Here is a 57,472-nt window from a genome sequence, read left to right on the forward strand (position 1 = left end):
TGGCAGCGGCGATATCTCGCTTGCCTTTTCGACGGCGGACCGGCTGCCACATCATTGCGAAAGCGCTTTTATGGCGCGTGAGATCCTGCAGGAAGACCGGATCGACACGCTTTTCAAGGCTGCAGCAGAAACGACCCAGGAAGCGGTGCTCAACGCCATGATTGCCTCCCCGCCCATGCGCGGCCACAAACGCCGCAAACGGCCGTCTCTGGCGGACTGGCTGACGCAATGAGGCGCTCAAACTGCGGCGGAAGGGCTGGAAGGAAACCTTTCAGGCCCAGCCGCCTCTCAACAGTCTTTGCAATCTATGATATAATAGTTGTTATTTTTAACTTTTGGTCGTGGGTTGTCTTTTTAGACGCTTTTGCTGTTTCGGCCGTTTATTCTTGAGGAATGCGCGATGGCGAAAAAAGGGTCCATAGTTTTTGAAACTGTTTTTTCAGATGAGCTCAAAGACGTGGTTGAACGTCGGAAGAATCAAAGTTTGCCTTTTGACGCTGTCTGGAGACCAGGAAAGAACTCTGATGCCGGCAGCGAGGAGGTGCTTCCCTCGGTTGCGCGTGGACTGATCGGCCTGTCTCTTTCTGGCGGTGGGATTCGGTCTGCGGCCTTTTGCCTTGGCGTTCTGCAGGCGCTTGAGGCAAAATGGCAGATCATCAAGCGTTTGGATTACCTTTCAACGGTTTCGGGTGGGGGCTATTTGGGCAGCTCTGTTGCTGTGGGAATGAGTGAGGGCGAAGGAAAGTTTCCGTTTCCAAGTGATTTGGGAGGTGAGGAGGATCCACGCGTTGGGCATTTGAGAGACTATTCAAACTATTTGGTTGCGGGAAAATTTCGCAATATTCTGGAAGCGATTGGTGCGGTTTTTATTGGTTTGATTGCAAATGCTATGCTGGTGCTTCCCTGCTTGCTGATGTTTGCAGCTCTTACTATAGCGCTCAATCCAACTCAGAGGTCTCTTTCTGAACCGTCAGTTGATCTGGGCAGCTGGAACATTTTTGGTCTCTCCGGAAATTTCGTCCTGACGGTCTATGTCGCACTTGCCGCAGCAGTTGCGGCAATCCTGCTGATTGTACTTTGGGCTCTGAATGACAAGGAAAGTGCGGTTTCCAGAGGACAGCGGCGGAAATGGTCTGGAGCGCTCCTGCTGCTGCCGGTCTTTGTCTTTTCCTTTCAGGCGCAGCCGGTGGTGCTCGACTGGTACTGGCAACAGACATCCGATGGCACCCTTGGACTGGCTTGGATGAAGTCAAATCTGACGGCTGCGCTTGGGGCGCTCAGTGCTGTGTTTGCAGCCGGCGGGAGCTGGATCAGCAAACTTGTAAAAGCGGGAGAAGACGGCAGCGGTCGAGGTGCTTTGATTGCCAAGGTGCTTGGAAAGACACTTTATGTTGCAGCCGGGCTTATCGTTCCCGTGTTCTTGTGGCTGGTCTATTTGAACTTGTCAAACTGGGGCATTTTGGATGATCAAGGGCACTACTCTGCGGCGCCTGCATGGCTACAGAGCCTATATTCTCAAATCGCAGAGACGGCCGTTGCACCTGCCTGTTGTGTATCTTTAGCCAATCATGGCGTCTGGATAAGCTACGGTCTTCTGGCGATTCTCCTGATCCCTGTTGCCTTCCTGATCCCACCCAATGCGTATACCCTCTACTTTCTGTATCGGGACCGGTTGGCGAAAGGCTTTATCGGGGCCCATGACGGTGCGGGGGCAGGCGGTGCAAGTCGGCGGAAATTCGCGCTGAGTGCGCTCAGGCACGAGTATTGTCCTGCGCTTCTGATCAACACAGCCCTCAACATTCAGGGCGACAGAAAGCTCAATCAGAGGAGGCGGCATGCGGATTTTTTTACATTCAGTCGAGGGTATTGCGGCAGCACTTCCACTGGATATTGCAAGACCAGCCAGTTGGAACGTTTGGATCGGGAGTTAGATGTTGCCACAGCGATGGCGATATCTGGTGCTGCGGCGTCTGCCAACATGGGCAACAAGACAAAGTGGTATCTGGTTTTCAGCCTTGCAATTCTCAACATCCGTCTTGGGTATTGGCTGCCGAACCCCATGTGGGTGCAAGACATTTTTGAGGCCTCCTTCTGGCAGCGGTTGCTTCTGAAAATACCGGGAAGCTTTGTTTGGTTTTATATTGAGGTGCTGGGTTTGCTGAAAGCAAATTATGCCCGCGTCTATCTGAGTGACGGCGGCCATATTGAGAATCTTGGTGTCTACGAGCTGATCAAGCGCAAGTGCAAGATCATCATTGTAGTTGACGGTGAGGCCGATGGCGCGATGAACATGTCGTCCTTCGTGAAACTCCAGCAATATATTCGGATCGATATGGGCGTTCGCATCGAGATGGATTGGGATCAAATTCGCACGGCTACACTGTCCTACGACGATCGAAAGCCACAGGATGTGGTCCCGCATTGTGCCATTGGCATCATTCATTACTCCGGCGGCGATGAAGACGGTTGTGAGCCCGAGCAAGGCATTCTGATTTATGTAAAATCATCGGTAACCGGCGACGAAAACGATTATATTCGCGACTACAGACGGCGCCATCCCGATTTTCCGCATCAGTCCACTGGCGATCAGTTCTTTTCAGAAGAGCAGTTTGAGGTTTACCGGGCCTTGGGATTTCATGCCGCAGGTGGATTGTTTAACGGCGAGGGCGCTGTCCAAGGACTGAGGAATGGAAACGGGGGGTTCCATACATTCGTGGAGGACGGGTTGAGATCTAGCCTCGGGATAGATCCAAAGATCAATTGGGTATGATGCATTCTTGCGTCTTGAGCGCGATTGGATTGCAGCAAAGCCGGTTGCCGTGGCAGCTTCGCTGATTGCACGGAGGTTTTTGGCGATTCCAGTGCTCTTGGGCAACTATTGAGAACCCAAACAAAAACCCCGGCCGGTTGGCCGGGGTTTCGGTTCGCCTAGGAGCGGAGGCCCTTAGACGGAGTAGTACATGTCGAATTCGACCGGATGCGGGGTCATTTCGTAGCGCTCGACTTCTTCCATTTTCAGCTCGATGTAAGCGTCGATCTGGTCGTCGTCGAAGACACCGCCGGACTTCAGGAACTCCCGGTCCGCATCCAGGCTTTCAAGGGCTTCGCGCAAGGAGCCGCAAACCGTCGGGATCTCGGCCAGCTCTTCCGCCGGCAGATCGTAGAGGTTCTTGTCCATGGCATCGCCCGGATGGATCTTGTTCTTGATACCGTCAAGTCCAGCCATCAGGAGCGCGGAGAAGCACAGATACGGGTTGGCGGTCGGATCCGGGAAGCGGACCTCGATACGCTTCGCCTTCGGAGACGACGTGAACGGAATGCGGCAGGATGCAGACCGGTTGCGCGAGGAATAGGCCAGAAGGACCGGAGCCTCATAGCCCGGCACCAGACGCTTGTAGGAGTTGGTGGACGGGTTGGTGAAGGCGTTCAGGGCCTTGGCGTGCTTCAGGATACCGCCGATATAGTGGAGGCAGGTCTCGGAGAGGTCTGCATACTGGTTGCCGGCAAAGGTCGGCTCGCCGTCTTTCCAGATCGACTGGTGGCAGTGCATGCCGGTGCCGTTGTCACCGAAGACCGGCTTCGGCATGAAGGTGGAGGTTTTGCCGTAGGCGTGGGCCACCTGGTGAACGACGTATTTGTAGACCTGCATATTGTCAGCGCAGCGGGTCAGGGTGTCGAACTTCATGCCAAGCTCGTGCTGGGCAGCTGCCACTTCGTGGTGGTGCTTTTCGGTCGGTACGCCCATTTCGCCCATCACGGACAGCATTTCGGAGCGGATATCCTGCGCGCTGTCGACCGGCGGAACCGGGAAGTAGCCGCCCTTGGTGCGCGGACGGTGACCGAGGTTGCCGGTTTCATATTCGGAGCCCATGTTGGACGGCAGTTCGGAGCTGTCCAGGATGAAGCCGGTGTTGTACGGATCTGCGGTGAAACGCACGTCGTCGAACATGAAGAATTCGGCTTCCGGGCCGAAATAGATGGTGTCACCGAAGCCGCCGGATTTCACATAGGCTTCCGCTTTCTTCGCGGTCATGCGCGGGTCGCGGTTGTAGCCTTCGCCGGTGATCGGGTCGACGATGTCACAGAAGATTGCCATGGTGGACTGGGCGAAGAACGGATCCATGTGGGCCGTTTCCGGGTCCAGGATCAGCATCATGTCGGACTCGTTGATCGCTTTCCAGCCGGCAATGGACGAGCCGTCGAAAGCAACGCCTTCGGCGAACATGTCTTCGTCTACAAGTGCAGAATCCATGGTGACGTGCTGCATCTTGCCGCGCGGGTCAGTAAAGCGCAGGTCGACGAATTTAACGTCCTTTTCCTGAATTTCCTTCAGGACGTCAGCGGCAGTGGTCATTATGTCCATCCCTTTGATTATCTTGTGAACGGTTGGGTTTCAGTCCGGGCCTTCACAGACCAGATCTTTGCTCAGTGATCAAGCCCGGGGTTCTGGTCACCGGCGGATGCCGGAATTGGGTGGGTCAGATTGCGTCGATGCCGGATTCACCGGTCCGGATGCGGACGGCTTCTTCAATGTTTGACACAAAGATCTTGCCGTCGCCAATGCGACCTGTTTGCGCGGCGGAGCGGATGGCGTCAACTGCTTTTTCGACCATCTCGTCACCAAGCACGATTTCGACTTTCACCTTCGGCAGAAAGTCGACGACATATTCAGCGCCGCGATAGAGTTCCGTGTGGCCCTTCTGACGGCCAAAGCCCTTGGCTTCGGTCACGGTGATGCCCTGAAGGCCGACTTCCTGCAAAGCCTCTTTGACCTCATCCAGTTTGAAGGGCTTGATGATCGCTTCGATCTTTTTCATCACCTTGTGTCTCTCTCCACGTAACAGGCCGGAAATCTCGGCAGGCTCTTTTTATGCCGCGGTGCCAGGGTGCACAGACCAGGTCACATGCGGGAATAGATGCTGCCTTATTTGCATGATGCATGCCAAATAGCTGGCGCGGCTTAAAAAATCTCCCGAGGCCGGGAAAGCAGCCAATAAAAGCGGCAGGCGCCGCAGGCTGCTTCGAGCCCGCGCCTCTCCAAATCCAAAATATTGATCAATAAATATGCATATTGCCTAAAAAATGGACATAATTGATGGCCGCCTTGCCGGTGCATGTCCACTGGGCCTAAAACCGTGAAGACATCAGCTGATGGGAAAAGAGGCGGGGTGCGCGCATAAATGGCAAGTGGGGCTGACAAGACGCAAGCGGTTCTTTTGACGCCGGCTGAGATGGGGGAGGCGGACCGGTTGACGATTGCCCGCGGCATTCCCGGCATCGATCTGATGGAGCGGGCGGGCGAAGCTGTCGCGTGCGCGGCGCAGGCGATGGTGCCGGACAAAGGCGCGGTTCTGGTTCTGTGTGGTCCTGGCAACAATGGTGGCGACGGCTTCGTGGCGGCCCGACTTTTGGAGGCTGCCGGCCATCGGGTAGCGCTTGCCCTTTTAAAGGACCCGGCCGGGCTGACGGGCGATGCGCGTTCCGCTTTTGAGCGCATGGGCGCGGATCTGTGCACCCGCAGCTTGCTTGCCCTTTCTGAGGGGGGGGCTCCAGGAGGGGCTGGCGCAGCAGTCGAGGGCGATCTTGTCGCGCGCGCGTGTCATGCAAGCCTGAAGTCGGTAGATCTCGTGATCGACGCCCTGTTTGGTGCCGGGCTTGACCGGCCCCTTGCCGGACCGGTGCGCGCGCTTGCTGAAGCGGTGAATGCGGCCGGTAAGCCGGTTCTGGCGGTCGATTTGCCGTCAGGTCTTCATGGGCAAACCGGTGCGATCCTCGGGGAGGCGGTCAAAGCGTGCGCGACTGTTACCTTTTTCCGGAAAAAACCGGGACATGTGCTTTTCCCGGGACGAAGGCTGTGCGGGACGGTGGAGGTCGCGCAGATCGGAATTCAGCCGGACGTGCTCGATCAGATCGCGCCCGACCAGTTTGAAAATGGTCCGGAGCTTTGGGGGGCGGCCTGGCCGCAACCGGCTGAGGAGGGCCATAAATATCAAAAAGGCCATGCGGTGGTCTTCGGAGGCCCGATGGCCTCTACCGGCGCGGCGCGGCTTGCCGCTGGTGCGGCCTTGCGGGCGGGGGCTGGATTGGTGAGCCTGGCATCGCCGCCGGGTGCCATGATGGTCAATGCCTGTCACCTGACTGCCGTCATGCTGAAAAAGGTCGCGGGCGTGGACGGGATCAGAGACCTTCTTGCTGACCGGCGGCTGAATGCGGTGCTGATTGGACCTGGTTATGGGGTGGGGCCGGACACCTGCGCGGCTGTCCATGCGCTCCTCACGGCCGGGCGGGCCTGTGTCCTGGATGCGGATGCGCTCACGAGTTTTGAGGTGGCGCCGGAGGATCTGTTCTGCCAGATCAAGGCCGCCGCTGCGTCGGTGCTGTTAACGCCCCATGAAGGGGAGTTCGCCCGGCTTTTCCCGGACCTCGGCGCCTCCTGCCATGGCGGGTCCAAGCTGGAAAGGGCCAGGCTTGCTGCAGACCGTTCAGGTGCCTGCGTTGTCTTGAAAGGGCCGGACACTGTGATCGCAGCCCCGGACGGGCGCGCGGCCATCAACACCAATGCGCCGCCCTTTTTGGCAACGGCGGGGTCTGGCGACGTGCTTGCAGGCCTTGCCACGGGGCTGCTTGCCCAGGACGTGCCAGGCTTTGAGGCGGCCTGTCAGGCGGTCTGGCTCCATGGAGAGGCGGGCCGGGAAGCCGGACCGGGCCTGATTGCAGAAGATCTGGCGGAGGCGCTCAGGTCAGTTGTGCGCGCGCTTGTCCGGGCGCTTGTGGACAAGGATGCCGGGGCAGGGGGCTGACGCCGCTTTTTCCTTTGACGGGAAAATCAGCAATGCTATAGAGGCCCCGCTTTGACCGCAGGCTGTTGGGCCTGTTTGATGCGGATGTGGTGAAATTGGCAGACACGCCAGATTTAGGTTCTGGTGCCGCAAGGCGTGGGGGTTCAAGTCCCTCCATCCGCACCATTTTTGATTTCAGCCCCATGTATCCCTGCTTAGGTTTTGAACGGCAGGAATATTTGGGGTGTTCTAGCCCCCTCAAATCGGTGGTATGTGAAGCGCTCTGAGAAGGCCAGTCTGAGGACGGTTCTCTTGAGGGTAATGTTGCCGGTTTCCCATATATTATAAGGGTTTGCGAGGAACTTGAGCGAGAGTTCTAGCATGTTGTCGAAGGTGCCTTTCTCAGGTGCTTTTGTTTCCAGCTTTTCGCGCAGTTTCAGCTTGTCACGCTCCAGAACAGCAATCTTGTCTTCATGGGCTTTGATAACGGTCGGATTGGTTGCGTCCATGATCCGGTCCAGAAGCGTTTCGATCTGTTTATCGGTTTCGCGCAAGCGCCACTGTCCGGACTTGATTGCATCTTCGAGAAGGGCCGAGCGTTCATTCCAGATATCCCGGAACATGTGCGTTACGAGGTCAAAGAGTTTCTGACTTGGCTGCAAGCTGCGAATGGTCTCTGCGAACTCACCCTTGAGCTTGGTATGGCCTCTATTGAAATCGCGACAAAAGTCCGCTTTGAGTCCAAGTTGCGTTCATGATGTATCACAGCCAAGGTTCGCATTTGGGCCGTTTCGCAAGAGTACCGCGCACGATGGACATCTTCAAAGGAGCCGAACGGCTTATGGGTATGGAACAGATGACCTGGGCCAGCCACGCCAATCCGCTGAGCGTTTATTCCAGAGCGGCCGGAGCACCATTGGTCTTCTTCGCGGCGTGGAGCGCTTTTTGGATCGGCTGGTATTCGCTGCTTCCTATCGCGGCCGCGATGCTCTGGATCTGGATGAATCCACGCTTGTTTTCTCCGCCTTCGACGACTTCATCCTGGGCAACAAAAGGCGTGCTCGGGGAGCGAGCGTACATCAATCGAAACGATATCCCGATACCGGAACATCATCGCAAAGCTGTGACGGCTATCATGCTGTTTTCAGGCGTGTTTTTTTCTGTCGGAGCCTATGGCTTCTTCATTCAGGACTTTTGGGCGGCGTTCGGCGGATATCACGGCGTTGTGCTGGCAAAAATCTGGTTCGTCGATCGCATGGTTTGGGTTTGGGAGGATATGAAGAACGCACATTCCGTCTACCAATCTTGGAATGACGCGAATTGGGACGCGACGTTTTCCGAATGACAGGGTAATCATCCCGTTTATAGCGTGTTACTAGGCCGCGTGGACGAATCAACACAGGTATAAGTTTTGGGATTCCGGATTTGATTTCAAAGTGATTCATAGGTTGCCGACGTGATTAGGAGGTCGGCGATGTGCAGCAAGATGACAGAACGGGATTTCGAACTGGCCCTGGAGGTTTTCCGGGCCTGCTTGCCACGGGTTGGCGCGAAGGCAAAGAATGACCGTCTGTTTCTCGAGGCTCTACATTATTTCACGCTTCACAACATCTCCTGGCGCGCTTTGCCCGAGCGGTTCGGCACCTGGAACAGCGTCTGGAAACGCTTCGACCGCCTTGGCAAGGCAGGTGTGTTTAAGGACTATTTTTCCATTCTGGCCGGACTTGATGAAGGGGCGCATCTGATTGCCATGTTCGACAGCACCGTTATTCGGGCCCATGTTTCAGCGGCAGGCGCCAAAGGGGGCAGGAAGGTCAAGCGCTCGGGCATTCGCGCGGCGGCTTCGGCACCAAGATCCATCTGAAAACGGATCGGAACGGCCTGCCGCTTGGCTTTGAACTGACCGGTGGAGCAAGCAGTTTACCGATCTCATGGAAACCGGCCCCGAGATCAAGCACCGGGCCATCGTTGCCGACAAGGGCTATGACAGCAACGCCAATCGAAAGGGAGACTGTCCGGAATTCTGTGCCCTGGCGCTTTGATTACGCCATTAGGAAGCGGTCTTCGAACATGATTGCGAGCTGGCTTTTCACGGCGTGCCATTCTCGGACTGAGCGCTTCCACTCCTGAGAAGTAGCATTCAGCGCGAGATAGATCAATTTTGCGGCCGCGTCATCACTTGGGAAATGGCCGCGGGTTCGTACCGCACGCCGGATTTTCGAGTTGAGCGCCTCAATCGCGTTGGTGGTGTAGATCAGCCTGCGCACCTCGGGCGGGTAGTCCAGAAATGGGATCACCTCGGTCCAGGCGCGCCGCCAGCTTGGGGCGATGGCCGGGTACTTTGCGGCCAGGTCGCTGTCCTCGAACTCGGTCAGCGCGGCCTCAGCGGCGTCGGCGTCCACGGCGGTGTAGACGGCCTTCAGGGCCGCAGCGACGGCCTTGCGGTCCTTGTAGCTGGCAAAGCTCATGGAATGGCGCAGAAGGTGCACGACGCAGGTCTGGACCAGGGTCTGAGGAAAGGCCGCCTCGATGGCTTGGGGAAACCCTTTGAGCCCGTCCACCACCGCGATGAGGATGTCTTGAACCCCACGATTGCGCAGATCGTTCAACACCTTGGCCCAGAACTTGGCGCCCTCGTTGGCCTGGAACCACAGCCCCAGCACGTCCCTGGTGCCGTCCGGCAGGATGGCCAGGGCAACGAAGACCGCCTTGTTCGACACCGCGCCGTCGCTGCGGATGTTGACCCGGATCGCGTCCATGAACACGACGGGGTAACAAGGCTCGAGTGGGCGGTTCTGCCAGGAGGTTACCTCCTCCATGACCGCGTCTGTGATGGCGGAAATCAGGCTCGGGGAGGCCTCAATGCCGTAGATTTCCTCTATGTGCCCCTGGATTTCCCGTGTCGTCATGCCCCGCGCGTACATGCTGATGATCTTGGTATCGAACTCGGGGAAGCGGCGCTGGTACTTGGCGATGAGCACCGGATCGAAGCTGCCGTTGCGGTCGCGGGGGATGTCCAGAACGACCTTGCCGCTGTCGGTGGTCACCGTCTTCTGGCTGCTGCCATTGCGCCGGTTCGGTGGCTTGTTCTGCCCCTCGGGCGGCGGATCGGCCCGCTCCTCGGTCAGATGCGCGTCCAGTTCCGTGCTCAGGGCGCGTTCCGCCAGCGCCTTGGTCAGCTCGGCAAGAACGCCGTCCTTGCCAAAAAGGTCACCGGGCGACCGCCCCTCCATCAGCTGGTCCAAAAGGTCTTTGTCGAGGCTCATACGTGGGTCTCCTCATCTCAGAGCTACCACGCCAGGGCACAGAATTCCGGACAGTCTCTCGAAAGGCTGCGCGAAAGGCCGGGGCTGTCCCAGTCATCCCGTACAAATCAAACCGGCGCGACATTCCCAGGCACTTCGCCAAAGCGCTCTACCGGGGCCGCGCGCGCATCGACCAAATGATGGGCAAGCTCAAACGCTTCAAACGGGTCGCCCTGCGCTGCGAGAAAACCGCCAGAAACTTCCGCTCCATCGTCGCAATCGCAGCCGCCTTCATCTTGATCAAATCCGTCCACACGGCCTAATTTCTGCTCGGAGTGGGCATTTGCTTTGTCACAAGGCAAAACCTGCCTAATCGCCTCCGAAAATGACTAAACCGGTCTATTGCTGTCTGAAGCAGAAGCTTCGATCTTTGCGTTGAGGTAGTCTTTCGACCAGTCCTCCAATTGCTGAAGAATGGGTTTTAGCGCGATACCGTGTTCGCTAAGCGAATATTCGACTTTCGGAGGGACCACAGGGTACACCTTGCGTACAATGATGTCGTAGTTTTCCAAGTCGCGTAGTTGCTTCGTCAGCATACGCTGCGTGATATCAGGGATTGTCCTGTGTAGTTCACCGAACCGCATTGTGCGCTGACACAGGCACCAGAGGATCATTCCCTTCCACTTTCCGCCAATAATTTCGAGGGCGGTCTCGGTCGGACAGAACAGTTGTTCTTCATTGAACAGGTTGGCCATGCCGATCCCTTACTTACATTTTTGTATGTATAGGTCTTTTTTGTGCATTCTTGCTACAAGTGCAAGTTAGAACTATTTCGGCTTCATTCACAACAGGAAGCCAAACCCAATGACACTGAAAAGCGAAATTCATCCTGCTCTCAAACCTGGCTCGATTCAGAAACTGGATCTTGCAAATAGGTATGTTCTTGCCCCGATGTCCCGCGCCAGCGCAACAGCGGACGGAATTCCAACGGTGGAAATGGCCGCGTATTACACGCGCTTTGCGAAAGGCGGATTTGGCCTGCTCATCGCTGAGGGAGCCTATCCTGACACCTCGATCGCTCAAGCCTACGCCCATCAGCCTGGTCTGTGCACGGACGCGCAACAAGAGGGATGGCGGAAAATTGTAGAAGCGGTCCACGCCAATGGCAGCAAGATCATCCTTCAACTCATTCACGCTGGAGCGGTGTCGCAGGTGGTGGATGTTCCGCGCGGGCCATCAGCTGTGCGGCCGCAAGGCCACATGTTGCAAATGTACGGCACAAAACAGGGGCCATATGAAACGCCTGTCGAACTGACTGGACAGGATATAGCGGACATAAAGGCCGGTTTCATTCAGGCGGCCAAACGGGCGGAAGCTGCTGGCTTTGATGGCGTGGAAATCCATTGTGCAAACGGGTATCTGCTGGATCAATTCCTGACACCCGAAACCAATTTGCGCACCGCGCCTTACGGTGGTTCTGTTGAAAACCGGATCCGGTTGACATGCGAGATCATATCGGGGGTTCGCGCTACATGTAGCAGCGACTTTGTCACTGGGGTTCGTCTATCCCAGGCAAAGGCGACGCAGCCCGACTATTTTTGGCCCGGCGGTCTGGATGACGCAGCCATCATCTTCGCGGCAGTCCAGGAGGCCGGGGCGAGCTTCATCCATCTGGCCAGCGAGCGGAAAGGTTACGCATATCACAGCAGCACCAGGGACGGCGCACGACTGACCAAATTCGCGCGTGAAACAACGGGATTGCCCGTGATCGCCAATGGCGGATTGCAAGATGTCGATCTCGCGCGGGAAGTTCTTTGCGAGGGAGAGGCGGATTTTCTCGCTATCGGCAAATCCGCTATGGTCAACCCGGATCTTCCGAACCGGATAGCAGACCGGCAAAAGCCTAAGGACTTCTCTTTTGAATTGTTCACCTACGGCGTTTCAGTTTCCAGCCAGTTCAAGTGGGAAGCCGAACAATCGGCTTAACTAACGAGGTGCCGGGCCGCGAAGATTTGCCTGCAGGTTATAAACATTTGCTCAAACTGCAGCGAGGGCCAGCTTCGAGCCCGACAACGGGAATTTTTGAGTTTCAACGCGCAAATCTTCCCGGTCAACAGTGTCCGTCCGGTGAAGCCGGTCTTCATGGTGGCGACGCGCTCTGTTACGCTGCTTTTGCAGCGTAACACCAAGGCATGAGGTCGTTGATGCAATTGATCTTGTGGTCGGCGATTTGTACCAGAACCCATTTCAGCCGGGCTTGCGGGTCGATGCCGCTGAGTTTGGCGGTTTCGATCAGGGTATAGGCGATAGCCGCGAATTTGCGGCAGCCTTCTGAGCCCATGAAGCGGTCGTTTTTTCGTCCAAGGGCAATCGGTTTCATTGCCCGCTCCGCGCAATTGTTGTCCAGTTCCAGATGCCCGTTGTCGAGATACGGCCGGGCTTTCGGCTGGCGGCTGAGCGCACACGGATAAGGGCCCAGGATTGGTTTGTTACAAGGAGGCTTATGATTTTCGCTGCATTCCCGTCCCCAGGCTGAGCGAGAGCAGCAGGCGAAACTGCGCACTGTATTTGGCTTCGCGGTTTTTCGAACGGCCCCGCGAGATATCGTGTCCGTTGATTGGAGCGGCCAGCATCCGCCCTTCCGGCGGGACGGGGAGATTGGGTGAAACCACCATTTTGACACTCTATGCGTTTATTGTCTTTGCGTAACTCTACAAATGGGAGGCGTTACGATGTCAGACTTTATTGTATTGAGAGACAAGAATAGAACACTCAGAACACTTGATTTGAATATGCGCGGCGCAGTGGCCCGGGCTGGAGCTGGTCTGGCCGGGGGGATGCCGCCGGAGCCGGAAGTCACGACCCACCAGCTCGACCGGCAGCAGCTGAACGAGGTGACCCGTGACCCGGATATCCTGTCTGTGGCGCGGGTGATGCCGACAAAGCTGATTGCGCCGGTGCCCATGGCGGGGGCGGCAGCACAGGCGCAGGACACGGCCACCTGGGGTGTGCAGGCGGTTGGCGCGCTGACCAGTCCTGCCAGCGGTGCCGGGGTGAAGGTTGCCGTGCTTGACACCGGAATTGATGCGGCACATCCGGCCTTTGCAGGCGTCACCCTGGAGCAAAAAGACTTTACGGGCAGCGGCAATGGCGATGTGCAAGGGCATGGAACCCATTGTGCCGGAACCGTGTTCGGGCGGGATGTTGACGGTCTGCGGATCGGGGTTGCGCCCGGCGTTACAAGTGCTTCGATCGGCAAGGTTCTGGGCGATGATGGCTCGGGCAGCACCAACATGTTGTTTGAAGGCATGCAATGGGCCGTCAGTCAGGGCGCGCGTGTCATTTCCATGTCTCTCGGGTTCGACTTTCCCGGTTTGGTCAAGAACCTCATCGATGATGGATTTCCCGAGAAACTGGCCGCGAGCGCAGCTCTTGAAGGCTACCGGATGAATATCCGGATATTCGACCGTCTGATGGACATGTTCCAAGCATCAATCCCCTTTACCGGAGGGGTCGTGGTGGTGGCCGCCTCGGGAAATGAAAGTGAGCGCGATATCAACCCGAATTTTGAAGTGAGTGCATCGATCCCTGCCGCAGCAGAGCGCATGATGTCTGTCGGCGCTCTGGGAGAAAGTCCAGATGGTCTTGTCGTGGCACCGTTCTCGAATACCAATCCTGTTCTGGCAGCCCCGGGGGTCGATGTGATCTCCGCAAAAACCGGCGGCGGTCTGGTCTCCTTTAACGGCACCAGTATGGCCACCCCGCATGTTGCCGGGCTTGCAGCGCTCTGGTGGGAGCAGATGCGGAACATGGACATTCCCACAACCCCGGAGGGGGTGACAGCGCGGCTGCGGGCAAGTTCTGTGACGCATGTCTTTGCGCCGGGTGTCGACGTTCTGGACCGGGGGGCAGGGCTCGCGCAGGCGCCCTTGGCAGCTGTCGTCTGAGTGATCGGCGGGATCTGCCTTGGCCGTGCTGTGCGGTTGGTGAGCAAACCGCGCTCCCTTGGATTTGCCATTCGCTGCGTGAAAACAGAGATTTCGCCGCAACGGACAAAACGTCCGGAAATCCTTTGAACGCGGCACGGCTCACAGCTAAAAAAAGCGCCGGACCTGTGGGATCCGGCGCCGTTTTCGTGAGGCCGTTTGGGGTTCAGGCCTGCGGACCGTCAGTTCTGCAGCCTGCGGGAGAATTCATCATTGTAGTAGGACGTAATTTGGCCATAGACGCCGTTATCAATGATGATCTGGAGTCCTTTGTTGAACGCCTCCAGATAGTCAAAAGCCCCGTCGATATTGTCGTTGTGGGCGATGAGCTCATAGCCGAAGGACACGCCGGTGAAGGACGCCATGTCCACCTTGTCGAGGATGCCCATCTTCGTGGCGCTGGCAATGGCGCTGAGACGTGAGCCGACGACGAAGTCCACATTGCCTTCCAGAAGCAGCCGGAAGCAATCCTGCATGTTGGCGGCTCTGGTCAGATTTGTCAGAGGGATGTCGTTTTCCACGAGCTGAAAGGTCGACCAGCTGGCGGGACGGCACAAGCGGCCTGCCTTGATCTGCTCATAGGTGGCATTTTGCAGATCGGCCCGGCCGATTTCATAAAAGAAGCTGAAGGACATTGGAACGATCGGATCGGACGCCTTGTAGCCGCAGCGGACCTGCATGTCCTGCGGCAGGGCTGAGCACTGTTTCCAATACCCCATGTCTGGCATGTTCCAGCCAAGGCCGAGCTTGTAGCGGCCGGTGGGCAGAAGATATTTGAACTGGGCGTTGGCATCGCCAATATGGTGGATGCGTATCCGGTCACCCAGGCCGACCGCATCAAAAGCGGCGCGCACAATCATGGTTGCCATCCCTCCTTGCGGCCAATCCGGAGAAGCGAACGGCGCATGGTTCTTGCGGGCAGCAATGTAGATCGGCGTCGGGATCAGACTGTCCAGAGCCAGGGATGCCACGTCGAGGCCATCCTGTGGGAGAGCCGTTGATGCGGGCAGGGCCGTCGTTGGGCAAGGCGGGAGTTGTATGGTCGTGCCCGGGTTCAGAGAGGCCGGGTTCCGGCCCACAATACCGGCATTTCCCGGATAGTCGGAAATGAGATGCCAGGCGCCTGCATCGTCATAGACTTTTTCGGCGATTGCAGGCAGCGTGTCGCCTGCCGCTACCTTGTAGCTTTGAACTTGCGCCGTGCAGGTTTCTGCATGGGCGGGCGACAGGCCGATCAGACCTGCAGCCGCAAGCCAGGCTCCAACTGCAAATTTCATTTTCCCCTCCATTGCGTTAGCCCCTTCATGTCGAATGCCCCTTTTTGTCTGCGGATCCTCTTTTTTCCCGTTCCGCTTTAAACATAGCAGCCCATGCACCACGCCGCCCATCCGGGCGGCGCGGCTCCACTCCGGCACACAGGCGGAGCGGACAGTCTGGCAGATAAAAGTGATGCGAAGACTAATTGCTGTTTTCCTGCGTCCGGCGCGCGAATTCGTCGTTGAAATAGGACGAGATCTGGGCGTAGGTGCCATTGTCGATGATGATTTTCAGACCCTTGTTGAACTCATCAAGATAGGCGGTCGTGTTCAGCGGGTTGTCTTTGTAGGCGACCAGGTGGATCGCGTAGGGCACTGTGAAAGGCGCCATCTCGATATTGTCCCGGATCCCCATCTTGGTGGCGATGGCGATGCCGCTTGGCCGGTTCACAACCGCAAAGTCTGCTTCACCGTTGATGATTTTCTCAAAACAGCCTTGCGGGTTGGCTGCGCCGACGAGGTTCTCGAGCGGAATGCCGTTTTCTTCCATCTGGAATGTGGACCAGCCTGTCGGCCGGCAGATCCGCTTGGTCTTCATGTCCTCGATGGTGATGTCTTTCAGATCCGACCGGCTGGTGTCGCTGAAGAAACCGAGCGAGATGGTGAAGACCGGTTCGGACTGGTTGTATTTGCACCGGATCTGCATGGGTTTGGCGACCCGGTCACAGGTCTTCCAATAGGTCATGTCCGGCATGGACCAGCCGAAAGCGAGCTGATACCGGTCGGACGGAACCAGATCATAAAGCTGGGCGTTCCAGTCATTGATATTGTGGATGCGGACGCGGTCGCCCATGCCGACTGCATCAAAAGCGGCCTTCACCAGAAGCGTGCCCATGCCGCCCTGGGGCCAGTCTGAATCCACGTAAGGCGCCCAGTCATCGCCGGTCACGATATAGATCGTGTTGGCATCTGTTCCCGAACCGGTCTGCGTTTCCGCGCGCGCCGGGGCGTCTTGACGCTGTTCCAGTTCATTGGGCAGCTGTGTGACAGCGCCCGGGCAGGGCGGAATGGACAGGGCTGTGCCAATGCTCAGAATGTTCGGATTCCGGCCAATGGACTCTGCGTTGCCCGGATATTCGTAAATCAGAGCCCATTCGTCTGAATCGCCAAACACGGTCAGTGCGATTCTGGAGAGCGTGTCACCGGATGCGACCGTATAGGAGGTCACTTCACTTTTGCAGGTTGCCGCATGACCTGTTGAAGCAGCTGCAACGCAGCTGACCGCAAGGCACAGGGCGGAACTTAAAGCCGGGAACAGCTTCATATCAGATCATCTCCAGTTCTAAGGTTATCGGGCCAGTCGGAAGCCGACATAAGAATAGGGATTGTCAACGGCTCTGCCTGTGCGGAAGGTGAGGGCGGCCGTCTTTTCCGTCGTCTCGCCCGGAGGCGCACCGCGCACAACGCCCCGTCCGCCATAGCAGCTGTTGTCCTTGAGGCGTGTGGTCCAGCAATCGGAGGTGCGCTCTTCCGCGTTGCCGATGGACCCGATCAGGCCATTGACTTCCATGGCTTCGGTAATCGGCACGAGGTCACGCCGCAAGCGGGCATAGACGTTGTCGAAGGCGTTGCCCCATGGATAGACGGTGTTGTCTTCTGTACCACCGCGCACGGCAACGACCCATTCGGCGTCCGTTGGCAGGCGGTATTCCGGAGTGCCTTGCGGCCGCCTCGAGTTCAGCCAGGCAATATATTCCTCGGTCTGGGCGAGCGAAATAGCCGTCATCGGCATCATCAGGTTTTCTTTGGCGAAGAATTCCGGCTCAAGGCTCCCGGTTGAACACGCGCCCCGGGCCACACATTCCAGCCAGTCGCCGCGGGTTACTTCCCGGCGCGCAATCTCGTAAGGCTCCATTGTGATCACCCGGTAAGGGTCCAGAATGTTTTCGCCGCGCATGAGCGGAACCTGATATTCTCCGCCCGGAATGGCGAGCATGTCCGGAAAACCAGGGCCCTTTCCGGAGGCCGGGGGGGCGGATTGAAGCGCAGCGCTCTGGCGCGGCGCGGCTGCCGGAGCCTGCGGCTTGGTCTGTGCTGCAGACGGGCGTGCCTGAACCGCTGGCGCCGGCTTGGAGGCTGCAGAGCGGGCCGGGCTCGCCGGGCTGGTTTTCGGAGCGGCTGTCCGGGCAATGGTTGTCTGCTGGCTGGGAGCTGCCTTGTTTGCTGCTGCCGGTTTGGCGGCTACCGCAACAGGTTCATCCGCCTCAGACTGCTCGTTTGTGGCCTTGTTCTGCATCGCAGCCTTGAGCGCTTCGCGCGCCTTGAGCAAGTCCCCGGTCGGAGAGCGTTCCGCCTGCGGGGCGGACTGGAGTGCAGGCTCGTCGCCGCTGATGCCGTCAAAGCCCTTGAACAGGGATTGGGTCAGGCCGCCGAGCTCGTCGTGGAAATAGCCGATCGGAAAGCCTACGGCTGCAATCACAGCCAGGAATTTGAGCACGGACAGGGTGGTTTGCACCACAGGGCCCCGGTTCGACCGTCCGCCATTCTGGTCCTGTCTCTTGAAGATCTCCGGAATCTGCTGGACATCATCTTCGTCTTCCGCCCAGCGGATTTTAGGCGAGCGTGCCATATTGCCCCGGTCATTTGCCCCATACTGGTCCGGCGCCTGGTTTTCGTTGGTGGGCCCCTCAGACATATGCGCCAAATTGCGCTCAAGCCATTTGTCCAAATTTTTGGAGTTTTCCCGCAACTCCTCAAATGGAGAATAATCAGGATTGACGCGGCCCCGACCGCCCGACGCAGATGAGTTACTCATTTTATGCTCACACCCGACTTCACTAAAACAGCACTACTTTAACGCCGTTTACGCATAAATATCAGTGACAATTTTATTCAACGCATATTTTTCTTGGCGAGTATGAATGATTTATGGCACAAATGTGGCGTCGTTCGCTAAGTGTGCCTAATTCTGGTCTTAAACCTAAGTGTTCAGCCTTCATTTGAACATCAAAACGCATGGCGAATCTTGGCAATAGTCGGAGCAATATTTTTTTCAAATCGCTCCAAATTTGTTCATCTTTGTGTTGAATGAGATTTAATTTATCAATTCTTACCTTTGGGTGGAAAGCCTTTTAAATATCTATAAAATCAAGACATTCTGGATCTATATCCCCAAAGGAAATCCGTCCCGTTACCTATCCACAGGGGTGAAGGTGAACCAGATGTCATGTTTGTCTCTTTCAAAAATGGCAAGTATTAATTTAATCACGTTAACCATGACCATATTTAAATTGAAATAATTTCGATCACAAATTAATTTACGCGACGGCATTTTGTGTCCGGGCGGCGTCGTTTTTGACACCGCCCTTGGGACAGGCCGGGAACAGACGGGTGGAGACGCTGTCCGGCCGCGCATATATGCGTTGAAACGGGGGGCGGGAACGGGGTTCGCAGGCCTTTGAAAGGGCATGGCCCTTGACACTTTCCGGCCTAGCCTTTATCGCGCTCCCATCGTGCGTCCCGGGAACCGTTTCGGGGCGGGGCGCTGCTTTTGAACGCTTCCGGAAAAAGGGAAGCGCTTGCGGCGCGGCACACGGGATGAAAAACGAAACCTCCGGGGCGTATTGCCGCTCAGGACCGAGGACGACAAAACCCATGCAGGTAACCGAAACCCTCTCCGAGGGCCTTAAGCGAGAGCTCAAAATCGACATTCCGGCAGGCGATCTTGCCGCCAAGCTCGACGATTACATGGCCGAGATGAAATCTAAGGCCAACATCAAGGGCTTCCGTCCGGGCAAGGTGCCGGTTGCGCATCTCAAGAAAATGTACGGCCGTCAGGCCATGGCGGAAATCCTGTCGAACACCATCCAGGAAACCACCCAGAAGGCCGTCGAAGAGCGCTCCGAGCGCCCGGCGCTGACCCCGGAGATCGACCTGCCGGAAGATGAGGCGGAAAAAATCCTGGCCGGGGATGCGGACCTGTCCTTCAAAATGACCTATGACATTCTGCCTGAGTTCGAAATCGTCGATTTCGCCGGGTTTGAAATCGAGCGCCCGGTTGTCGAGATCGCCGATGAAGAAGTCGGCACGCAGGTTGCCGAGATCGCCAAGAACAATGCGCCGTTCGATACCAAGGATGGGGCGGCTGAAAACGGCGACCGGGTCACCATGTCCTATCTGGGCAAGATTGACGGAGAGCCTTTTGAAGGCGGTGCTGACGAAAACGGTCAGCTTGTTCTCGGCTCCGGCCAGTTTATCCCGGGCTTTGAAGACCAGCTGATCGGTGTCAAGGCAGGCGACAAGAAACTCGTGGAAGTGAGCTTCCCGGACGACTACCCGGCCGCGCACCTGGCTGGCAAAGCCGCGACCTTCGACGTTGAGGTCAAAGAGGTGGCTGCAGCGGGGGAAGTCGTTGTTGATGACGAATTTGCCAAAGGCCTTGGCCTTGAATCCCTCGACAAGCTGAAGGAAATCGTCCGCGGCCAGATCGAGAGCCAGTTCGGTCAGATGACCCGCCAGCGGGTCAAGCGCCAGCTTCTGGACAAGCTCGATGAGCACTACACGTTCGAGCTTCCGGAAAAGCTGCTTGAATCAGAGTTCGACATCGTTTGGCGTCAGGTCGAAGAAGACATGAAGCGGAATGAGAAGAGCTTTGAGGATGAGGACACAACGGAAGACGAGGCGAAAGCGGAATACCGCAAGATCGCCGAGCGCCGTGTCCGCCTTGGACTGGTTCTGTCCGAAATCGGCGAGAAGAACGACATCCAGGTGACCGACGAGGAAATGCAGCGTGCGCTTTACGACCGCGTGCGCCAGTTCCCGGGTCAGGAACAGGAAGTGTTCGAATTCTACAAGAGCAACCAGCAGGCCCTCGCGTCCCTGCGGGCGCCGATCTATGAGGAAAAAGTCGTCGATTTCATGCTCGAGCTTGCCAAGGTGTCTGACAAGACGGTGACCAAGGAAGAGCTGGAAAAGCTGGTTGCAGATGACGAGGACGACGCTTAAGCGTCTCAGAAAATCCCCAGGCGCGGTCGCGGGCTTTAACTTTGCCTTCACACCGCGTCTGTCATGACTTTGCGTTGAGGGCGACATCCCATATATACGGGGTGTCGCTTTTTTCGAGTCAGGCCCCTGATGTGGCGCGTTTCACCGGAATTTCTGCCGGTGCAGGCTGTCTCTGCGGTTTGGGGGGCTGTGGTTTGTCCGGCAATGCCGGGCATCATCTCAAGCATATGGATGAGGTATGAAGGATCCTGTCGATATCTACATGAACACTCTCGTGCCGATGGTTGTCGAGCAGACGAACCGGGGCGAGCGGGCCTTCGATATCTACTCGCGCCTTTTGAAGGAGCGCATCATTTTCCTGACCGGTCCGGTCGAGGATCACATGGCAACCCTGGTGAGCGCGCAGCTTCTTTATCTGGAAGCGGAGAATCCCTCCAAAGAAATTGCGATCTACATCAATTCGCCCGGCGGGCTTGTGACCTCCGGTCTGGCAATTTACGACACGATGCAGTTCATCCGCCCGGCGGTGTCGACCCTGTGCATCGGCCAGGCTGCGTCCATGGGCTCTCTGCTTCTGGCGGCCGGCCAGAAGGATATGCGCTTCATTTTGCCGAATGCGCGGGTGATGGTGCACCAGCCGTCCGGCGGCTTCCGCGGGCAGGCTGCCGATATAATGCTTCATGCACAGGAAATCCTGGCCATGAAACGCCGGCTCAACGAGATCTATGTCAAGCATACCGGCCAGGGCCTTGATCAGGTCGAGGAAGCGCTGGAGCGCGATAATTTCATGACGGCAGAAAGGGCCAAGGAATTCGGTATCGTGGACAATGTTATCACTGACCGTTCGACCCTTGGGGGCGAAGCCGAAGGCTGATCGGGCTTACCCGGTCTTAAGGAAGGAAACACTTTCCTGCCAAAAGACCGGTTATTCCCCCATTGAAACCGGGTTTTCCTCTTCACCTTAAACCTATATTGATTTTTAATGGTGAAGCATGATGACATTATATTGTGGGGTGGCGCAGATCCGCGCGGCCTCTAGACCGGGAAGGCCATATTTTAGCCTCACCTGGAAAGATAAGGGGAAAGGCCCCATAAACGCGAGGTTGACTACATGACCAAGGCCAGCGGCAGCGATTCTAAGAATACGCTTTACTGCTCCTTCTGCGGCAAGAGCCAGCACGAGGTTCGCAAGCTGATCGCCGGCCCGACTGTTTTCATTTGCGATGAATGTGTCGAGCTGTGCATGGATATCATCCGCGAGGAAAACAAGTCTTCGCTGGTGAAGTCGCGGGACGGAATCCCGACCCCTCAGGAAATTCGCGATGTGCTCGATGACTATGTCATCGGTCAGGGCAGTGCGAAAAAGGTTCTGTCGGTCGCCGTTCACAACCACTACAAACGCCTCAATCACGCGTCGAAGAACAACGACGTGGAACTGGCGAAATCCAACATTCTTCTGGTTGGGCCAACCGGGTGCGGCAAGACACTTCTGGCGCAAACTCTGGCGCGCATTCTGGATGTGCCTTTCACCATGGCCGATGCGACCACGCTGACGGAAGCTGGCTATGTCGGGGAAGATGTCGAGAACATCATCCTGAAGCTGCTCCAGTCCGCCGATTACAATGTCGAGCGCGCGCAACGCGGTATTGTCTATATCGATGAGGTCGACAAGATCAGCCGCAAGGCCGACAATCCGTCGATTACACGGGACGTGTCCGGGGAGGGCGTGCAGCAGGCCCTTTTGAAAATCATGGAAGGCACCGTCGCTTCCGTTCCGCCCCAGGGCGGGCGTAAGCATCCGCAGCAGGAATTCCTGCAGGTGGACACGACCAACATCCTGTTCATCTGCGGCGGCGCCTTTGCTGGTCTCGACAAGATCATCTCCGACCGGGGCACCCAGACCTCCATTGGCTTCCAGGCCCGCGTCGAGGCACCGGAAGACCGGCGGGTGGGCGAGCTGTTCGCAGAGCTGGAACCGGAAGATCTGCTGAAGTTCGGCCTGATCCCGGAGTTTGTCGGCCGTCTGCCGGTCATCGCGACCCTGGAAGACCTTGACGAAGATGCGCTTGTCACGATCCTGACCGAGCCGAAAAACGCTCTGGTCAAGCAGTATCAGCGTCTCTTTGAGATGGAACAGGTGGAACTGTCCTTCCACGATGAAGCGCTTAAAGCGATTGCCCGCAAGGCGATTGAACGCAAGACCGGGGCCCGCGGCCTCCGTTCCATTCTGGAATCGATCCTGCTCGACACAATGTACGAGTTGCCGGGTCTGAAGGGCGTCAAGGAAGTGGTGATTTCACCGGAAGTGGTCAAAGGCGAAGCACGGCCCCTCTATATCTATGAGGACCGTGAGGAAAGCTCTGCGACCAGTGCCTGATGTCTTCGCCCTGAGCTGTCTCAGGGCTGGGCCTTGCACTTTTGAAAAGAAGTGAATAAATGCCGCTCTTGAAGAGCGGCATTTTGTTTTTTGAAGGGGGATGTGAAACCGCCCTGCGGTTTTCCACCGGCCGTGTGAGTCGTCAACAGATAGACCTGAATGACCGGAACGCCCGCCTTGACAGGGGCAGGTGAGGTGTCCACCTAATAGACCTAAAGAATGGCTTGTGCGGACTGCAAGCGCGCCCGGCCGGGGTGCTGCGGTTCGGCCAGTCGGGTGAGGCCCGGAAGCCGTTTCCCAGTGTTCCGGTTGCTTTTTGTCAATGGGGCTGGAACACGCTGAGAAAGGATAAAAAATGAGCGACGCAGAAATCCGCGCCACTGATCCGGACAGCACCGCTGTCTATCCCGTTCTGCCCTTGCGCGACATCGTCGTCTTCCCCCACATGATCGTGCCGCTGTTTGTTGGCCGCGAAAAGTCGATCAAGGCGCTGGAAGAGGTGATGACCACCGACAAGCACATTCTTCTGGCCACCCAGATGAATGCGGCTGATGACGATCCCAATCCGGACCAGATCTACAATGTGGGCACGCTGGCAACGGTTCTTCAGCTTTTGAAACTGCCGGACAACACCGTGAAGGTGTTGGTGGAAGGCGGCGCACGGGCGCAGATCGGCCAGTATTCCGACCGGACTGACTATTTCGAGGCGTCTGCAACCGTTCTGCCCGAGCGCGATGGCGAGAATATCGAAGTGGAGGCTCTGGCCCGCTCCGTCGTTTCCGAGTTCGAGAACTATGTGAAACTGAACAAGAAGGTTTCTCCCGAGGTTCTGGGCGCGGTCAACCAGATTGACGATTATTCCAAGCTGGCCGACACGATTGCGTCGCATCTGGCGATCAAGATTCCGGAAAAGCAGGAAATCCTCGGCGTTGTCTCCGTGGCCGAGCGCCTGGAGCGTGTGCTTGGCATGATGGAGAGTGAGATCTCCGTCCTGCAGGTGGAAAAGCGCATCCGCTCGCGCGTGAAGCGCCAGATGGAGAAGACCCAGCGTGAATATTATCTGAATGAGCAGATGAAGGCGATTCAGAAGGAGCTGGGTGACAGCGAGGACGGCCGCGACGAGCTGGCCGAACTTGAGGAAAAGATCAAGAAGACCAAGCTGACCAAGGAAGCGCGGGAACGGGCGGCTGCGGAGGTCAAAAAGCTCAAGCAGATGAGCCCGATGTCGGCGGAAGCCACCGTCGTGCGCAACTACCTGGACTGGCTGATCGGTATCCCATGGAGCAAGAAGTCCAAGGTCAAGCATGATCTGGCCCTGGCGGAAAAGGTGCTCGACACGGATCACTATGGCCTGGAAAAGGTCAAGGAGCGGATCGTGGAGTATCTGGCGGTCCAGAGCCGGGCGAACAAGCTGCGCGGACCGATCCTGTGCCTCGTCGGTCCTCCGGGTGTCGGCAAGACCTCGCTGGGCAAGTCAATCGCCAAGGCAACGGGGCGTGAATTCGTGCGCATGTCCCTGGGCGGCGTGCGTGACGAAGCGGAGATCCGCGGTCACCGGCGGACCTATATCGGCTCCATGCCGGGCAAGGTCATCCAGTCGATGAAGAAGGCAAAGAAGTCAAACCCGCTCTTCCTGCTCGATGAAATCGACAAGATGGGCATGGACTTCCGTGGGGATCCGTCCTCGGCGCTTCTGGAAGTGCTGGATCCGGAACAGAATTCCTCGTTCATGGACCATTATCTGGAGGTCGAATACGATCTTTCCGATGTTATGTTCGTGACGACCGCCAATACGCTGAACATTCCAGGCCCCCTGATGGATCGTATGGAAGTGATCCGCATTGCTGGCTACACGGAAGAGGAAAAGGTGGAGATTTGCCGCCGTCACCTCATTCCGAAGGCTGAAAAGGACCACGGTCTGCGGGACGGTGAATTCAAGATCGAGGATGATGCCCTGCAATTCGTCGTGCGCCGTTACACCCGTGAAGCCGGTGTGCGGAACCTTGAACGTGAAATGGCGACCCTGGCCCGGAAAGCGGTCAAGGAAATCCTCATGAGCGACAAGGAAAGCATCACGGTGACGCCTGAAGTGGTCGAAGACTATCTCGGGGTTCCGCGCTACCGCTACGGCGAAGCCGAGCTGGAAGACCAGGTCGGCGTTGTCACCGGTCTGGCCTGGACGGAAGTGGGCGGCGAGTTGCTGACCATTGAAGGCGTGATGATGCCGGGCAAGGGCAAGATGACCGTGACGGGCAACCTGAAGGACGTGATGAAGGAATCGATCTCCGCAGCCGCTTCCTATGTGCGCTCGCGGGCTGTTGATTTCGGCATTGAACCGCCGAAATTCGACAAGACCGATATCCACGTCCACGTTCCGGAAGGGGCGACCCCGAAAGATGGCCCGTCCGCGGGGATCGGCATGGCAACGGCCGTGATCTCGACCATGACCGGCATTCCGGTTCGCCGGGATGTGGCGATGACGGGAGAAATCACCCTGCGCGGTCGGGTGCTTCCGATTGGCGGCTTGAAGGAGAAACTTCTGGCGGCGCTGCGCGGCGGCATCAAGCTGGTGATGATCCCGGAAGACAATGCCAAGGATCTGGCGGATATTCCGGATTCGGTGAAGAACTCGCTGGAAATTGTGCCGGTGACCGGGATGGAAGACGTCCTGAAAAACGCGCTCGTGCGTTTGCCGGAGCGGATCGAATGGGACGAAAGCGCTGCTGAGGCTGCAGCCAAGGCGGGTGAGTCGGAAAAGGACAAGTCCGGACTTCTGGCGCACTGAGGACCCTTTTTTGCCCGATAAAAACCAAAGCCCCGGACCTTCCGGGGCTTTTCTTTTGAATAATCGGTCAAAATGGCGGTTTTCTGCGAAAAAACCACTTGCGTTTCATGTCAATTCGCACGAATTTCGCGCAACGGCGCTGACAGGAATCGTCGGCACTCTGCCGTTTCTTAGAAAGGTATCTGCTATGAATAAGAACGATCTGATCGCAGCTGTTGCAGAAAAGACTGGCCTCACCAAAGCGCAGGCAGGCGAAGCAGTTGACGCAACTTTTGATGCAGTCACGCAAACGCTGAAAAGCGGTGACGAAGTCCGCATCATCGGTTTTGGGAACTTCACGGTCTCTGAGCGTGCAGCCACCGAAGGCCGGAACCCGCGGACTGGCGAAACGATCCAGATCCCGGCTTCTAAGACGCCGAAATTCAAGGCTGGCAAAGGCCTGAAGGACGCTGTGAACGCCTAAGCTCACGCGTTCGGGACAATTTGTCTCGAAAACCCCGTTTCTGCACTGGCAGAAGCGGGGTTTTCTTGTTTTGAGCTTCAGCGGGGGGCGGAACCGCGTGATTACACCGGTGCGCATGGGGCATGGCTTGCCGTCATAGTCTGGAGCACAGCGCATTCTCCCGGTTCAGTTTTTGCAGCCTGAACTCAAAGATCTCAGCGCAAGAGACGACAAACCGGTCTGGTGCCCGGTGACCGTGCCGCGCTCTGGAGCGATTGCGAGAGTTATTCAAAAGTGTTTGCAGTCTTTCCCGGGACATAGTTGCCCTTAGAATGGGGTGTTTCTTTTATCCTTTTGGAGACGCGAGACCCCATGTCGTTGCAAACCATTATCCGCAACCGCCAGAACGCACTCTTTGTCGCCTGGAAAAATGATCCCTTTCAACAGGTGCAGGTCGAGACGATTGAAGAGCTGCAACGCCATGCGTTTTTGGATGATCTGGATCTTGAGGTGGAAACCGGCCAATCGGGCCGCAGAAGCTTGCGCAATGCGGTGATTGTGCGCCGTGACGGCAATCCAGATACCAATGCAAGCGTCTGGGTGCGGGCGGGCTATTCCGGCTATCGCAATGCCTGGCTCGGCTTCGTCCGGCAGGTTTATCAGGTCAGCGCCACACCAGCCGACCTGGCCGGCTACAATATTGACCACCTCTTGAACCGGGCGCGCAGCCCGGGCGGGGCGGGGCTGATCCGGATCGAGGCAATCAACGATCAGGTGAATCAGGCCTGGGGGCGGCTCTTTGAAAAGGCGGCCAGCAACCCGGATTTCTACGCCAATCAGGCCCGCTATGGGCGCAAACTCTCCTGGCTGATTGCCGCCAAGCTCATGGGCCAGATGCCGCCCAGAGGCCCGGACGATCAGGCGGGCATTGACCGGCTTGTCCGCTTCTTCCAGGCCAAGGGGCTGGCGGAGGATGACCCGCGCGGCGGACTGATCAACATGCTGAATTTTGCCTATGGGCTCAGGTGGTGATGCGGCCGTTGCAAGCGCAAACTCGTTGGGCGCCCCGGTCTGAGGTGAAAATGGTCAGGACGCCAGCCCGTGAGACCGTCCAAGCGGGACGGGCTCCAAAACGCGGCGTGGAGACCCGTCATCCACAGGCAGGTGCGTGATGGGCGGACGGACGCGTTTTACTCTTGCCAAGCGTCTCCAGAGCCCCTAAAAGGCGTCTCACCTCGTTGAGGGCGATTAGCTCAGTTGGTAGAGCGCTTCGTTTACACCGAAGATGTCGGGAGTTCGAGTCTCTCATCGCCCACCATTCCCTCTCCTTTTTCATGATATCTTGATCGGATGACCGTCCGGGAATTCCGTTGCGTGCGTTTTTGATTTAGAATGCCTGGTCCGTCTGTCTGAGCATGTTGAGGCGGGCAGCGTTTTGCCACGAACGAGACTAATCATCTGAACCTATTTGCTAAATCACGGTTCTCCTACCTTCTTTTCACAAGGAACACACATGGGGAACGGACAAATTATCCACAATGATTGCGAGGGGCAGGAGGGCGGTGGGCCGCGCTTTTGGCTGGCTTTTAAAAAAACGACATATTTGACAGGCTTGGGCGCTTGACTTCCCCATCCAGCCGCCGTACATCAGCGCCACTTCACGGCGACAGAGCGTTGCCGGACGAAGCGGGTGTAGCTCAGTTGGTTAGAGTGCCGGCCTGTCACGCCGGAGGTCGCGGGTTCGAGCCCCGTCACTCGCGCCACTCCTTGTCGGATCGAGATCCGGTTGGGGAGGGCGCAAAAACCGTGAATGTGCGGGTGTAGCTCAGTTGGTTAGAGTGCCGGCCTGTCACGCCGGAGGTCGCGGGTTCGAGCCCCGTCACTCGCGCCACTCACGGTTTTCTTGAAGGCTGTCCGTCGTACGGCCTGCCCATTTCCCAAGATGTAAGACGTGCCTTGGTGCGATTTCCCGGCCTGTGTGGCTTTACGGTCAGCCCCGAAGCTTTGTGCCTGCTCCTTTAGCGCCTCAAGAGCTGCTTTCTCCCTTGCAATCCTGCAGTCACGCCGCCGATGCGCCGGTGCGGACCGGCTCGGGAACGTCGGGGAATCCGCCAAAGTCCGTTTCACGGAGCAGGTTGGTCATTTTGCGCAAGTGCGGCATATGCGCCCGAAGTCTTGCAAAGTTTTCAACGGGGCACACAACTGCAGAAAACGTAAGGGATCATTGGTCATTTTGATCAAGTGTGACAAGTGTTTGACCATGGTAGGGTCTTGCGTTGCACCAAACGGTAAGTTAAGCGTGCGGACGCATGTTGGTTAAGATGGCCGACGGGCTGTACGCACTCTTCCGGATTTTAGAGGGATGCGGGCAAGGGGTCCTGGCTCCGGATCGTGTTCTGGTCCGCCCTGCAAATGCAAGGACGCGAAAGACATGGAAGAACTCTTGCGGGAATATGTCCCGATTGTGGTGTTCGTTGGCATTGCGTTGGTAATAGGCCTCGCGCTGCTGATTTCCCCGTTCCTGCTGGCCTACAAGAACCCGGATCCGGAAAAACTTTCAGCATATGAGTGCGGTTTCAACGCCTTTGATGACGCGCGCATGAAGTTCGACGTCCGGTTTTATCTTGTCGCAATCCTGTTCATCATTTTCGATCTGGAAGTAGCCTTTCTGTTTCCCTGGTCGGCTGTCTTTGGGGAACTCGGCTGGTACGGCTTCTGGTCCATGATGGTTTTCCTGGGCGTTTTGACCGTCGGCTTTATTTATGAGTGGAAGAAGGGAGCGCTGGAATGGGATTAACCACCACAGAGCCGCTTGTTGCTCCTCAGCCCAAGGGCATTCTTGATCCGAAGACCGGCAGACCTGCCGGAGAAGATGACGCGTTTTTCATGGACGTGAACAACGAGCTTGCCGACAAGGGTTTTCTCGTCACGTCCACGGACAACCTGATCCAGTGGGCGCGGACCGGCTCGCTCATGTGGATGACCTTTGGCTTGGCCTGCTGCGCCGTAGAGATGATGCAGGTGTCGATGCCGCGTTATGATGCCGAACGGTTCGGCTTTGCCCCGCGCGCATCCCCCCGCCAGTCCGACGTGATGATTGTGGCGGGAACGCTGACCAACAAAATGGCCCCGGCCTTGCGCAAGGTCTATGACCAGATGCCGGAGCCACGCTATGTGATCTCCATGGGATCCTGCGCCAATGGCGGGGGGTATTACCACTATTCCTATTCCGTGGTGCGCGGGTGTGACCGGGTTGTGCCCGTGGATATTTATGTGCCCGGATGCCCGCCAACGGCCGAAGCGCTGCTTTACGGCATCTTGCTGCTGCAAAAGAAGATCCGGCGGACAGGAACGATTGAACGATAGGGGACCTGCCGCTGAAAGGTGGCCGGTTTGGAGAGGGCGGGCGCCTTTGCGTCCAGAAAATAACTCCTGTGGAGTGAGGTCGGGCTGATGGATGAGACGCTGAAGGAACTCGCTGAGCATATCGAGCTTGGGCTGGGTGGCTCTCTTGTCTCCTGGAAAGTGGCCTATGGCGAACTGACCCTGACCGTCAATGCGACCGATATTCTGGAAACGGTCCGGTTCCTTCGCGACAACAGCTCGTGCAAGTTCATCAATCTCACGGACATTTGCGGCGTCGATTATCCGGAGCGGGAAAAACGCTTCGATGTGGTCTACCACTTCCTGTCGCCGGTTCAGAACCAGCGCATCCGGGTGAAGCTGGAAACGGATGAAACCACGCCGGTGGCCTCGCTGACACCGCTGTTCCCCGGGGCAGAATGGTTCGAGCGGGAAGCCTATGACATGTATGGCATTCTGTTTACCGGTCATCCGGATCTGCGTCGTCTGCTGACCGATTACGGATTTGACGGCCATCCGCTGCGCAAGGATTTCCCGGTCACGGGGTTTGTGGAAGTTCGTTATGACGACGAAAAAAAGCGGGTTGTCTATGAACCGGTGCGCCTGAACCAGGAAATGCGCTCCTTTGATTTCCTCTCGCCCTGGGAAGGCACGGACTACGTGCTGCCCGGCGATGAAAAAGCATCGGCAACGTGAGGAGCAGCGCGATGGGCGAGAAACTGGCAGGTGGATGTCTGTGCGGTGCGGTCCGCTTTACCGCGGTTCCCGACAAGATGGAAATGGGCGTGTGCCATTGTTCCATGTGCCGCCGCTGGAGCGGCGGGGCGTTCATGGAAGTCAATTGCAGCGCCATCGAGGTGGAAGACGACACTCAGCTCGGCACGTTCGAATCCTCGGACTGGGGTGGTCGGCAATTCTGCAAGACCTGCGGCAGCACCTTGTTCTGGCAGATGAAGGATGGCTCCCATGCGGGTGTCGCCGTTGGCGCGTTTGACGATCCGGGGGCGTTCGACTTCACCACGGAGATCTTCATTGACGAAAAACCCGGCAATTTCGCCTATTCCAACAAGACCAGGCAATTGACCGGGGCTGAGGTGATGGAGCTCTTTGCGTCTCAACAAGGGCCTCAAAATGGCTGAAGCTCAGGTTCGCAATTTCAACATCAATTTTGGTCCCCAGCATCCGGCGGCCCACGGCGTTCTGCGTCTCGTGCTGGAACTGGACGGCGAGGTTGTGACCCGGGTTGATCCGCATATCGGTTTGCTGCACCGGGGCACGGAAAAGCTGATCGAGCAGAAGACCTATCTGCAGGCGGTGCCCTATTTCGACCGTCTCGACTATGTGGCGCCGATGAACCAGGAGCATGCCTATGCTCTGGCCGTCGAGCGCCTTCTTGGCATCACCGTGCCCAAGCGGGGGCAGCTGATCCGGGTGCTCTATTCGGAAATCGGCCGGCTCCTGTCACATCTGCTGAATGTCACCACCCAGGCTATGGATGTGGGGGCCTTGACACCGCCGCTATGGGGGTTTGAGCCCCGTGAAGAACTGATGGTCTTTTATGAGCGCGCCTGCGGCGCCCGTATGCACTCAGCCTATGTGCGTCCCGGCGGGGTTCATCAGGATCTGCCGCGCGATCTGCTGGACGATATCTGGGATTTCTGCGACCCGTTCCTGCAGACACTGGACGATATTGAAGGCCTTTTGACCGACAATCGTATCTTCAAGCAGCGCAATGTCGACATTGGCGTTGTCGATCTGGAAGACGCCTGGGCCTGGGGCTTTTCCGGGGTCATGGTGCGCGGCTCTGGCGCGCCGTGGGATCTGCGCAAATCCCAGCCTTATGAATGTTATTCGGAGCTCGAATTTGACATTCCCGTCGGCAAGAACGGCGATTGTTATGACCGATATCTGATCCGCGTTGAGGAAATGCGCCAGTCGGTCCGGATCATGAAACAGTGCCTGGAAAAGCTAACCGTGGAAACCGGGCCGATTTCGGCGGTGGATGGCAAGATCGTGCCGCCCAAACGTGGTGAGATGAAGCGCTCAATGGAAGCGCTGATCCATCATTTCAAGCTTTATACCGAAGGCTATCACGTTCCGGCCGGGGAAGTGTATGCGGCGGTCGAAGCGCCCAAGGGCGAGTTCGGGGTCTATCTGGTCGCCGATGGAACGAACAAACCCTATCGCTGCAAGATCAAGGCACCTGGATATGCCCATCTGCAGGCGATGGACTTCCTGTGCCAGGGGCACCTGCTGGCCGATGTCTCGGCCGTGCTTGGCTCCTTGGACATCGTGTTCGGCGAGGTTGACCGCTGATGAGGGAACTGTGCCGCCAAATTCCGACCCTGGAAGCCGCCCGTCCGGCTCCGGTCAGTGTGACAGAACGGGGATAACACCATGGCAGTTCGCCGGCTTGCCGCGGAACAACCAGACAGCTTTGTTTTCACCGAGGCCAATCTTGCCTGGGCGAAAAAGCTGATCGACCGCTATCCGGCGGGCCGGCAGGCTTCTGCGGTGATCCCGTTGCTATGGCGGGCCCAGGAGCAGAATGACGGCTGGGTCAGCGAACCGGCCATCCGCTATCTCGCGGACCTGCTGGACATGCCCAAGATCCGTGTTCTGGAAGTCGCGACCTTCTACACCATGTTCCAGCTGCAGCCTGTGGGCAAAAAAGCCCATATTCAGGTCTGCGGCACGACCCCCTGCCAGTTGCGCGGCTCGGAAGACCTGATCCGGATCTGCAAGTCCCGGATCGCCAAGCACATGCACGAAATTTCCGAGGATGGCCTGTTTTCCTGGGAAGAGGTCGAATGCCTTGGCGCCTGCGTGAATGCGCCGATGGTCCAGATTTTCAAGGATACGTATGAGGATCTGACCCCGGAAAGCTTTGAAAAGCTGATCGATGACATTTCGGCAGGCCGCGCTGTGACACCGGGCCCGCAAAATGGCCGCCGCTTCGCCATGGCCGAAGGCGGCCAGACAACCCTGACTGAGATGGCCGATGACACAAACGGCACCGGGCCGGAGCCCCATATTGTGGACGGCGCGGAAAAGGCATCACACCATTTTGCCGGCGCTGCGATCAACACCGGCGGGGCCGACTTTGGCGGCGTGCCAACCCCGGCTGAAGACGCGGTGGCCAAGGTGAGGGCTGCCTTCGCCGAAAAGTCGGAAAAGACAGCTACTGCCCCTCAGAGCGCCCCCAACAAGGAAGCCGCGCCAGCGGCCGGGAAAGACGCGGCCCCGGCCTCCAAGGCGGCGCCCGCCGCAAAGACTGAAGCTCCTGCAGCGTCTGTGGCCAAGGCCTCTGAGGCGCCGCACAAACCGGTGGAGACAGGACAGGACACGGTGGCTGACGCACCAGCTGAGACGGAAAAGCCTGCCTCGAAAAGGGCTGCGGCAAAGAAGTCAGCGGCAAGGAAACCGGCTGCCAAGAAACCCGCTGCGGCCAAGGCGTCTGCCCCTGCGGTGGACGAAAAGGCGCCCGAGGTTCTGGACGGTCCGCGCGGCGGCAAGGCGGATGATCTGAAAAAGCTGAAAGGGGTCGGCCCCAAGCTGGAAGCCACGCTGCACGGCCTCGGCTTTTATCATTTCGACCAGGTGGCCAGCTGGGGCCCGGCGGAAGTGGCCTGGGTGGATAGCCGGCTGAAATTCAAGGGCCGGATCGAGCGGGATGGCTGGATCGCGCAGGCGAAGATCCTGGCCTCCGGCGAAGCAACCGAATTTTCCAAGCGTGTGGAGGCCGGTGACGTGGCATCCTCCAAGAGCGAAGACTAGGGGGAAGAGATGCTGAAGGATCAGGATCGGATCTTCACCAATATCTACGGTCTGCATGACTGGGGTCTGGAAGGCGCGAAGAAGCGCGGCCAGTGGGACAATACCAAAGCGCTGCTCGGCAAGGGCCGGGACTGGATCATACAGGAGATGAAGGACAGCGGCCTGCGCGGGCGCGGCGGCGCAGGCTTTCCGACCGGGCTGAAATGGTCGTTCATGCCCAAGGAAAGCGACGGCCGTCCCGCCTATCTGGTCGTCAATGCGGATGAATCGGAGCCGGGCACTTGCAAGGACCGGGAAATTCTGCGCCACGATCCGCACACACTTGTGGAAGGTTGCCTTGTGGCGGGCTTCGCCATGGGCGCGGTGGCGGCCTATATCTATGTGCGCGGCGAGTTCATCCGCGAGCGCGAGCGCCTGCAGGCCGCCATCGATCAGGCCTATGATGCGGGCCTGATCGGAAAGAACAACAAGAACGGCTACGATTTCGACATTTATGTCCACCACGGCGCGGGCGCCTATATTTGCGGTGAGGAAACCGCTCTTCTGGAAAGCCTGGAAGGCAAAAAGGGCCAGCCGCGCCTGAAGCCGCCATTCCCGGCAAATGTCGGCCTCTATGGCTGCCCGACCACAGTGAATAACGTGGAATCCATTGCCGTTGCCCCGACGATCCTGCGCCGTGGAGCGGCCTGGTTCTCCGCGCTGGGGCGGCCGAACAATACCGGCACCAAGCTTTTCTGCGTGTCCGGCCATGTGAACCAGCCTGCGACCTTTGAAGAGGAACTCGGGGTTCCGTTCTCCGAAATGATCGACAAGCATTGCGGTGGCATCCGTGGTGGCTGGGACAATCTGCTGGCGGTGATCCCGGGCGGGTCGTCCGTGCCGTGCTGCACCGGTGAGGAGATCAAGGACGCGCCGATGGATTTCGACACGCTGCGGGAAATGGGCTCCGGCCTTGGCACAGCGGCGGTGATTGTGATGGATAAGTCCACCGACATCATCAAGGCGATTGCCCGGTTGAGCTATTTCTACAAGCATGAAAGCTGTGGCCAGTGCACGCCCTGCCGGGAAGGCACTGGCTGGATGTGGCGGGTGATGGAGCGCATGGTGAAGGGCGAATCCTCCTATGAGGAGATCGACATGCTGTTCAAAGTCACCAAACAGGTCGAAGGCCACACGATTTGCGCGCTCGGAGATGCGGCCGCCTGGCCGATCCAGGGTTTGATCAAGAATTTCCGGCCGGTCATCGAGCAGCGAATCGATGATTATGTCGCCAAGTCGAAATCGTCTTCGGCGATGGTGGCGGCTGAGTAAGCGGAACGGGATTTGGAGAGCAACGGATGACGAAGCTCATCATCGACGGCAATGAAGTGGACGTTCCTGCGGACTATACACTGCTGCAGGCTTGTGAAGAGGTGGGCGCCGAGGTGCCGCGCTTTTGCTATCACGACCGCCTGTCGATTGCAGGCAACTGCCGCATGTGCCTCGTTGAAGTGAAGGGCGGGCCGCCCAAGCCGACCGCCTCCTGTGCTATGGGCGTCAAGGACTTGCGGCCCGGACCGAACGGGGAACCTCCTGTCGTTGAGACCAAGTCCGAAATGGTCAAGAAGGCCCGCGAAGGGGTGATGGAGTTCCTGCTCATCAACCATCCGCTGGATTGCCCGATCTGTGACCAGGGTGGAGAATGCGACCTGCAGGATCAGGCCATGGCCTATGGGGTGGACGGGTCCCGGTTCTATGAAAACAAGCGTGCGGTGGAGAACAAGGATATCGGGCCCCTGATCAAAACGATCATGACCCGCTGCATCCATTGCACCCGCTGCGTCCGGTTCACCACGGAAGTGTGCGGTGTCACCGATATGGGACTGGTGGGGCGCGGTGAAAACGCCGAGATCACCACCTATCTGGAAGCGGCCCTGTCCTCTGAATTGCAGGGCAATGCGGCGGACCTGTGCCCCGTTGGCGCGCTCACCCATAAGCCGTACGAGTTCCATGCCCGTCCGTGGGAGTTGACAAAGACCGAAAGCGTCGACGTGATGGACGCAGTCGGCAGCGCGATACGGGTTGATACACGCGGCAAGGAAGTCATGCGGGTGATGCCGCGGCTGAATGAAGAGGTCAACGAGGAGTGGATTTCCGACAAGTCCCGCTATATCTGGGACGGTCTGAAGACCCAGCGGCTCGACCGGCCTTATGCCCGCAAGGACGGCAAGCTGCGGCCAGTGTCCTGGCCGGAGGCGTTCGGGATTATTGCCGAAAAGGTGAAGGCAGCACCGGCAGAGCGCGTTGGGGCGCTTGCAGGCCAGCTGGCTGGCGTGGAAGACATGTTCGCGCTCAAGAGCCTGATGGAAAAGCTTGACTGCGCCAATCTGGACAGCCGGTATCCGGGCTCTCCGCTGCATCCGAAGAATGGCCGGGCCAGTTATCTCTTCAATTCCACCATCGAAGGCATTGAAGAAGCGGATGCGATCATGTTGATCGGCACCAATCCGCGCCAGGAAGCTCCGGTTCTGAACGCCCGGATCCGCAAGCGCTGGTCCCAGGGCGATCTGCAGATTGGTCTGATCGGCGAAAACGCGGATCTGACCTATCCGGTGACCTATCTCGGTGCCGGTCCAGACAGCCTGAAACAGTTTACCGGTCATGCGCCGGCCAAGGCGGACAAGCCGATGTTCATCATCGGGCAGGGCGCCTTGAATCGCCCGGACGGGGCGGCGGTTTTGGCTACTCTGGCTGCTGCCGCCAAATCGCTCGGCGTGATCAAGGAGGGCTGGAACGGTTTCAACATCCTGCACACGGAAGCGGCCCAGGTTGGCGCGCTGGATCTTGGCTTCGTGCCGGGTGAAGGCGGCAAGGACACTGCCGCCATGCTGGCGCCGGGCGCGCTTGATGTGCTGTTCCTTCTGGGGGTTGATGAGGTTGAGGTCCCGGATGGGGCCTTTGTCATTTATCAGGGCACCCATGGGGATCGGGGCGCGCACCGCGCCGATGTGATTTTGCCGGGGGCGGCTTATACGGAAAAAACTGCGCTCTATGTGAATACGGAAGGCCGGGTCCAGATGGCCGACCGGGCGGCGTTCCCGCCGGGCGAAGCACGCGAAGACTGGGCGATCCTGCGGGCCTTGTCCGCAAGCCTTGGCCAGACCTTGCCGTTTGATTCCTTGGGCGAGCTGCGCGCCAAGCTGTTTGAAGCCCATCCGCACATGACCGGAATTGATGCGATTGAAGCAGGCAACAGCGCCGATATTGAAAAGCTTGCCAAAGCGCCAGCGAAAATGGACGGGGCCGGATTTGCAAATGTGATCAGGGACTTTTACCTGACGAATCCGATTGCGCGGGCCTCCAAAACGATGGCCGAATGTTCGGTGCTGGCCAAAACGCGGACAGCAGAAGCTGCCGAATAGGGGTAGGGGACAGGAAATGGCTGAGTTCATGACGACCTACGGCTGGCCGTTCCTCTGGATGGCCTTCCAGAGCATTTTGCTGATGGTCGTGCTTCTGGTGATCGTCGCCTATGTTCTTTATGCGGACCGCAAGATCTGGGCGGCTGTTCAGATCCGGCGCGGCCCGAATGTGGTCGGCCCCTTTGGGCTGCTGCAAAGTTTTGCCGACCTTTTGAAATTCGTGCTGAAGGAACCGGTGATCCCGTCCGGGGCGAACAAGATCCTGTTCCTGCTGGCGCCGCTGGTTTCCGTGCTTCTTGCGCTGGCGGCCTGGTCGGTGATCCCGGTGGCCGACGGCTGGGTCATCGCCAACATCAATGTGGGTGTTCTGTTTGTTTTTGCGGTGTCCTCGCTGGAAGTCTATGGTGTGATCATTGGCGGTTGGGCGTCCAACTCGAAATACCCGTTCCTGTCGGCCCTGCGCTCCGCCGCCCAGATGGTGTCCTATGAGGTGTCCATCGGCTTCGTGATCGTCACCGTGCTGTTGTGCGCGGGCACATTGAACCTCTCCGGCATTGTAGAATCCCAGCAGACCGGCCTGGCGACTATGCTTGGAGTGCCCTGGCTGTCTTTCCTGAACTGGTACTGGCTGCCGCTGTTCCCCATGTTCGTGGTGTTCTTTGTTTCAGCCTTGGCGGAAACCAACCGCCCGCCCTTCGATCTGGCGGAAGCGGAATCGGAGCTGGTGGCCGGCTTCATGGTGGAATACGGCTCGACCCCCTACATGATGTTCATGCTGGGCGAATATGTCGCCATCTGCCTGATGTGCGCGCTGATGACCATCTTCTTCATGGGGGGATGGTTGCCACCGTTCGACTTCGCGCCGTTTACCTGGGTGCCGGGCATTGTCTGGTTCATTCTAAAATGTCTGCTTGGCTTTTTCATGTTCGCCATGGTCAAGGCCATGGTGCCGCGCTACCGCTATGACCAGCTGATGCGCCTGGGCTGGAAAGTTTTTCTGCCCCTGTCGCTGGCCATGGTCGTTGTTGTTGCCGCTGTGCTGATGGCCACTGGCTGGGCGCCGGGCGCTGCATGAGCGTCTCGCTTGCCGGGGTGGTCGGGGCGTGTGTGGGCCTCTATGTGGGCTGGCTGGACTACAAGATCCTGAAGGGGTTGCTTCAGGCATCTGAGACGGCAAACAGGCAGGCCGGCGGAGACGGAGGCCGGTCTGCGCGATACGGAACGCTCTTGCGCGGTCTGTTTTTTGGAGTTTCGATGATCGGCTGTCCGGTTGTCGGGTATTGGGCCGCCAGCCAGCTGGCTGGCTGAGGAAGGAAAGGCAAGACGCGATGGGACTTAGTCAAGCCGTCAGATCGCTGTTTCTGCAGGAGTTCGTATCGGCATTCTTTCTGGCGATGCGGTATTTCTTCAAGCCGAAGCCAACGGTCAACTATCCGTTCGAGAAAGGTCCGGTGAGCCCGCGCTTCCGGGGCGAACATGCTTTGCGCCGCTATCCGAACGGGGAAGAGCGCTGCATTGCCTGCAAACTCTGTGAAGCCATCTGCCCGGCCCAGGCGATCACGATTGAAGCCGGGCCGCGCCGCAATGACGGCACCCGCCGCACAACCCGCTATGACATCGACATGGTGAAGTGCATCTATTGCGGTTTCTGTCAGGAAGCCTGCCCGGTGGATGCGATTGTGGAAGGGCCGAATTTCGAGTTCGCAACGGAGACCCGGGAAGAACTCTACTATGACAAGGACAAGCTGCTCGCCAACGGAGACCGCTGGGAGCGCGAAATCGCCCGCAACATTGAAATGGATGCTCCTTACCGTTAGGAGCTTTATGTGAACAGGTCCGACACTTCAGCCCGGCAATCCGGCCGGGCACCGACATTCCGGCCCGATCAGGCCACACCACAGGCAGGTCTTTGATATGATCCTGAAAGCCCTTTTTTTCTACCTGTTTGCCGGTGTCACGCTGGCCTCAGGGTTCATGGTGATCGCGGCCCGCAACCCGGTGACATCCGTCCTTTTCCTGATCCTGGCTTTTGTGAATTGCGCTGGCCTGTTCGTTCTGCTGGGCGCCGAGTATCTGGCGATGTTGCTGGTGGTTGTCTATGTTGGCGCGGTCGCGGTCCTGTTCCTGTTTGTCGTGATGATGCTGGATGTCGATTTTGTCGAGCTGCGTCAGGGCTTGCTGCAATACCTGCCCATTGGCGGACTTGTCGGGTTGATCTTGATGATCGAGCTGCTGATGGGGCTCGGGGCCTGGGTGATGGTGCCCGAGCTTGTTGCGCATACCGCAGAGCCGACACCGGATCTTGCGCAGGTTAGCAATATCGAGGCCATCGGCTCGGTCCTCTATACGAAATACATCTATTTCTTCCAGATTTCCGGTCTTGTGCTGCTGGTGGCCATGATAGGCGCGATTGTGCTGACGCTGCGCCATAAGCCCAACGTCAAGCGCCAGAATATTTCGGAGCAGGTTGCCAGATCCCGGGAGACGGCAATTGAGGTCCGGAAGGTGGGAACCGGCAAGGGAATTTGACGCGGCAGGCTTGCGTCATATCGGGAAAGTCCGGGCCAAGGCACACTCCTCTGTGCAGGGCCGGGTAGGGGTAAACGAGGGGAGCACGGCGAGGCGCCCATGGAAATCGGTTTGTCGCACTATCTTTCGGTCGCGGCCATCCTGTTCACGATCGGGATCTTTGGGATCTTTTTGAACCGGAAAAACGTGATTGTTATCCTGATGTCGATTGAGCTGCTGCTGCTGTCGGTCAATATCAATTTCGTCGCTTTTTCTTCTTTCATGGGCGATCTGATGGGGCAGATCTTCACTTTGCTGGTTCTGACCGTGGCGGCTGCCGAAGCGGCCATCGGGCTGGCCATTCTGGTGGTCTTCCACCGGAACCGCGGCTCTATCGCCGTGGAAGACGTCAACGTGATGAAAGGGTAGGGGCCGATGTATTCTGCAATCCTGTTCCTGCCGCTGATCGGCTTCCTGATCGCCGGTCTATTCGGCCGCGCCATCGGCGACAAGGCCAGCGAATTTGTGACCAGCGGCCTGGTCATCCTGGCCGCCCTCTTGTCCTGGATCACGTTTGTCGGGTTCTGGCTCGGCGGCTCGGAAGCCCAGACCGTGGAACTGTTCCGCTGGATAACCCTGGGCGATTTGAAGGTCTCCTGGGCGCTGCGGGTGGACACCCTGACGGCGGTGATGCTCATTGTTGTGACCACCGTCTCGGCGCTGGTACATGTCTATTCCATTGGTTACATGCACCATGACCCGCACCGCCCGCGTTTTTTCGCCTATCTGTCGCTCTTCACCTTCGCCATGCTGTGCCTGGTGACAGCAGACAATCTCCTGCAGATGTTCTTCGGCTGGGAAGGGGTGGGCCTTGCCTCCTATCTCCTGATCGGGTTCTGGTACAAGAAGCCGTCTGCCAATGCGGCGGCCATGAAAGCCTTCGTTGTCAACCGGGTGGGGGATTTCGGCTTTGCGCTTGGGATCTTCGGCGTCTTCTACGTGTTCCAGAGCATTGAGTTCACGACCATTTTCAACGATGCGCCGTCCTTCATAGAGGGCACCGAACCGGTGATGAGCTTTCTCGGCTTTCACCTGCATCCGCATATGGCGATGACGGTAATCTGCCTGCTGCTGTTCATGGGAGCCATGGGCAAGTCCGCGCAGTTTCTGCTGCACACGTGGCTGCCGGATGCGATGGAGGGGCCGACACCCGTCTCCGCGCTCATTCACGCTGCCACCATGGTGACCGCTGGGGTCTTCATGGTCGCGCGCCTGTCGCCGCTGATGGAATTGTCCCATACGGCGCTGGCCGTGATCGTCTTCTTCGGAGCGACAACGGCCTTTTTTGCAGCAACAATCGGTCTGGTTCAGAACGATATCAAGCGGGTGATTGCCTATTCCACCTGTTCCCAGCTCGGCTACATGTTCGTTGCGCTCGGGGTGGGGGCCTATTCTATCGGCATTTTCCACCTGTTCACCCATGCCTTCTTCAAGGCGCTGCTGTTCCTGTGCGCGGGCTCAGTGATCCATGCGGTGTCCGATGAGCAGGACATGCGCAAGATGGGCGGCCTGCGCAAACATATTCCGGTCACCTACTGGACCATGATGATCGGCACACTGGCCCTGACAGGTGTCGGCATTCCGTTCATTCACATCGGCTTTGCCGGATTCATATCCAAGGATGCGATCATTGAGGCCGCCTATGCGGCTGCGGGCGGCGACCATGACAGACCGATAGCGCTCTACGGCTTCTGGTTGACAGTGGCCGCAGCGGCCCTGACCTCGTTCTATTCCTGGCGGCTCACCTTCATGACCTTCCATGGCAAGCCGCGCGCGCCGGTTGATGTCATGAAACACGTCCATGAATCGCCGCTTGTGATGACGGTCCCCCTGTTCATCCTGTCCATCGGGGCGGTCCTGGCCGGTATGGTTTTTGGCGGCGCCTTTTACGGGGACGGCTATGACGCCTTCTGGAAGGGGGCCCTGTTCACCTCCGAGACCAACCATGTGCTGCATGACATGCACCATGTGCCCGCCTGGGTGAAGGTGTCGCCCTTCGTGATGATGGTGCTCGGTTTCCTGGTTGCCTATCTCTTTTACATCCGTTCTCCGGAGCTGCCGAAGAAGCTCGCCGACCGCCACCAGGGGCTCTACAAGTTTCTGCTCAACAAGTGGTATTTCGACGAGCTTTACGATTTCCTGTTTGTGCGCCCGGCCATGTGGCTGGGCCGGATTCTTTGGAAGAAGGGGGATGGCACGATCATTGATGGCCTCGGTCCGGACGGCGTTGCCGCGCGGGTTCAGAATGTCACGTCCTGGGTCGTGCGCCTGCAGACCGGATATCTTTATCACTATGCCTTTGCGATGCTGATCGGCCTGGCTGCGCTGATCACATGGTCCATGTTCACCGGTGCAGGCACCGGCGGGGGTGCTCACTGATGATTGACTGGCCCATACTGTCGCTCACCACGTTCTTGCCGCTGCTTGGGGTGCTGTTCATTCTGCTCGTGCCCGGCGAGGATGAAGACAGCAAACGCAACATTCGCATGGTTGCCCTGGTGACCACGGGCGTCACGTTTCTCCTGTCCCTGTTCATCTGGGGCAGCTTTGACTACGACAATCCGGGGTTCCAGTTTGTCGAAAGCCGTGAATGGCTCGGCGGGAACATCAACTACCGGATGGGCGTGGACGGCATTTCGGTCCTGTTCGTGATCCTGAGCACCTTCCTGATGCCGTTCTGTGTTCTTGCTTCTTGGGAGAGTGTCCAGAAACGGGTCAAGGAATACATGATTGCGTTTCTGGTGCTGGAAACGCTCCTGATCGGTGTCTTCTGTGCGCTTGACTTGTTCGTGTTCTACATTTTCTTCGAAGCCTGCCTGATCCCGATGTTTCTGATCATCGGCGTGTGGGGCGGCAAGCGCCGGGTCTATGCGTCCTACAAGTTTTTCCTCTACACGCTGCTCGGGTCGATGCTGATGCTGGTCGCGATCATGACCATGTACTGGAGCGCCGGCACGACCGATATTGAAGCGCTGATGGCGTATGGGTTTCCCGCTGGCATTCAAACGTGGCTATGGCTGGCCCTTTTTGCGTCCTTTGCTGTGAAAATGCCCATGTGGCCGCTGCACACCTGGCTGGCGGATGCCCACGTGGAAGCGCCAACTGCTGGCTCGGTCATTCTGGCGGGCGTTCTGCTGAAGCTGGGCGGCTACGGCTTCCTGCGCTTTTCGCTGCCCATGTTTCCGCTGGCCTCGGACATGTTCGCACCTTTCGTGTTCACCCTGTCGGTGGTGGCAATTATCTATACCTCCCTGGTGGCGCTGGCCCAGGAGGACATCAAGAAGCTGATTGCCTATTCCTCCGTTGCCCATATGGGCTATGTGACCATGGGCATCTTCACCATGAACGAGCAGGGGCTGCAGGGCGGCATCTTCCAGATGCTGTCCCATGGCATTGTCTCGGCGGCGCTGTTCCTGTGTGTCGGCGTGATTTATGACCGCATGCATACCCGCGAGATTGCGGCCTATGGGGGGCTCGTCAACCGGATGCCCAAATATGCGGTGGTCTTCCTGATCTTCACCATGGCCAATGTGGGCCTGCCGGGCACGTCCGGTTTTGTGGGGGAGATCCTGACATTGATGGGGGCATTCCAGGTGAACACCTGGGTTGCGTTTTTTGCCACGACCGGCGTGATCCTGTCGGCCGCCTATGCGCTGTACCTCTACAGGCGGGTCGTTTTTGGGGCCATGGAAAAGGAAAGCCTGAAATCGATCCTGGATCTGGATCTGCGGGAAAAGGTGATCCTGTTCCCGATGATTGTCCTGACCATTTTTTTCGGTTTCTATCCGATGGCGATCCTGGATGTGACCCAGGGGTCGGTGGACCATCTCATCACCCAGTATACTGCAGCGCTTGATGCGGCCGGGGCGTCTTCCCAGCAAGCCGCCGCCGCTGCGGCGGCGCAGTAAGGTTTGAAGGACGAGACACAGCCATGTCAGATGTGACCCAATTGCCAGACCTTCTGCCGGTGGTGCCGGAAATCATCATGGCCATCGGCGCCATGGTGCTTTTGATGATCGGAGCATTCGGTGGGCGGGATGTCAGCTATGCTGTGTTTGGCGGGGCCATGGGGCTCTTGGGCACAGCGTTCCTGATCCTCCTGTTCGTTCCGGTCTTTGGTCAGACTTTCGGCGGGTCCTTTATTCTGGATCATTTTGCCTATGTCTTGAAGCTGCTGGTGTTGACAGGTTCGTTCTTTGCGATTGCCATGTCCTGGGCCTATGCGAAGAGCCAATCTTTTGACCATTTCGAATATCCGATCCTGATTGTTCTGGCGACGCTTGGCATGATGCTGATGCTGTCAGCCAATGACATGATTGCGCTTTATCTCGGTCTGGAGCTGCAGAGTCTGGCGCTCTATGTGGTTGCGGCGATCAACCGGGACAGTGTGCGTTCCACGGAGGCGGGCCTGAAATATTTTGTGCTTGGGGCTTTGTCCTCCGGGATGTTGCTGTATGGCATGTCACTGGTCTACGGCTTTACCGGTCAGATTTCCTTTGCCGGCATCGCAGACATTCTGGCCCATCAGGAGGCAAGCATTGGCCTTGTGATCGGACTGACCTTCATTCTGGCGGGCCTTGCCTTCAAGATTTCGGCGGTACCGTTCCATATGTGGACCCCTGATGTCTATGAAGGCGCGCCGACGCCGGTCACTGCTTTCCTGGCGGCTGCGCCGAAAGTGGCGGCCATGGGCATTCTGGTGCGCATTGTGATCGACGCCTTTCAGCCGGTCACCGGCGACTGGCAGCAGGTCGTGGTGTTTATTTCCATTGCCTCCATGGCGCTTGGGTCCTTTGCCGCCATCGGGCAGCGCAACCTGAAACGTCTGATGGCCTATTCCTCCATAGGTCACATGGGGTTTGCGCTTGTCGGGCTTGCCGCCGGGACCCAGGCCGGGGTCGCAGGGGTGATCTTCTACATGATGGCCTATCTCGGCATGATCCTTGGCGTGTTTGCCTGCATTTTGTCTATGCGGCGCAAGGATGGCATGGTCGAGGAGGTTGATGATCTGGCAGGCCTGTCCCAGTCCAACCTGCCCATGGCGGTTCTGCTGGGTTTGTTGATGTTCTCGTTTGCCGGCATTCCGCCCATGGTCGGCTTTTTCGGCAAGTGGTACGCGTTTTCAGCGGCTGTAGAGGCAGGGCTTTATCCGCTGGCAATTATCGCGGTTCTGATGTCGGTGATCGCAGCCTTCTATTATTTGCGGGTCATCAAGGTGATGTTCTTCGATGAGCCGGTGGAAGGGTTTGAGGCAATGCCAGCCGAACTGAAAGTGGTTCTGGGCCTCTCAAGCGTCTTTGTCGTCCTGTTCTGGCTGGCGCCGGGGCAGGTGGTGAATGCGGCCAGCGCGGCCGCCCAGTCGCTGTTCTGACCGCTCATGTCCCAGAACAGGTCTGAACGTCCGGTGCCGGGGGCGCCGGACTTTCTCTTTGAAGAGCATGACACCGTCAGTTCCACAAATGCGCTGTGCTTCGAACGGGCGCGTCAGGGGCACCGTGGCAATCTGTGGATCCGTGCAGGAGCCCAGTCGGCGGGGCGTGGCCGGAGAGGCCGGGAATGGGCGTCGCCGACCGGTAATATGTTCGCCAGCCTGCTGTTGATCGCCCCGCAACCGGCTGACAGGGTCGGGGAATTGCCCCTTCTGACGGCGGTCGCTCTGGCCGATGCCGTTGACAAAGCGGCTGGAACCCTTCATCTGGTGGCACTGAAATGGCCCAACGACCTTCTGGTCGGCGGGGCCAAGCTGTCAGGCATTCTTCTGGAAGCCGAAATCCTTGCCGATGGCCGGCAGGCGATTGTCATCGGCATCGGAGTGAATTGCGTCTCTCATCCACCGCTTTCGATGTATCAGGCGACTGATCTCAGAAGCCTGGGATATCTGGTGTCTGCTGAACAGATGTTCGGCGCGCTGACCGCTTCTTTTACCGGCCATCTTGCGCGGTGGCAGCAACCGGGCGGGTTTGAGGAGATCAGGACCGGCTGGCTGAAACGGGCAGCCCATCTCGGTCAGGAGATCACGGTCCGAACAGCTCAGGAAGACATTCACGGCATTTTTGCCGATCTGGACTCACGCGGGCATCTGGTGCTCAAACAACCGGATGGCCGGGTCCGGACCATTTATGCAGGCGATGTGTTTTTCCCGGCGGCAAGCCGCCGGTAACCGCCTTGCGAACATGCTTTAAGGGAGCACTCCATGGCTTCGGCCAATAACAAGAAAAATGAAATCGTATTCCTGCCTTTGGGTGGTGTTGGCGAAATCGGAATGAATCTCGGACTGTACGGCTTTGGCCCTGCGGACAACCGGACCTGGCTGATCGTCGATTGCGGCGTCAGTTTTGCTGGCCCCGAGCTGCCGGGAATTGATCTGGTGCTGCCGGATATCAAGTTTCTGGAAGATGAGGTCGACAATATCGCGGGCATGGTCATTACGCATGCCCATGAGGATCACTATGGCGGTATCTTGCACCTGTGGCCGTTCCTGAAGGTGCCGGTCTATGCGACGGCGTTCACCGCCGGACTGCTGGCGGCCAAAGCCGAGAGCGAGCCGGGCGCCGAAGAGGTGCCTGTAACGGTGGTGAATCAGGGGGAACGGCATCAGATTGGTCCGTTCGAGGTGGAATTCGTGGCTATGGCCCATTCCATCCCCGAGCCGTGTGCTCTTGCGATCCGCACACCGGCGGGCCTTGTGCTGCACACTGGCGACTGGAAGATCGACCCGACCCCGGGCGTCGGCCGTCCCATTGACATGGAGCGTCTTGCCGAACTGGGCCGGGAAGGGGTGATGGCGCTTGTCTGTGACAGCACCAATGCGGTGCGGGACGGTGTCAGCCCGAGCGAGGCCGATGTGGCTGAAGAGCTGAAAAAGGTCATGGCCGGAGCAAAACACCGGATCGCCGTGACCACATTTGCCTCCAATGTGGCCCGTATCCGGGCGATCGCTGAAGCCGCAGCCGCCAATGAGCGGGATGTGGTTGTTGTCGGCCGGTCCATGCACCGGGTGATAGAGGTTGCCGGTGAACTAGGTTATCTGGACGGCCTGCCGCCGTTTCACGATGAAGAGGCGTTTGGCTATCTGCCGCGGGAAAAGGCGGTGCTGCTGTGCACCGGCTCCCAGGGGGAAAACCGGGCCGCGCTGGCACGGATTGCGGCCGGAGACCATCGCAACATCGCGCTTTCCAAGGGCGATATGGTGATCTTTTCCTCGCGCACGATTCCGGGCAACGAAAAAGCGGTGGGCGAGGTTCTGAACAATCTGGCCGGTAGCGACGTGCACATCGTGACGGACCGGGATGCGCTGGTGCATGTGTCCGGACACCCGCGCCGGGGCGAACTGGAGCAATTATACAAATTGCTCACACCGAAAGTCGTGCTTCCCGTGCATGGGGAACCGTTGCATCTTTCGGCCCACGCTGCCTTTGCAAAACAGCTGGGCGTTCCGGAAGTGGTGCGCGGCAAGAACGGCGACATCGTCCGTTTGAGCGCGGGCTCGGCCGGGATCATTGATGAGGCACCGTCTGGAATCCTGGTCAAGGATGGCGATATTCTGGACGACCCGGAGGTGACCGGTGTGAAGGAGCGGCGCAAGCTTTCCTATGCCGGAGCGGCAGTCGTTGCGCTGGTGGTCAACCGGGCCGGGGAGCTTTTGACCGACCCGGATGTCACGCTGATGGGGCTTCCGGATACGGATGATGAAGGCGAGCCGATGGAGGATATTGTCATCAAGGCTGTGACCGGGGCGGTCACCAGTATTCCCAAGGCCCGGCGCAAGGACAAGGCCCTGGTCGGGGAAGCCGCGCGCAGGGCCGCCCGGTCCGAGATCCTGAGCGTGTGGGGCAAAAAGACGCTCTGTAAGGTCATGGTGACGCAACTATAATTGCGGGAGGCTGCCGAAGGGCAGCTTTTCCTGGTGGAGGAGTTCAAATGATAGGCCGGCTCAATCATGTTGCGATTGCCGTTTCTGATATCGAAGCGGCGGCGGCAGTGTACAGGGATACGCTTGGCGCAGACGTTTCTGCCCGGGAAGAACAGCCCGACCACGGGGTGAGCACGGTGTTCATCACGCTGCCCAACACCAAGATCGAATTGCTGGAGCCGCTGGGGGAAAATTCCCCCATCGCCAAGTTTCTGGAAAAGAATCCATCCGGTGGCATTCACCACGTCTGTTATGAGGTGGAGGACATTCTGGCGGCCCGGGATAAGCTTCTGGCCGATGGCGCCCGGGTCCTGGGGGATGGCGAGCCGAAGATCGGGGCCCATGGCAAGCCTGTTCTCTTTCTGCATCCGAAGGATTTTCTCGGCACCTTGACCGAGCTGGAAGAGGCTTGATCCCATGTCCGTCGCCTTCAGCCTGGCCATCTATTTCATGATGTGGTGGATCATTCTGTTTGCGATCCTGCCCTTCGGGCTGCATCGCACCCAGGAGGAGGCGGGGAATGTGCAGCCCGGGTCCGAGCCAAGCGCGCCTGAAAAGCCAAGATTTCTGAAGGTGCTGGTTCTGACGACATTTGTCACGACCGTGCTGTTCTCGATCTTTTTTGGCCTTCGCTCTGCCGGCTACGGTCTGGACGATATTCCCTTTCTTTTTCCGCCCGACACTCCCTATAGCCAGACGCAATAGACTGGCGATAATGTGGAGGGGCCGAGGGCAAAAGCGGCCCCGTAGGGCCGCCTTTCTTTCCGGGGCTGTCTATCGCAAATGACCAGCCACCGGATGTGCCGTTCGCCGTCTGGCGGCGGAGAGGATTGCGCAAAAGGCAGACCGCTTTCAAGGCGCCCGCATAAGCGCGTTCCGTTCAACCCAGCACAGCCGTCAGAGTGGTCAGGCCGATTTGCGCTGTCTGCGCCAGCTGGCAACTCCGAGAAGTCCGAGCCCCCCGGCCAGAAGCGGCAGGGCGGCAGGCAGAGGAACCGGTACGGCACCATACTGAATGTCGATAGAGGTCGAAGCGAGAGTCTTGCCCGAGAGTATGGCGCTCAGATTGATGGTGTAGAGCCCTTCTGCTTGCGGGTTGATCCCGCCGGGGAAGAAAAAGCCAAGATTCCAGGATTGCTGGGCAACGGAGCTGGAGGTCAGCAGAGCAGCGGCATAGGTTGACGGACTACCGGCCACGGTGCCGCCGCCATTGCCCGTTGAATTGTCGCCAAGCGCATGGTCCGCGTAAAGTGTGTTGATTGGATCAAAGGACAGAAAATGGGTTGCGCCGGTCGGATCCAGATCGATCTCCAGAATATAGGTCAGACCGTTCAGCATCCGGTTGGCAAGGCCTGACAGATCAACATTTATGCTCCATTCAAAATTGAAGGCCGACCGGTTGGCCGGGGCGTTGCTGTCCGCAGGCAAAAACGTGTAGGTGCGGTCGCCGTCATAGTTGAACGTGTTTTCCGGCACACCGGATGCGTTGTAGCGCTGCTTGCCGCGAAGGCCCAGCTCCACGTTGTTTTGTTGGACCCCGGTGAAAGATCCGTTGGCATTGCCGGAGCCGAAAATGACATCCGGGGTGACCAGGCCTGTGCCACCGACGGGGCCGGCCAATGCGGAGCCAGAGAAAACCGGCACGGCGAGCGTGATTGTGGCCGCGCAAAAGGCGGTCCGGGTAAGCTGAAACATCGATAAATCCTCCCTGTAATCTGCATTCAGTATTATTTGCGCCGTTATAAATGCGAAATGCGAAAGGAAGATCAACCTTGGGTAAGTGTTTTGGTTGCGTGCTCTTGATGCGTTTTCTTACGTAAGGGATGTGCTGGTGTCTGAAAGTCTTGTGATTTAATTTGACTTGAAAGGGGTCGAAAAGAGCTTTTCGGGAGCTTCAGATTGACCGTGCAGTCAAAGAAAAAGGCAGGGTGTGCCCTGCCTTTCAAAGTTCCGCGTCTAAATTGACCCTTTTCCCTTGCCGGCTAATGTTTCAACCTGGCTGGGCGGCTGCTGATCCTAAGATGCGCCTGAGGGACCATCCTCCCAAGACTCAGACCGCGATGTTCTTGAGTAACATGGCATTTCTACCGTGGCACCTTTTTGTTATGGGATAGGAACGTAGCGGAACAAATTTCACTTGTCACCTGTTTGTCGTAAAGAGCCTAACTTTTTTGCCTGCCTAATTTGCCTGCATATTTTAACCACTCATGAAGACTGTAGGTTGCGATTAAGTAAGAGTGGCGAATTAATTTTTTTATTTTTTAAATGTACCGGTGCAACGAATACTCTGGCTGCCAGGGAGGGCTTGTGTCTTTCAGTCCGTGCCACAGCCGTTGCATAAAGTCCGAAAACAATCGGTTGTGTTTGCAAAAGGCTTGTTTTTGGGCGCCGCATGCGGTTTGACTGCGCATAAATAAACAAGGCTATGCGCAACCCGAGAGTAAATTCATGCGTCTTTCCCGATACTTTCTGCCTATCTTGAAGGAGACTCCCAAGGAGGCCGAGATCGTCTCTCACAGGCTCATGCTGCGCGCCGGCATGATCCGCCAGCAATCGGCTGGTATCTATTCCTGGCTGCCGCTCGGGCTCAAGGTTTTGCGCAAGATCGAACGCATCGTTGAAGAAGAGCAGGCTCGGGCTGGCGCGATCCAGCTGTTGATGCCGACCATTCAGTCCGCCGAACTGTGGCGCGAAAGCGGGCGCTATGACGCTTATGGCAAGGAAATGCTGCGCATCACGGATCGGTCCGAGCGCGACATGCTGTATGGGCCGACAAATGAGGAAATGATCACGGACATTTTCCGGTCCTATGTGCGCTCCTACAAGGATCTGCCGCTGAACCTTTATCACATCCAGTGGAAATTCCGCGATGAAGTGCGTCCGCGCTTCGGAATCATGCGCGGCCGCGAATTCCTGATGAAGGATGCTTATTCCTTCGATCTGGACAAGGAGCGGGCGATTGAATCGTATAACCGCATGTTCGTGGCCTATTTGCGGACCTATCAGCGCATGGGGCTCACGGCGATCCCCATGCGGGCCGAGACTGGCCCGATTGGCGGTGACCTCAGCCACGAATTCATCGTTCTGGCGGAGACCGGCGAGAGCGAAGTCTATTGCCATTCGGATTATCTGACCAAAGCAACGCCGGGAGCAGATGTTGATTTCCAGAGCGATCTGAGCGGGATCGTCAACGACTGGACCTCCCACTATGCGGCCACGGAAGATGTGGTCGACAAGGCGGCTTTCGAGGCAGCGGTTCCCGAAGACAAGCGCATCGTTGCGCGCGGCATCGAAGTTGGCCAGACTTTCTATTTCGGCACCAAGTATTCCGAGCCGATGGGTGCGAAAGTGGCAACAGCGGAAGGCTCCGAGGTGACCGTGCATATGGGGTCCTACGGGGTTGGAGTGTCTCGCCTTCTTGGGGCCTTGATTGAAGCCAATCATGATGAAAATGGAATCATCTGGCCGAAATCGGTTGCCCCGTTCCATGTCGGGCTGGTCAACCTCAAGCCGGGCGATGCAGTGACCGATGCTGCCTCCGAAGATCTTTATGCCAAGCTGGAAGCGGCCGGTATCGAGGTGCTGTACGACGATACGGATACTCGGGCCGGGGCGAAGTTCGCGACCATGGATCTGATAGGGTTGCCGTTCCAGGTGGTCGCTGGTCCCCGAGGGCTGAAAGATGGTGTTTTGGAAGTCAAGGACCGTTCAACTGGGGAAAAGGAAATGCTCACCCCGGAGGCAACCTTGAACAAACTCACGGCAGCATTGACGGACTGATCAGCTGCGGTGATCCTCGGGGCGGGGATTCGGGTGCCTTTGGGGCATCCGGTTTTGGGCAGTGCTGAAGTGGATTGACAATGACGGCAACAGACACGGTGGACGCAGGCGAGGACCGGGGACCGGCCGCGCCCACACGCCCCTTTTCCGCCTTTGAATGGATGATCGCCAGCCGCTATCTGCGCTCGCGCCGCCGGGAGACCTTTATCTCGGTGATCGCGGGCTTTTCCTTCGCCGGAATCATGCTGGGAGTGGCGACACTCATCATCGTTATGGCGGTGATGAACGGGTTCCGCTCCGAACTCCTTGGCAAGATCCTCGGCATCAATGGCCACATGCTGGTCCAGCCCATCGATCAGCCCCTCAACGACTATGACGCGGTGGCCGGGCGGCTGGAAGCCGTTCCGGACGTGGTTGCGGCGATTCCCTTCATTGAAGGTCAGGCGCTCGTTTCGGGTCCTGCGGGCAATCTCGGTGCCCTGGTGCGCGGTGTTTATGAGAGCGACCTGCGGCGGGTGCCGCTGATTGCCGGCAACATTGAGTCCGGATCGATTGATGATTTCGATGCGGGGCAGGGGGTGGCTATCGGCGCCCGCATGGCCCAGCAGCTCGGGGTGACGGTCGGCGACAACATCACCATCATTTCCCCGCGCGGCAGCGTTACGCCCATGGGCGTCACCCCCCGGGTCAAGGCCTATCCCGTTTCGGCGATCTTCGAGATCGGCATGAGCGAATATGACAGCACCTTCCTGTTCATGCCGCTGGAAGAAGCGCAGGCCTATTTCAACATGGGCGACAAGGCGACCGGGATCGAGGTCTATGTGAGCGACCCGGACAATGTCGGCGTCATGACCCACGCAATCGAAGATGCGGCCAACAGGCCCACTTTCGTAACCGACTGGCGCCAGCGCAATGTCACGTTCTTTTCCGCCCTGGAGGTGGAACGCAATGTGATGTTCATCATCCTGACGCTGATTGTTCTGGTGGCCGCCCTCAATATCATTGCCGGCCTGATCATGCTGGTGAAGGACAAGGGCCGTGACATTGCCATCTTGCGCACCATGGGGGCGACACGGGGGGCGGTCATGCGCATCTTTTTGATCACCGGCGCCAGCATCGGCTGTGTCGGCACCTTGGCTGGGTTCTTTCTGGGGTTGATCGTCTGCCTCAACATTGAGAGCATCCGCCAGTTTGTGTCCTGGCTCACGTCTACGCAGCTTTTCGATCCGACGCTTTATTTCCTGTCGAAACTGCCGGCCGATATCGATAGCGGCGAGACAATCACCGTGCTGGTGATGGCTTTGGTGCTGTCACTGCTTGCAACTCTGTATCCGGCCTGGCGGGCGGCCCGCCTCGATCCGGTCGAAGCGCTCAGATACGAGTGAGGGCGGGAGATGAACATGGCCGTTGACCCACGCCGGGCGCCGGGAATTGCCCCCGCAGCGCTCGAACTTTCCGGAATTACCCGCTGTTTTGATGAGGGGGAGCGCCAGCTCCATATTCTCAGTGGGGCCAATTTAAGGATTGATGCCGGAGAGATGGTTGCACTTGTTGCCCCGTCCGGCACCGGAAAGTCCACCTTGCTGCATATTGCCGGGCTGCTGGAGCGTCCCGACGCTGGCGATGTGTTTCTGGGGCCGGTCAATTGCTCGGAGCTCACCGATGATGAGCGCACGGCTCTGCGGCGCAATGACATCGGCTTTGTCTACCAGTTCCACCATCTGCTGCCGGAGTTCACCGCTCAGGAAAACATCATGATGCCGCAGATGATCCGGGGATTGCCGCGCAAGGTGGCCGCTGAGCGGGCGGACGAGCTTTTAGCCTATATGCGCCTTGGCGAGCGCGGCAGTCATCATCCCTCAGAATTATCGGGTGGCGAGCAGCAACGGGTTGCTGTTGCGCGGGCCGTCGCCAATGCGCCGCGCATCCTGCTTCTGGATGAGCCGACCGGCAATCTTGATCCGAATACGGCAAGTTATGTGTTTGATGCGCTCGCGGCGCTGGTGCGGGCGTCCGGGGTTGCGACCTTGTTCGCCACGCACAATCTGGAACTTGCCGCGCGCATGGACAGGGCGATCACCCTGGAAGACGGACTGGTCAAACCCCTGAAAGCCTGAGGCTGGCATGGCGGGGCTGGGCCCGGACAGGGCTCCTGTCCGGGCGCTGCGTCTTTCAGGATGGAGCCAAAGAGAACAAAGCAAATACGAGATGTTTAAGAAGCGCTTGATCTTGGTTAAAGCAAGGGGAACAAAAAGTGCTTGCAATACGAACAAAAATAGAACATGCTTCTTTTCAACGTAAGAGTTGACCGTTGGAGGATGACATGATCCATATCGCTCGTGATTTTGCAGCCCTTGCTTCTTTGGTTTGTTTTTGCACCACGCTGACCGTTTGGGGCGATGTTCTTCTGGCGGTTGGCTGACGGCTGATTTGAAAAATGGCGCGAGGCTTGGGGCTGATGGCCGCTGCGCGCCGGGCCGGGTCTGACGTGCTGGCATGGGGCGCGCTTTATCCGCGATTGCTCCCCCGGGCCGTTTGATGCAAAGGCTCCCAAGAACAACGGGTACAAGTCGGCAGATGGCTCGACAGGCCGGGCAAGACAGGCTTCACTGGAGTGCTGATTCTTCAACAGGCGGTACCCTCCATGACGGCGATCGACACAGTTTCCCAAGGAGCCTCCAGGGCGCCAAGTGATGTGGTCCCGGCGGGCACTGCGCTTTCGGAAGGCGGCCCGGGCTTTGTCCATCTGCGTGTCCACTCGGCGCTGTCGCTCCTTGAAGGGGCGCTGCCCATCAAGAAACTCCTGGATCTTGCCAAGGAGGATGGTCAGCCTGCGCTCGCCATTGCCGACACCAACAATTTGTTCGGAGCGCAGGAATTTTCCGCCAAGGCCTGGGGGGCTGGCATTCAGCCGGTCACCGGTTGCCAGATGTCGGTTTTCTTTGACGATGGGCTGGAGAGCGGGCGCAGGGGCGAACCGGCGCTGGCCGATGTGGTCCTGATTGCTATGACCGAGGCCGGGTATGGCAACCTGATGGAACTGACATCCCGCGCCTTTCTAGATACGGAAACCGGTCTGAAGCCGCATGTGTCTGCGGACTATCTCCTGTCGAAATCCGAAGATGTGATCCTGTTGACCGGCGGCCATCTCGGGCCGGTGGGGGCGGCCCTGCTGGCAGGGCAGAAGGATCTTGCCCGGGGGCGGCTGAGACGTTTGGCAGACGGGTTTCCCGGCCGCTGTTATGTAGAGCTTCAGCGCCATGGCATGGAGGGCGAGCGGCGCACCGAAGAGGCATTCCTGGCTTTGGCCTATGAACTTGGGCTGCCTCTGGTGGCGACCAATGAAGCGTTTTTTCCAAAACGTGAGGATTACGAGGCCCATGACGCTCTGATCTGCATTTCCGAAGGCCGGGTGCTGATTGAAGATGACCGCCGCCGCCTGACCCCGGAACATTATTTCAAGAGCCGGCAAGAGATGTGTTCGCTCTTTTGTGATCTTCCCGAGGCGCTGGCTTCTTCGGTGGAGATTGCCCGGCGCTGCAGCTTCCGGCCCCTGCGCCGGGCTCCGATCCTGCCCCGTTTTGCCGGGGCGGATGCGGATCCGGAGGAGGCGGAACAGGCGGAGGCTGAAGAACTCAAGCGCCAGGCAAGGGAAGGCCTGCAGGCGCGCCTTGAGGCCCACGGGCTGGCGCCGGGTCTGGAAGAAAAAGACTATTGGGAACGGCTGGACTACGAGACCGGCATCATCGAGCGGATGAAATTCCCGGGATACTTCCTGATTGTTGCCGACTTCATCAAATGGGCTAAGGCGAACGACATCCCGGTCGGGCCGGGCCGTGGCTCCGGGGCAGGCTCTCTGGTGGCTTGGTCTCTAACGATTACCGATCTCGACCCGATGCGCTTTTCCCTCCTGTTCGAGCGCTTCCTCAATCCGGAACGCGTCTCCATGCCGGATTTCGATATCGATTTCTGCCAGACGCGCCGGGAAGAGGTGATCCGGTACGTTCAGGAGAAATATGGCCGCCAGCAAGTGGCCCAGATCATCACTTTCGGATCGCTGCAGGCCAGGGCTGTGCTGCGCGATGTGGGCCGGGTGCTGCAAATGCCCTATGGCCAGGTCGACCGGCTCTGCAAGCTGGTACCGGCGAACCCGGCCAATCCGGTCACGCTGGGTCAGGCGCTGGAAGATGAGCCGCGCCTGCGCGAAGCGGCAAGGGAAGAGGAGATTGTCGAGCGGCTGCTGTCCATGGCGCAGAAGCTGGAAGGCCTCTACCGGCATGCGTCCACCCACGCGGCCGGTGTCGTGATTGGCGACCGGCCGCTGGAACAGCTTGTGCCGCTCTACCGCGACCCGCGCTCCGATATGCCGGTGGCGCAGTTCAACATGAAGATGGTGGAAGATGCGGGTCTGGTGAAGTTTGACTTTCTCGGCCTGAAGACGCTCACTGTCATCGACACGGCGGTCAAGCTGATCGAGCGGCGCGGGATCGGCGTGGATGTGGCAGCCTTGCCCATTGACGATCTCAAAACCTACGAGCTTCTGGCGCGGGGTGAAACCTTCGGCGTGTTCCAGCTGGAAAGTCAGGGCATGCGCCGGGCGATTGCGGGCATGAAACCGGACCGGTTCGAGGACATTATTGCGCTTGTGGCGCTCTACCGTCCGGGCCCGATGGAAAACATTCCCGTCTACAACGCGGTGAAACACGGCGAACAGGATCCCGACTGCCTGCATCCGCTGCTGGAGCCGATCCTGATGGAGACCAACGGCATCATCGTCTACCAGGAGCAGGTGATGCAGATTGCGCAGGTCCTGTCCGGCTATTCCCTTGGTGAAGCAGACCTTCTGCGCCGCGCCATGGGCAAGAAGATTGCCGCAGAGATGGAAGTTCAGCGGGCCCGTTTCGTGGATGGAGCGGTGGAGCGGGGCATCAACAAGAACCAGGCCGGGACGATTTTTGATCTCGTGGCGAAATTTGCCAACTATGGCTTCAACAAGTCCCACGCGGCCGCCTATGCGCTGGTTTCCTATCACACCGCCTGGCTGAAGGCGAACCACCCGGTGGAATTCATGGCCGCGTCCATGACACTCGATCTGGGCAACACGGATAAGCTCGGCGATTTCCGCCAGGAGGCCCGGCGCATGGGCATTGAGATCGTGCCGCCCTCGATCAACCGTGGGCAGGTCTATTTCGATGTGGCGGATGGCAAGATCCTCTACGCCATGGGTGCCATCAAGGGTGTGGGCGAGCAGGCGGTGGAGCATATTGTTGAGGTGCGCGGCAATGAGCCGTTCAAGAGCCTGGGCGATTTCGCCCGCCGTATTTCTCCCGGGGCGCTGAACAAGCGGACTTTGGAAAACCTGGTGGCCGCCGGAGCTTTTGACGAACTTGAGCCCAACCGGGCCCGCGTCTTTGAAGGGCTGGACCGGATCATGGGGCTGGCGCAGCGCACCGAGGAAAACCGCACACTGGGCCAGGACGAACTCTTTGGCGGCAGCGACAGTGAAGAGCCGCTGCAGCTGGACGAGGTCCATGGCTGGACCAATGAGGAGAAGCTGCAGCGCGAGCACGCGGCCATCGGCTTCTATCTCTCCGCCCACCCGATTGATGAATATGCCAGTGTTCTGGAAAAGATGCGGGTGCAGCCCTGGACCCAATTCGCCGAAGCGGTGAAACGCGGGGCCTCCCATGGCCGGCTGGCCGGAACCGTGGTGTCGATGCAGGAGCGCAAAACCAAGACGGGTACGCGCATGGGCATTGCCCGCCTGTCCGATGCGACGGGACAATATGAGGCACTGCTGTTCCGGGAAAAGCTGGAACAGTTCCGGGACTTGCTGCAAACGGGCCGGTCCGTTGTGGTGCTGGTCGGAGCGGATATGCGCGACGAGGAGCCGTCGCTGCGGATTGAGCAGGTTGATCCCATCGACCAGATGGCTGCCCGGCTTCAGAAAAGCATGCGGGTCTTTGTGCGCGATGAGCGCCCGATCGCGAGCCTTGCCAAGCATCTTCAGGTGCGCGGGGAAGGGGATGTGACCGTGATTGTGCTTCTGGAAAACGGGGCGCGTGAGGTTGAGGTCAAGCTTCCCGGCCGGTTCCGCCTGTCGCCGGAGATTGGCGGTGCGCTGAAAGCGGTGCCTGGCGTCACCGATGTGCAAATGGCCTGAAACCAGGAGCGGCGTGTAAGCGCGGCCGAATGGCTGTTCATTCCCGAATTTTTCTGAATTGTTATTGTATCTTGATATTTCCTGTTTTCAGTCTACTGTTCCAGTTTACATGCGATTTTAGAATTAAGGAATGTAAAAAAATATAATAAAATTGTATTTTTAAAATTATCTTGGTCAGATCAAATGTAAAAATTTGACGATTTGTTAATCGTGACCGTGTTTTGTTGTTTGCGGTATTTAAGTCTTCATGGGTTCTCCTGTATTGTTAGCGTGACAAGGAATGTGTGTTGGGGAAAACGCAAATTGTGGACGAAGATTGCTCGAATTTTTGTGCTTCTGGTCTCCCTTGGGGCGGGGTATGAGACCTTCCGGTTCGTGATGGCGTCTGAAGAAACGTCCGCCGCACCTGCGCCGGTTCAGATCGTGCGCGAGCCGCAGGCCGAAGTGCTGGTGGCTTCAAGAGATATTCCCCTGGGCGGCAAGCTCACCGATCAGGATGTCACTTGGGCCGAGTGGCCGGAAAATGGGGTTCCGAACGGCGCGGTGACCAAGAAAGCAGGCGGCGGAGTTGAGTTGGTCAACTTTATGGGCAGCATTGCACGCTCTCCGATCTATTCCGGCGAGCCGATCCGCA

48 protein-coding genes, 4 tRNA genes and 2 pseudogenes (2 of these 54 running past the window's edge) are annotated in these 57,472 nt (G+C 58.1%); 44 read left to right on the plus strand and 10 right to left on the minus strand.

Annotated features, from left to right (window positions below; translation table 11 throughout):
• Nucleotides 1-232: the final stretch of a DmpA family aminopeptidase gene (locus tag ACXAH0_RS03255; protein ID WP_475189082.1), read on the plus strand. 806 nt of this gene lie to the left of the window's left edge; the window shows 232 of its 1,038 coding nt (coding positions 807-1,038); its start codon lies beyond the left edge, outside the window; the stop codon is at nt 230-232.
• Between the two features lie 168 nt (nt 233-400).
• Nucleotides 401-2,770: a patatin-like phospholipase family protein gene (locus ACXAH0_RS03260; RefSeq protein WP_475189085.1), complete on the plus strand. Its 2,370-nt coding sequence runs from the start codon at nt 401-403 to the stop codon at nt 2,768-2,770.
• A gap of 174 nt (nt 2,771-2,944) precedes the next feature.
• Here ACXAH0_RS03260 and glnA read toward each other — a convergent pair whose 3' ends face one another.
• Together glnA and ACXAH0_RS03270 are read right to left on the minus strand one after the other, a co-directional pair.
• On the minus strand, nt 2,945-4,354 hold the full coding sequence (gene glnA / locus ACXAH0_RS03265; RefSeq protein ID WP_475177750.1) for a type I glutamate--ammonia ligase: 1,410 nt from the start codon (nt 4,352-4,354) through the stop codon (nt 2,945-2,947).
• 124 nt (nt 4,355-4,478) lie between these two features.
• Nucleotides 4,479-4,817 carry a P-II family nitrogen regulator gene (locus tag ACXAH0_RS03270; RefSeq protein ID WP_475177745.1) on the minus strand — a complete coding sequence of 113 codons (339 nt, stop codon included), beginning with the start codon at nt 4,815-4,817 and terminating at the stop codon, nt 4,479-4,481.
• Between the two features lie 363 nt (nt 4,818-5,180).
• Here ACXAH0_RS03270 and ACXAH0_RS03275 point away from each other — a divergent pair, with 363 nt between their 5' ends.
• Nucleotides 5,181-6,800, plus strand: coding sequence for an NAD(P)H-hydrate dehydratase (locus ACXAH0_RS03275; protein WP_475189088.1), 1,620 nt, complete (start codon nt 5,181-5,183; stop codon nt 6,798-6,800).
• A gap of 80 nt (nt 6,801-6,880) precedes the next feature.
• A tRNA-Leu gene (locus ACXAH0_RS03280) sits at nt 6,881-6,965 on the plus strand.
• Nucleotides 6,966-6,994: 29 nt separating this feature from the next.
• Here the strand turns inward: ACXAH0_RS03280 and ACXAH0_RS03285 are convergent.
• Nucleotides 6,995-7,333 (minus strand): hypothetical protein, encoded by a 339-nt coding sequence (locus ACXAH0_RS03285; RefSeq protein WP_475189090.1) that lies wholly within the window; start codon nt 7,331-7,333, stop codon nt 6,995-6,997.
• A 257-nt stretch (nt 7,334-7,590) separates the two neighbouring features.
• On the opposite strand from ACXAH0_RS03285, the gene ACXAH0_RS03290 reads away from it, so the two are divergent.
• The 3 genes and pseudogenes from ACXAH0_RS03290 to ACXAH0_RS03300 all read left to right on the plus strand — a co-directional run.
• Complete coding sequence (locus ACXAH0_RS03290) at nt 7,591-8,124, plus strand: DUF6653 family protein (protein ID WP_475182044.1); 534 nt, start codon at nt 7,591-7,593, stop codon at nt 8,122-8,124.
• 141 nt (nt 8,125-8,265) lie between these two features.
• Nucleotides 8,266-8,469 (plus strand): annotated as a pseudogene (locus ACXAH0_RS03295) (transposase); the annotation flags it as partial.
• A 63-nt stretch (nt 8,470-8,532) separates the two neighbouring features.
• Nucleotides 8,533-8,690: pseudogene (locus tag ACXAH0_RS03300) on the plus strand (IS5 family transposase); the annotation flags it as partial.
• A gap of 131 nt (nt 8,691-8,821) precedes the next feature.
• Here ACXAH0_RS03300 and ACXAH0_RS03305 read toward each other — a convergent pair.
• The gene (locus ACXAH0_RS03305; protein ID WP_475189093.1) at nt 8,822-10,045 is read right to left on the minus strand and encodes an IS256 family transposase; all 1,224 of its coding nucleotides are present in this window, start codon (nt 10,043-10,045) and stop codon (nt 8,822-8,824) included.
• Nucleotides 10,046-10,047: 2 nt separating this feature from the next.
• Here ACXAH0_RS03305 and ACXAH0_RS03310 point away from each other — a divergent pair, with 2 nt between their 5' ends.
• Nucleotides 10,048-10,347: a transposase gene (locus ACXAH0_RS03310; protein ID WP_475189096.1), complete on the plus strand. Its 300-nt coding sequence runs from the start codon at nt 10,048-10,050 to the stop codon at nt 10,345-10,347.
• 66 nt (nt 10,348-10,413) lie between these two features.
• Here ACXAH0_RS03310 and ACXAH0_RS03315 read toward each other — a convergent pair whose 3' ends face one another.
• The gene (locus ACXAH0_RS03315; RefSeq protein ID WP_475182055.1) at nt 10,414-10,779 is read right to left on the minus strand and encodes a winged helix-turn-helix transcriptional regulator; all 366 of its coding nucleotides are present in this window, start codon (nt 10,777-10,779) and stop codon (nt 10,414-10,416) included.
• 109 nt (nt 10,780-10,888) lie between these two features.
• Here ACXAH0_RS03315 and ACXAH0_RS03320 point away from each other — a divergent pair, with 109 nt between their 5' ends.
• Nucleotides 10,889-12,010: an oxidoreductase gene (locus tag ACXAH0_RS03320; protein WP_475189097.1), complete on the plus strand. Its 1,122-nt coding sequence runs from the start codon at nt 10,889-10,891 to the stop codon at nt 12,008-12,010.
• A gap of 175 nt (nt 12,011-12,185) precedes the next feature.
• Here ACXAH0_RS03320 and ACXAH0_RS03325 read toward each other — a convergent pair whose 3' ends face one another.
• Nucleotides 12,186-12,707, minus strand: coding sequence for a transposase domain-containing protein (locus ACXAH0_RS03325; protein WP_475189099.1), 522 nt, complete (start codon nt 12,705-12,707; stop codon nt 12,186-12,188).
• A gap of 49 nt (nt 12,708-12,756) precedes the next feature.
• Between ACXAH0_RS03325 and ACXAH0_RS03330 the strand changes: the two genes are divergently transcribed.
• Nucleotides 12,757-13,971: a S8 family peptidase gene (locus tag ACXAH0_RS03330; protein WP_475189101.1), complete on the plus strand. Its 1,215-nt coding sequence runs from the start codon at nt 12,757-12,759 to the stop codon at nt 13,969-13,971.
• 221 nt (nt 13,972-14,192) lie between these two features.
• Here ACXAH0_RS03330 and ACXAH0_RS03335 read toward each other — a convergent pair whose 3' ends face one another.
• From ACXAH0_RS03335 to ACXAH0_RS03345, 3 genes are all read right to left on the minus strand, one after another.
• Nucleotides 14,193-15,287, minus strand: a complete 1,095-nt coding sequence (locus ACXAH0_RS03335) for a hypothetical protein (protein WP_475189103.1) — start codon at nt 15,285-15,287, stop codon at nt 14,193-14,195.
• 181 nt (nt 15,288-15,468) lie between these two features.
• Nucleotides 15,469-16,590, minus strand: a complete 1,122-nt coding sequence (locus ACXAH0_RS03340; RefSeq protein ID WP_475182079.1) for a hypothetical protein — start codon at nt 16,588-16,590, stop codon at nt 15,469-15,471.
• Between the two features lie 24 nt (nt 16,591-16,614).
• Complete coding sequence (locus ACXAH0_RS03345) at nt 16,615-17,961, minus strand: formylglycine-generating enzyme family protein (RefSeq protein WP_475189104.1); 1,347 nt, start codon at nt 17,959-17,961, stop codon at nt 16,615-16,617.
• Nucleotides 17,962-18,920: 959 nt separating this feature from the next.
• Here ACXAH0_RS03345 and tig point away from each other — a divergent pair.
• From tig to ACXAH0_RS03490, 29 genes are all read left to right on the plus strand, one after another.
• Nucleotides 18,921-20,270, plus strand: coding sequence for a trigger factor (gene tig / locus ACXAH0_RS03350; protein WP_475182084.1), 1,350 nt, complete (start codon nt 18,921-18,923; stop codon nt 20,268-20,270).
• Nucleotides 20,271-20,508: 238 nt separating this feature from the next.
• On the plus strand, nt 20,509-21,144 hold the full coding sequence (locus ACXAH0_RS03355) for an ATP-dependent Clp protease proteolytic subunit (protein WP_475182090.1): 636 nt from the start codon (nt 20,509-20,511) through the stop codon (nt 21,142-21,144).
• A 237-nt stretch (nt 21,145-21,381) separates the two neighbouring features.
• Complete coding sequence (gene clpX, locus ACXAH0_RS03360; protein WP_475182093.1) at nt 21,382-22,647, plus strand: ATP-dependent Clp protease ATP-binding subunit ClpX; 1,266 nt, start codon at nt 21,382-21,384, stop codon at nt 22,645-22,647.
• Between the two features lie 355 nt (nt 22,648-23,002).
• A complete protein-coding gene (lon, locus tag ACXAH0_RS03365) occupies nt 23,003-25,432 on the plus strand; it encodes an endopeptidase La (protein WP_475182097.1) in 2,430 nt (809 codons plus the stop codon).
• Nucleotides 25,433-25,619: 187 nt separating this feature from the next.
• Nucleotides 25,620-25,895: an HU family DNA-binding protein gene (locus ACXAH0_RS03370; RefSeq protein ID WP_006934728.1), complete on the plus strand. Its 276-nt coding sequence runs from the start codon at nt 25,620-25,622 to the stop codon at nt 25,893-25,895.
• A 351-nt stretch (nt 25,896-26,246) separates the two neighbouring features.
• Complete coding sequence (locus ACXAH0_RS03375; protein ID WP_475182105.1) at nt 26,247-26,906, plus strand: hypothetical protein; 660 nt, start codon at nt 26,247-26,249, stop codon at nt 26,904-26,906.
• Between the two features lie 210 nt (nt 26,907-27,116).
• Nucleotides 27,117-27,192, plus strand: a tRNA-Val gene (locus ACXAH0_RS03380).
• Between the two features lie 368 nt (nt 27,193-27,560).
• A tRNA-Asp gene (locus ACXAH0_RS03385) sits at nt 27,561-27,637 on the plus strand.
• 51 nt (nt 27,638-27,688) lie between these two features.
• Nucleotides 27,689-27,765, plus strand: a tRNA-Asp gene (locus tag ACXAH0_RS03390).
• 540 nt (nt 27,766-28,305) lie between these two features.
• Nucleotides 28,306-28,671, plus strand: a complete 366-nt coding sequence (locus ACXAH0_RS03395; RefSeq protein ID WP_475182108.1) for an NADH-quinone oxidoreductase subunit A — start codon at nt 28,306-28,308, stop codon at nt 28,669-28,671.
• Entirely contained in the window at nt 28,662-29,240 is a 579-nt protein-coding gene (locus tag ACXAH0_RS03400; RefSeq protein WP_475182111.1) for a NuoB/complex I 20 kDa subunit family protein, read from the plus strand. Before ACXAH0_RS03395 ends, ACXAH0_RS03400 begins: the two co-directional genes overlap by 10 nt.
• Before the next feature lie 87 nt (nt 29,241-29,327).
• Nucleotides 29,328-29,933: an NADH-quinone oxidoreductase subunit C gene (locus tag ACXAH0_RS03405; RefSeq protein WP_475182117.1), complete on the plus strand. Its 606-nt coding sequence runs from the start codon at nt 29,328-29,330 to the stop codon at nt 29,931-29,933.
• Between the two features lie 11 nt (nt 29,934-29,944).
• Nucleotides 29,945-30,376: a GFA family protein gene (locus ACXAH0_RS03410; RefSeq protein WP_475189106.1), complete on the plus strand. Its 432-nt coding sequence runs from the start codon at nt 29,945-29,947 to the stop codon at nt 30,374-30,376.
• Nucleotides 30,369-31,553 (plus strand): NADH-quinone oxidoreductase subunit D, encoded by a 1,185-nt coding sequence (locus ACXAH0_RS03415; protein ID WP_475182131.1) that lies wholly within the window; start codon nt 30,369-30,371, stop codon nt 31,551-31,553. Before ACXAH0_RS03410 ends, ACXAH0_RS03415 begins: the two co-directional genes overlap by 8 nt.
• Before the next feature lie 81 nt (nt 31,554-31,634).
• Complete coding sequence (nuoE, locus tag ACXAH0_RS03420; RefSeq protein WP_475189108.1) at nt 31,635-33,014, plus strand: NADH-quinone oxidoreductase subunit NuoE; 1,380 nt, start codon at nt 31,635-31,637, stop codon at nt 33,012-33,014.
• A gap of 9 nt (nt 33,015-33,023) precedes the next feature.
• Nucleotides 33,024-34,325: an NADH-quinone oxidoreductase subunit NuoF gene (gene nuoF / locus ACXAH0_RS03425; protein WP_475189109.1), complete on the plus strand. Its 1,302-nt coding sequence runs from the start codon at nt 33,024-33,026 to the stop codon at nt 34,323-34,325.
• 26 nt (nt 34,326-34,351) lie between these two features.
• Nucleotides 34,352-36,415 carry an NADH-quinone oxidoreductase subunit NuoG gene (gene nuoG / locus ACXAH0_RS03430; RefSeq protein WP_475189111.1) on the plus strand — a complete coding sequence of 688 codons (2,064 nt, stop codon included), beginning with the start codon at nt 34,352-34,354 and terminating at the stop codon, nt 36,413-36,415.
• Between the two features lie 16 nt (nt 36,416-36,431).
• On the plus strand, nt 36,432-37,490 hold the full coding sequence (nuoH, locus tag ACXAH0_RS03435; protein ID WP_475189114.1) for an NADH-quinone oxidoreductase subunit NuoH: 1,059 nt from the start codon (nt 36,432-36,434) through the stop codon (nt 37,488-37,490).
• Nucleotides 37,487-37,723, plus strand: a complete 237-nt coding sequence (locus tag ACXAH0_RS03440) for a hypothetical protein (protein WP_475189118.1) — start codon at nt 37,487-37,489, stop codon at nt 37,721-37,723. Before nuoH ends, ACXAH0_RS03440 begins: the two co-directional genes overlap by 4 nt.
• A 20-nt stretch (nt 37,724-37,743) precedes the next feature.
• Nucleotides 37,744-38,232 carry an NADH-quinone oxidoreductase subunit NuoI gene (nuoI, locus tag ACXAH0_RS03445; protein WP_475182161.1) on the plus strand — a complete coding sequence of 163 codons (489 nt, stop codon included), beginning with the start codon at nt 37,744-37,746 and terminating at the stop codon, nt 38,230-38,232.
• A gap of 97 nt (nt 38,233-38,329) precedes the next feature.
• Nucleotides 38,330-38,944 (plus strand): NADH-quinone oxidoreductase subunit J, encoded by a 615-nt coding sequence (locus ACXAH0_RS03450; RefSeq protein ID WP_475182166.1) that lies wholly within the window; start codon nt 38,330-38,332, stop codon nt 38,942-38,944.
• Between the two features lie 99 nt (nt 38,945-39,043).
• The gene (nuoK, locus tag ACXAH0_RS03455; protein ID WP_475182170.1) at nt 39,044-39,352 is read left to right on the plus strand and encodes an NADH-quinone oxidoreductase subunit NuoK; all 309 of its coding nucleotides are present in this window, start codon (nt 39,044-39,046) and stop codon (nt 39,350-39,352) included.
• Nucleotides 39,353-39,358: 6 nt separating this feature from the next.
• The gene (gene nuoL, locus ACXAH0_RS03460; protein ID WP_475182176.1) at nt 39,359-41,362 is read left to right on the plus strand and encodes an NADH-quinone oxidoreductase subunit L; all 2,004 of its coding nucleotides are present in this window, start codon (nt 39,359-39,361) and stop codon (nt 41,360-41,362) included.
• Nucleotides 41,362-42,891, plus strand: a complete 1,530-nt coding sequence (locus tag ACXAH0_RS03465) for an NADH-quinone oxidoreductase subunit M (protein WP_475189120.1) — start codon at nt 41,362-41,364, stop codon at nt 42,889-42,891. The genes nuoL and ACXAH0_RS03465 overlap by 1 nt, the downstream gene beginning before the upstream one ends.
• Nucleotides 42,892-42,914: 23 nt before the next feature.
• Nucleotides 42,915-44,354: an NADH-quinone oxidoreductase subunit NuoN gene (gene nuoN / locus ACXAH0_RS03470; protein ID WP_475189122.1), complete on the plus strand. Its 1,440-nt coding sequence runs from the start codon at nt 42,915-42,917 to the stop codon at nt 44,352-44,354.
• A 6-nt stretch (nt 44,355-44,360) separates the two neighbouring features.
• Nucleotides 44,361-45,143 (plus strand): biotin--[acetyl-CoA-carboxylase] ligase, encoded by a 783-nt coding sequence (locus tag ACXAH0_RS03475; RefSeq protein WP_475189125.1) that lies wholly within the window; start codon nt 44,361-44,363, stop codon nt 45,141-45,143.
• Between the two features lie 33 nt (nt 45,144-45,176).
• On the plus strand, nt 45,177-46,856 hold the full coding sequence (locus tag ACXAH0_RS03480) for a ribonuclease J (RefSeq protein WP_475182195.1): 1,680 nt from the start codon (nt 45,177-45,179) through the stop codon (nt 46,854-46,856).
• Between the two features lie 47 nt (nt 46,857-46,903).
• Complete coding sequence (mce, locus tag ACXAH0_RS03485; protein ID WP_475182199.1) at nt 46,904-47,308, plus strand: methylmalonyl-CoA epimerase; 405 nt, start codon at nt 46,904-46,906, stop codon at nt 47,306-47,308.
• Nucleotides 47,309-47,312: 4 nt separating this feature from the next.
• Nucleotides 47,313-47,600, plus strand: a complete 288-nt coding sequence (locus ACXAH0_RS03490; protein WP_475182203.1) for a DUF1467 family protein — start codon at nt 47,313-47,315, stop codon at nt 47,598-47,600.
• 201 nt (nt 47,601-47,801) lie between these two features.
• On the opposite strand, the gene ACXAH0_RS03495 is transcribed toward ACXAH0_RS03490, so the two are convergent.
• Nucleotides 47,802-48,590: a hypothetical protein gene (locus ACXAH0_RS03495; protein WP_475189128.1), complete on the minus strand. Its 789-nt coding sequence runs from the start codon at nt 48,588-48,590 to the stop codon at nt 47,802-47,804.
• 753 nt (nt 48,591-49,343) lie between these two features.
• Between ACXAH0_RS03495 and proS the strand changes: the two genes are divergently transcribed.
• From proS to cpaB, 5 genes are all read left to right on the plus strand, one after another.
• Complete coding sequence (proS, locus tag ACXAH0_RS03500; protein WP_475182211.1) at nt 49,344-50,675, plus strand: proline--tRNA ligase; 1,332 nt, start codon at nt 49,344-49,346, stop codon at nt 50,673-50,675.
• 80 nt (nt 50,676-50,755) lie between these two features.
• Complete coding sequence (locus ACXAH0_RS03505) at nt 50,756-52,060, plus strand: lipoprotein-releasing ABC transporter permease subunit (protein WP_475182216.1); 1,305 nt, start codon at nt 50,756-50,758, stop codon at nt 52,058-52,060.
• A gap of 9 nt (nt 52,061-52,069) precedes the next feature.
• Complete coding sequence (locus tag ACXAH0_RS03510; protein WP_475182221.1) at nt 52,070-52,792, plus strand: ABC transporter ATP-binding protein; 723 nt, start codon at nt 52,070-52,072, stop codon at nt 52,790-52,792.
• 527 nt (nt 52,793-53,319) lie between these two features.
• Entirely contained in the window at nt 53,320-56,838 is a 3,519-nt protein-coding gene (gene dnaE / locus ACXAH0_RS03515) for a DNA polymerase III subunit alpha (protein ID WP_475189129.1), read from the plus strand.
• A 303-nt stretch (nt 56,839-57,141) separates the two neighbouring features.
• Nucleotides 57,142-57,472 carry the start of a Flp pilus assembly protein CpaB gene (cpaB, locus tag ACXAH0_RS03520; RefSeq protein WP_475182228.1) on the plus strand. It continues 467 nt past the right edge of the window, so only the first 331 of its 798 coding nucleotides appear in the window; its start codon is at nt 57,142-57,144; its stop codon lies off the right edge, out of view.

Source organism: Roseibium sp. AWQ4_290, from assembly GCF_056160985.1.

What these genes read in the sequence shown, in the direction of transcription:
- ACXAH0_RS03345 (WP_475189104.1), bottom strand. Translation starts at nt 17,961, where the DNA reads ATGTCTGAGGGGCCCACCAACGAAAACCAGGCGCCGGACCAGTATGGG.
- ACXAH0_RS03375 (WP_475182105.1), top strand. Translation starts at nt 26,247, where the DNA reads ATGTCGTTGCAAACCATTATCCGCAACCGCCAGAACGCACTCTTTGTC.
- proS (WP_475182211.1), top strand. Translation starts at nt 49,344, where the DNA reads ATGCGTCTTTCCCGATACTTTCTGCCTATCTTGAAGGAGACTCCCAAG.
- mce (WP_475182199.1), top strand. Translation starts at nt 46,904, where the DNA reads ATGATAGGCCGGCTCAATCATGTTGCGATTGCCGTTTCTGATATCGAA.
- glnA (WP_475177750.1), bottom strand. Translation starts at nt 4,354, where the DNA reads ATGACCACTGCCGCTGACGTCCTGAAGGAAATTCAGGAAAAGGACGTT.
- nuoL (WP_475182176.1), top strand. Translation starts at nt 39,359, where the DNA reads ATGTATTCTGCAATCCTGTTCCTGCCGCTGATCGGCTTCCTGATCGCC.
- ACXAH0_RS03415 (WP_475182131.1), top strand. Translation starts at nt 30,369, where the DNA reads ATGGCTGAAGCTCAGGTTCGCAATTTCAACATCAATTTTGGTCCCCAG.
- ACXAH0_RS03410 (WP_475189106.1), top strand. Translation starts at nt 29,945, where the DNA reads ATGGGCGAGAAACTGGCAGGTGGATGTCTGTGCGGTGCGGTCCGCTTT.
- nuoF (WP_475189109.1), top strand. Translation starts at nt 33,024, where the DNA reads ATGCTGAAGGATCAGGATCGGATCTTCACCAATATCTACGGTCTGCAT.
- nuoH (WP_475189114.1), top strand. Translation starts at nt 36,432, where the DNA reads ATGGCTGAGTTCATGACGACCTACGGCTGGCCGTTCCTCTGGATGGCC.
- ACXAH0_RS03480 (WP_475182195.1), top strand. Translation starts at nt 45,177, where the DNA reads ATGGCTTCGGCCAATAACAAGAAAAATGAAATCGTATTCCTGCCTTTG.
- nuoN (WP_475189122.1), top strand. Translation starts at nt 42,915, where the DNA reads ATGTCAGATGTGACCCAATTGCCAGACCTTCTGCCGGTGGTGCCGGAA.
- ACXAH0_RS03370 (WP_006934728.1), top strand. Translation starts at nt 25,620, where the DNA reads ATGAATAAGAACGATCTGATCGCAGCTGTTGCAGAAAAGACTGGCCTC.
- nuoK (WP_475182170.1), top strand. Translation starts at nt 39,044, where the DNA reads ATGGAAATCGGTTTGTCGCACTATCTTTCGGTCGCGGCCATCCTGTTC.
- ACXAH0_RS03505 (WP_475182216.1), top strand. Translation starts at nt 50,756, where the DNA reads ATGACGGCAACAGACACGGTGGACGCAGGCGAGGACCGGGGACCGGCC.
- ACXAH0_RS03490 (WP_475182203.1), top strand. Translation starts at nt 47,313, where the DNA reads ATGTCCGTCGCCTTCAGCCTGGCCATCTATTTCATGATGTGGTGGATC.
- ACXAH0_RS03400 (WP_475182111.1), top strand. Translation starts at nt 28,662, where the DNA reads ATGGGATTAACCACCACAGAGCCGCTTGTTGCTCCTCAGCCCAAGGGC.
- tig (WP_475182084.1), top strand. Translation starts at nt 18,921, where the DNA reads ATGCAGGTAACCGAAACCCTCTCCGAGGGCCTTAAGCGAGAGCTCAAA.
- nuoE (WP_475189108.1), top strand. Translation starts at nt 31,635, where the DNA reads ATGGCAGTTCGCCGGCTTGCCGCGGAACAACCAGACAGCTTTGTTTTC.
- ACXAH0_RS03330 (WP_475189101.1), top strand. Translation starts at nt 12,757, where the DNA reads ATGTCAGACTTTATTGTATTGAGAGACAAGAATAGAACACTCAGAACA.
- ACXAH0_RS03340 (WP_475182079.1), bottom strand. Translation starts at nt 16,590, where the DNA reads ATGAAGCTGTTCCCGGCTTTAAGTTCCGCCCTGTGCCTTGCGGTCAGC.
- ACXAH0_RS03260 (WP_475189085.1), top strand. Translation starts at nt 401, where the DNA reads ATGGCGAAAAAAGGGTCCATAGTTTTTGAAACTGTTTTTTCAGATGAG.
- ACXAH0_RS03465 (WP_475189120.1), top strand. Translation starts at nt 41,362, where the DNA reads ATGATTGACTGGCCCATACTGTCGCTCACCACGTTCTTGCCGCTGCTT.
- ACXAH0_RS03270 (WP_475177745.1), bottom strand. Translation starts at nt 4,817, where the DNA reads ATGAAAAAGATCGAAGCGATCATCAAGCCCTTCAAACTGGATGAGGTC.
- ACXAH0_RS03395 (WP_475182108.1), top strand. Translation starts at nt 28,306, where the DNA reads ATGGAAGAACTCTTGCGGGAATATGTCCCGATTGTGGTGTTCGTTGGC.
- ACXAH0_RS03450 (WP_475182166.1), top strand. Translation starts at nt 38,330, where the DNA reads ATGATCCTGAAAGCCCTTTTTTTCTACCTGTTTGCCGGTGTCACGCTG.
- ACXAH0_RS03275 (WP_475189088.1), top strand. Translation starts at nt 5,181, where the DNA reads ATGGCAAGTGGGGCTGACAAGACGCAAGCGGTTCTTTTGACGCCGGCT.
- dnaE (WP_475189129.1), top strand. Translation starts at nt 53,320, where the DNA reads ATGACGGCGATCGACACAGTTTCCCAAGGAGCCTCCAGGGCGCCAAGT.
- ACXAH0_RS03495 (WP_475189128.1), bottom strand. Translation starts at nt 48,590, where the DNA reads ATGTTTCAGCTTACCCGGACCGCCTTTTGCGCGGCCACAATCACGCTC.
- ACXAH0_RS03315 (WP_475182055.1), bottom strand. Translation starts at nt 10,779, where the DNA reads ATGGCCAACCTGTTCAATGAAGAACAACTGTTCTGTCCGACCGAGACC.
- ACXAH0_RS03440 (WP_475189118.1), top strand. Translation starts at nt 37,487, where the DNA reads ATGAGCGTCTCGCTTGCCGGGGTGGTCGGGGCGTGTGTGGGCCTCTAT.
- lon (WP_475182097.1), top strand. Translation starts at nt 23,003, where the DNA reads ATGAGCGACGCAGAAATCCGCGCCACTGATCCGGACAGCACCGCTGTC.
- ACXAH0_RS03335 (WP_475189103.1), bottom strand. Translation starts at nt 15,287, where the DNA reads ATGAAATTTGCAGTTGGAGCCTGGCTTGCGGCTGCAGGTCTGATCGGC.
- ACXAH0_RS03320 (WP_475189097.1), top strand. Translation starts at nt 10,889, where the DNA reads ATGACACTGAAAAGCGAAATTCATCCTGCTCTCAAACCTGGCTCGATT.
- ACXAH0_RS03355 (WP_475182090.1), top strand. Translation starts at nt 20,509, where the DNA reads ATGAAGGATCCTGTCGATATCTACATGAACACTCTCGTGCCGATGGTT.
- nuoG (WP_475189111.1), top strand. Translation starts at nt 34,352, where the DNA reads ATGACGAAGCTCATCATCGACGGCAATGAAGTGGACGTTCCTGCGGAC.
- ACXAH0_RS03510 (WP_475182221.1), top strand. Translation starts at nt 52,070, where the DNA reads ATGAACATGGCCGTTGACCCACGCCGGGCGCCGGGAATTGCCCCCGCA.
- ACXAH0_RS03305 (WP_475189093.1), bottom strand. Translation starts at nt 10,045, where the DNA reads ATGAGCCTCGACAAAGACCTTTTGGACCAGCTGATGGAGGGGCGGTCG.
- clpX (WP_475182093.1), top strand. Translation starts at nt 21,382, where the DNA reads ATGACCAAGGCCAGCGGCAGCGATTCTAAGAATACGCTTTACTGCTCC.
- ACXAH0_RS03475 (WP_475189125.1), top strand. Translation starts at nt 44,361, where the DNA reads ATGTCCCAGAACAGGTCTGAACGTCCGGTGCCGGGGGCGCCGGACTTT.
- nuoI (WP_475182161.1), top strand. Translation starts at nt 37,744, where the DNA reads ATGGGACTTAGTCAAGCCGTCAGATCGCTGTTTCTGCAGGAGTTCGTA.
- ACXAH0_RS03290 (WP_475182044.1), top strand. Translation starts at nt 7,591, where the DNA reads ATGGACATCTTCAAAGGAGCCGAACGGCTTATGGGTATGGAACAGATG.
- ACXAH0_RS03405 (WP_475182117.1), top strand. Translation starts at nt 29,328, where the DNA reads ATGGATGAGACGCTGAAGGAACTCGCTGAGCATATCGAGCTTGGGCTG.